This window comes from Erwinia sp. V71 (genome assembly GCF_965644245.1).
Taxonomy (GTDB): Bacteria; Pseudomonadota; Gammaproteobacteria; order Enterobacterales; family Enterobacteriaceae; genus Erwinia.
In genome coordinates, this window is record NZ_CBFFRK010000015.1 from 1 (window position 1) to 57,671 (window position 57,671).

Sequence of the window (57,671 nt, forward strand, 5' to 3'; positions counted from 1 at the left end):
GGGTTCCGGCAGCCTTCAGTGGTCTTTGCAGAGTTAAGACAGACGGCTTAGCGTTGCACTTCGAACTTGAATCCGCCGGCAACCTGGATATCGCCGAACGACGCATGCCACAGGATGGTCAGTTTACTCAGGAGCTGAATGGCAAGATGGCCTCCTTTCGCCTTTCCACACTCCCCACGCGCTTTGGCGAGAAAGCCGTGGTTCGGCTGCTGCAAAGTGAATCTGTAGCGCTTGGCCTTGATAAACTGGGGATGCCGCCGCAGGCGCTGCAATGTTATCGCGATGCGCTGGCGCGTCCTCAGGGACTGATTCTGGTTACCGGCCCTACGGGCAGCGGCAAAACGTTCACACTGTACAGCGGCTTAAGCGCGCTGAATCAGCCGGGGCATAATCTGTGCAGTGTCGAAGACCCCATCGAGATCCCGCTAGCGGGTGTCAATCAGACGCAAATCAACAGCAAGGCTGGTCTCGATTTTCACTGCGTGCTACGCGCTCTGCTGCGTCAGGACCCGGATGTGATCATGCTGGGCGAGATCCGCGATGGCGAGAGTGCCGAAATTGCGCTGAAAGCAGCGCAAACCGGCCACCTGGTGTTGTCAACACTGCACACCAACTCCACCAGCGAAACCCTGACCCAGCTGAGTCAGATGGGTATCCCCGGCTATCTGCTGGCTTCCGCGCTGAAACTGGTGATTGCACAAAGGCTGGTACGCCGCCTGTGTCCGCACTGTCGCCAGCCTGACAGTACGCCAGTATCGCTGCCTGAATACTGCTGGCCAGACGCACAACCCAGCTGGCGTGCCGTGGGCTGCGATCACTGCTTTTCGGGTTATTACGGCAGGCTGGCGTTATTCGAAATTCTGCCCATCAGCGGGGCGCTGCAGCAGGCGATTGCTGCCAGCGCCACTTCAGATGAGCTTGCCACTCTCGCCCGACAACAGGGTATGAATACATTATTTATCGAGGGGTTACAGGCAGCTCAGCGTGGCGAAACCTCACTGGAAGAGGTCAGCCGGATTGTAGGATTTGGCGATGGCTAACACGACCCTGTATCACTGGCAGGCGGTTGACGCTAGCGGAAACTACATTACGGGCACACAGCCAGCAGCGAATCAGCTGGCTGTGATGCAGAAACTGGTCGATAACGGCTGTGCCCCGGTGCAAATCAAACGCGGCAAAACTCTGCGCCCGCGAGACTGGCAGTGGCAGCACAAGATTATGCTGATTCGCCAGTTAGCGACCCTGCTGAAAGCTGGCATAACGCTGGCACAGGGACTGCGTATGATCGCTGAGGGCCATCCCCATGCAGGCTGGCGCGCGTTGCTGAGCAATATTCAGGAACACATTGAACAGGGCGAGCCCTTCTCTGAAATACTTGGTCGCTGGCCCGCGATTTTCCCGCCACTCTTCCCGGCGCTGATGCATATCGGTGAAGTGACAGGAAAACTCGATGAGTGCTGCTTTCAGCTGGCCCGCCAGCAGGAGCGGCAACAGCTGTTACACAAGAAAGTCGTGAAAGCGCTGCGTTATCCGCTGTTTATTCTGCTAGTGGCACTGGCGGTCACCCTTGCCATGCTGGTTTTTGTCTTGCCGGAATTTGTGGCGGTGTATGCCGTATTTGATGCACCCCTGCCTGCCTTTACGGCTGCAGTGATGGCACTGTCCGGTATGCTGCAGGAAAGCCTTGTCCCGCTGCTGGCCGGCACCTTGCTGCTGATCACACTATGGCGTCACCAGCGTAAGAAGCGCCCTGGCTGGCAGCGCAGTGAACAACGACTGTTGTTACGGCTACCACTGATTGCGCGTTTGTATCGTGGCAGCCAGCTGAGTCAGATTTTCACCACGCTGACGCTCACCCAGCAGGCGGGATTGAGCCTGTTGCAGAGTTTGCAGGCAGTGGAGAAAACCCTGCCGCACTGCCTGTGGCGCGAGGCGATACAGGGGCTGCAGCAACATATTGCGGCAGGCCAGCCATTACACCAGGCGCTGGCGCAGCATCCGCTGTTTACCCCGCTCTGCTATCAGCTGATTAAAGTCGGCGAAGAGTCAGGTTCACTGGATTTATTGCTTAACCGACTGGCGCAATGGCATGAAGAGAACACGCACGAACTGGCGGATACACTGGCCGCCACGCTTGAGCCACTGATGATGGTAGTGATTGGCGCGATTGTCGGTGTGCTGGTGGTGGCAATGTATCTGCCCATTTTTGGTATGGGAGATGTGATGGGTTCAGCGTAAACCGGGCGGCGTCGTTACCACCCGGACAACGCAGCTGCTTCTCCGGGACAGGTTACGCCAACCGGAGAAGCGGCGGGCACGCTATTGCTGCCCCACATAAGCATTAGCGGTTAAAAACACGGTTTTCCTGTTCTGCGACGCGGATAAAGGTGGTGCGTTTGGTCAGCTCTTTCAGTCGTTCTGCGCCAACGTAAGTACAGGCAGAACGCAGACCGCCGAGGATATCACGCGCCGTTTCCTCCACCGGGCCACGCAGCGGCAGCTTCACTGTTTTACCCTCTGCGGCACGGTACTCCGCCACGCCGCCTACATGGCGTTTCATCGCGGATTCAGAACTCATGCCGTAGAACAGCATAAACTGCTCGCCGTTCTCTTCCACTATCGTGCCTTCACATTCGTCATGACCCGCCAGCATACCGCCCAGCATCACGAAATCTGCACCGCCACCGAACGCTTTCGCCACATCGCCCGGTACGGCACAGCCACCATCACTGACAATCTGCCCGCCGAGGCCATGTGCGGCGTCGGCACACTCAATTACCGCAGACAGCTGCGGGTAACCCACACCGGTTTTCACCCGGGTGGTACAGACTGAGCCGGGGCCAATACCCACTTTCACAATATCGGCACCAGAGAGGATCAGCTCTTCCACCATTTCGCCAGTCACTACATTACCGGCACAAATGGTTTTATCCGGGCAGGCAGCACGTGCACGCTGCAGAAATTCGACAAAGTGTTCCGAATAACCGTTTGCCACATCGATGCAGATAAATTTCAGTAGCGGAGAAAGTGCCAGAATTTGTTTCATTTTGCCGAAATCAGCATCGGAGGTGCCGGTGGAGACCATCACATGTTTCAGCACGCTTTCCGGTGAGCGCGCGACAAAGGCCTGCCACTGTTCCACACTGTAATGTTTATGAACAGCGGTGAGGATGTCGAATGAGGCCAGCACCTCTGCCATGCGGAAAGAACCGACGGTATCCATATTGGCGGCAATAATCGGGACACCTGACCAGGCAATGCCGGAATGTTTGAAGGTAAACTGGCGTTCCAGCTCCACCTGAGAGCGGCTTTTCAGCGTTGAACGCTTTGGCCGGATAAGAACATCTTTAAAACCGAGCTTTAAATCTTCTTCGATACGCATGATATCTTTCCTGGTTAGTGGCGACCACCTGATGATCGGGTGCTGCTGCCCAGCTCCAGTGAAGCTATCATACGCGCTAAAATCACCACGACAAGACTGCGAAACTCGCTTTATTTACGCTACAATCCCATAAATTTATCCGTGAAACTGACTTGTGAGCTGTGCCGCAAAATCAGGGCAATGCTGACGAGTCTTGCAGGTTTATCTGGGATCAGGCTTATGCGTTATACCGTTGCGCTCACTGGCGGCATCGGCAGCGGTAAGAGCACCGTCACTCGTGCCTTCGCCGATTTGGGAATAGATGTGGTGGATGCGGATGTGATCGCCCGTCAGGTGGTCGAACCGGGTCAGCCCGCGCTGCAGGATATCGCCAGCAAATTTGGCCCCAGCGTGCTGAATGCCGATGGCAGCCTGAATCGCGCCAGCCTGCGCCAGAAGATCTTCAGTTCTCCGGCGGACAAACAGTGGCTGAATAATCTGCTGCACCCGCTGATTCACCAGCAGACGCGTCGCCAGCTGGCAGAAGCGCAGTCATTATGGTGCCTGTGGGTGGTGCCGCTGTTAGTCGAGAACAATTTGCATAAGCTGGCGGATCGGGTGTTAGTGGTTGATGTCGATCCGGAAATTCAGCTGACACGTACCATGGCACGCGACCATATCAGTCGCGAAGAGGCCACCCGGATTCTGGCTGCCCAGGCATCACGTGACGCACGCCTGGCGGTAGCTGATGACATTATCGATAACAGTGGCGATCCCGCAGCGGTGATCCCACTTGTTGCTAAGTTGAACCAGCGCTATTGCGAGCTGGCAACCGCAGCGAAACAGGATTAAGAGCATGAGCACAACGATACTTTTTGAACATCCGCTAAATGAAAAGATGCGCACATGGCTGCGTATTGAATTTCTCCTGCAACAACTGCAAATCAGCCGTGACATCAGCGATCATACCCGCGCACTGACCTTCTTCCGTAATATCGCCGAACTGCTTGATGTGTTTGAACGCGGCGAGCTGCGCACCGATATCCTGAAAGAACTGGAACGCCAGCAGCAGAAATTACGCGCATGGGCAGAAGTGCCTGGCGTCGATATGGAGCTGGTCAACCAGCTGCGCGATAAGCTGAAGCGCAATGCCACTAACCTGATGGCTGCGCCACGGATGGGTCAGCTGCTGCGCGAAGATCGCCTGATTGGCCTGGTGCGTCAGCGCCTGAGCATTCCTGGCGGCTGCTGCAGTTTTGATCTGCCCACCCTGCATATCTGGCTGCATATCGATCAGAGCCAGCGCGATCAGCAGGTCACTCTTTGGCTGGAATCACTGGACCCGTTACGCAACGCACTGACGCAGATCCTCGATCTGATCCGCCAGTCCGGCGTATTCCGCAATCACACCAGTCTGAATGGTTTCTTCCAGGATAATGCCGAAGGTTCCGATCTGCTGCGTTTGCAGCTGACGCTGGAGGATTCGCTCTATCCACAGGTGTCCGGGCATAAAACCCGTTATGCGATTCGTTTTCTGCCACTCGACAGTGAACGCGGCGATGTGCCAGCGCGTCTCGATTTTGAACTAGCGTGTTGTTAAAGGTTGTCTGTAATGAGTCATGAAGTTACCACCGTCAGTTGCCCGACCTGCGGCAAAGCCGTGATCTGGGATCAGCAGAGTCAGTTCCGTCCGTTCTGCAGCAAACGCTGCCAGTTGATTGATTTAGGGGAATGGGCGGCAGAAGAGAAGCGTATTCCCAGCAGTGGCGATCTGTCGGATAGCGACGACTGGAGCGAAGAGCAGTTTGATACCCGGCATTAAGTAAACAGGCAACCTGGCCGCGTGGATACGCGAAAAGGTCGCCCGGTCATTCCGCTTAGTCCAGCGACGGCATCATCAGACGCCAGCTTCCGCCAGCAAACGCGCCACAATCGGCACATTGGCTGGTGGAAATTCTTCGGCAATCAGCTGCGCCTGCGGCACCCAGCGCATCGGCTGTCCTTCACGACCATACGGTTCGCCATTCCAGCTTTCAACGATAAAAAAGTGCAGCGTAACGCGTAAATCCTGATAAGTATGGTCGGCGATATCAAACGGTGTCGCTGACGTCACCTCGATGCCCACCTCTTCCAGCAGTTCACGTTTCAGCGCTTCCGCCGCACTCTCATCCGCTTCGATCTTTCCGCCAGGAAACTCCCACATATTCGCCATATGGGAACTGGAGGAACGCTGCGCCAGGCAAATGTCTTTACTGGCATTGCGAATAATGCCGACGGCGACTTGCAGGTGCTTCATAGGTCGACTCCTTCGTCACAACAATCTTGTATTTAGCAAAGAAATGGGCGGAGTTCCCTCCGCCCATCAACAGTATGGCTGGCGCTGTCAGCAGCGTATACTCCGCTGACAGCCGGGCGCACAGCGCCCTGCTGGCATCAGGCCAGACGGCCGTGACACTGCTTATATTTCTTACCGGAACCACATGGGCAGGGATCGTTACGACCCACTTTACGCTCACCGGTCTGTGCAGCCAGCGCGACGGCCGCTTCAGTCTCAGAGTCAACATGGCTGAGGCGTTGCTGTTGCTGCAGACGTTCTGCTTCCAGACGACGCTGCTCTTCCATCGCTTCCACTTCTTCCGGCAGACGCACCTGCACTTTGCTCAGGGTGCTGACCACTTCGTATTTCAGTGATTCCAGCATCGCCGCAAACATCGCGAAGGATTCGCGTTTGTACTCCTGCTTAGGATCTTTCTGCGCATAACCACGCAGGTGGATACCCTGCCGCAGGTAGTCCATCGCCGCCAGATGCTCTTTCCACAGTGAGTCGAGTGTCTGCAGCATCACGCCTTTTTCGAAGTTGCGCATCATCTCGGTGCCAACAACCTCTTCCTTGCGCAGGTAAACGTCTTTCGCCTGCGTCAGAATACGCTCACGCAGTGTCTCTTCATGCAGCTCTGGCTCTTTGTCCAGCCACTCGGCGATCGGCAGTTCGAGGTCGAAATCGGTTTTCAGGCGTTCTTCCAGGCCCGGCACATCCCACATCTCTTCCAGTGACTGTGGCGGGATGTAATTGTCGATAACGCTCTTAAACACATCTTCACGGATGCTGTTAATGGTTTCGCTAACATCAGACACATCCAGCAGCTCATTACGCTGAGTGTAAATCGCACGGCGCTGATCGTTGGCGACATCATCGTATTCCAGCAGCTGTTTACGGATATCGAAGTTGCGGCTTTCCACTTTGCGCTGCGCGTTGGCAATCGCTTTGGTCACCCATGGATGTTCAATCGCTTCGCCCGGTTTCATCCCCAGTTTACGCATCATGTTGGACACACGATCCGAGGCGAAAATACGCATCAGTGCATCTTCCATGGACAGGTAGAAACGGGAAGAACCGTGGTCACCCTGACGGCCAGAACGGCCACGCAGCTGGTTATCGATACGGCGGGATTCGTGACGCTCAGTACCGATAATGTGCAGACCACCGGATGCCAGCACCGCATCGTGGCGCACTTTCCACGCTTCTTTGATCGCGTCGCTCTGCTCCTGAGTAGGTTCCTGCAGTTCGGCAATCTCTGCCTGCCAGCTACCGCCCAGCACGATATCGGTACCACGACCCGCCATGTTGGTAGCGATGGTGACAGCACCCGGCTGACCCGCCTGAGCAACGATATCCGCTTCGCGGGCGTGGAACTTGGCGTTCAGGACGTTGTGCCTGATACCCGCACGTTCCAGTTCATGGGAAACCACTTCCGATTTCTCAATCGAGATAGTACCGACCAGCACAGGCTGACCATTGGCAGTACGTTCGCGGATATCTTCGATAATCGCATCGATCTTCTCTTTCTCGGTCATATAGACCAGGTCCGGCAGATCTTTACGCACCATTGGGCGGTTGGTTGGCACCACAATGGTATCCAGCTTGTAAATCGAGCTGAATTCAAATGCTTCGGTATCAGCCGTACCGGTCATACCGGCCAGCTTCTCGTACAGACGGAAGTAGTTCTGGAAGGTGATCGATGCCAGCGTCTGGTTTTCGTTCTGGATTTCCACGCCTTCTTTCGCTTCCACCGCCTGATGCAGACCATCAGACCAGCGACGACCCTGCATGGTACGGCCAGTGTGTTCGTCGACGATGATCACTTCGCCATCTTTCACGATGTAGTCAACATCACGGGTAAACAGCACGTGCGCACGCAGCGCCGCAGTGACATGGTGCATCAGCATAATGTTGGCTGGCGAGTAGAGTGATTCGCCTTCATCCATAATGCCTTCGCTGACCAGCAGCTCTTCGATATTGACCAGACCGCGCTCAGTCAGGTGCACCTGACGCGCTTTCTCATCCACCGAGAAGTGGCCTTCACCCTGGAAAGTATCCGAATCTTCTTTTTCCTGACGGATCAGGTGCGGGATGATTTTGTTTACTCTGATATACATATCAGAACTGTCTTCAGCCGGGCCCGAGATAATCAGCGGGGTACGTGCTTCATCGATCAGGATGGAGTCCACCTCATCCACCAGCGCATAGTGCAGTTTACGCTGCACACGCTCTTCCGGGCTGAACGCCATGTTGTCGCGCAGGTAGTCGAAACCGTATTCGTTGTTGGTGCCGTAAGTGATATCCGCAGCATAGGCAGCACGTTTCGCCGGTGCAGGCATGCCTGGCAGGTTGATACCGATAGTCAGGCCAAGGAATTCAAACAGTGGACGGTTGTTTTCGGCGTCACGCTGCGCGAGGTAGTCGTTCACGGTCACAACGTGCACGCCCTTGCCGCTTAATGCGTTGAGGTAAGCAGGCAGGGTTGCCGTCAGGGTTTTACCTTCACCGGTACGCATCTCCGCGATGCAGCGATCGTTCAGTACCATACCGCCGAGCAGCTGAACATCGAAGTGACGCATGCCAAACACACGCTTACTGGCTTCACGCACGGTCGCGAACGCTTCCGGGATCAGGCTGTCGACGGTTTCGCCTTTCGCCAGACGCGCACGGAACTCATCGGTCTTTGCTTTCAGCTCATCATCAGACAGCTTTTCAAAATCCGGCTCCATCTTATTGATGGATTCAACGGCTTTGCGCAGACGGCGCAGTGTGCGGTCATTACGGCTACCAAAAACTTTGGTCAAAATTGTCGTTAACATAATAAAGAAATTTCTCCAGCCACATCGTGCGGCTTACGGCTTTGTTTTGTTTCAATCGTGGCAGCGTCAGGTGACAGCTATGCTGTTCATCGGGTGCTGGCGCAGAAAAAATTCGTTGCAGAGCAGGGCTCTGAATAGCGTCAGGAGAGGAGTGCCGGTCCGGCGCGAATGCCCTGAACCTGCGCCAGCCACAAACCACTGTGGTGGGTAAGATTCTGAGCATCTGGATGACGGGAACTGTCGCGGATAATCAGCGCCGGACGTGACTCATGGGTCAGCAGTACGCTGAGGCTATCAATCAGCGCGAATTTCTGCGCTTCCAGCGGTAACGCCTGCTCAGCACTCGGCAGATCTTCAGGCGCTAACGTGGTAAAGGAAAGGTGGCGAATAACCGTGCGAATCGCATGCTGATGCCAGTAATCGACAGTGAAATTCGGGCTCGGGCGGCGGATACTCTCCTGCAACAGCGCCAGGCTGTCGAAGCGCACCACATTGCCAATGGTGAGGCTGCGTGAGGAGGTTTCCGGCAGGCTGTTCTGTTCACTGGCGTGGGCAACGGGCAGACCAAGGCTTGCCGCGACCATCCCCAACAGGAGATGCGGCCAGAAATAGCGTCTGCCAAATTGTCGCCAACGATGAAAGATGCCGATCACGTTATATGCCAATATTCGCCAGTTACGTTGCATTCACCACCACCAGAGTGGTGTTTAAGAACGCCGATTTTACCACTATTAGCAGCAGTCGACATCAGGAGAAATCTGCCACAAAGCGCAAATGTTGACTTATTCGGCGAGGAAAGCAGCAGTTAGCGGTAAAAAAGACAGCAGAGGGAGAAAATAAAACGACTGGTCTCACTGGCCGGAGAGAGAGTTTGCCAGCTTAACCAGTCGTGATAGTCGGGTTATGACTTATGCCAGAACCAGATTAGGTGCTTTGAATGCCATCGGCAGTTCGGCTTCGTCTTCAAACGTTGCCCATTCCCAGGCTTCCTGTTTCGCCATCACCGCCTGCAGCAGTTTGTTGTTCAGTGCATGACCGGACTTATAGGCGGTAAACGCGCCGATAATGTTGTGGCCACACATAAACAGGTCACCGATTGCATCGAGCATTTTGTGACGTACGAATTCGTCTTCAAAGCGCAAACCGTCTTCGTTCAATACGCGGTAGTCATCCACCACGATTGCACAATCAAGACTGCCGCCCAGGCACAGGCCTTTAGACTGCAGATATTCGATTTCACGCATAAAGCCGAAGGTACGTGCACGGCTGATTTGACGCATAAAGGCTTCAGCAGAGAAGTTCATGCTGTAACGCTGTGCGCTGGAATCAATCGCCGGATGGTTAAAGTCGATGGTAAAGTCCAGCGAAAAACCATTGTACGGTTTGATCTCAGCCCATTTGTCGCCATCTTCAACCCTTACGGCTTGTTTGACGCGGACAAATTTCTTCGCGCTGTTCAGCTGCTCAATGCCAGCGTCCATCAGCAGATACACAAAGGGAGCCGCGCTGCCGTCCATAATTGGAATTTCAGGCGCGTCAACTTCCACAATGATGTTATCAATGCCCAGACCGGAAAGTGCTGCGTTCAGGTGTTCGACTGTCGAAATCCGCACGCCATGCTCATTTACCAGGCAAGTAGAGAGCATAGTATCACGCACAGATTTGGCATCAGCCGGGAAATCGACCGGTGGATTCAAGTCAGTGCGACGATAGATGACCCCGGTATTAGCCGGCGCAGGGCGTAACGTCAGTGTGACTTTCTTGCCGGTATGTAAACCGACGCCAGTCGCCTGAACAATACGTTTTAGTGTCCGTTGTTTGATCATCGCATTATCTCGCAAAAATTACCCATCCGACCGCCAGTATAAATTACCAGCGGGCGAACAGTTTAGCACAAAGAGCGGAGAAGCTAAATACTCAGAGAGTTCCTAGTCCGCCTGCTTGCGCAGGAAGGCCGGGATATCCAGGTAATCAGGCTCTTTATTAGCTTGCACGCTCTGGTCGTTGACAACCTTCGCCGCCGGCTTCTGCTCCTGCGGCAGTGGCGCCATGCCATGCTGCTGGTAACGGTGATCCATCACTGGCTGGCTGGACTGCTTGTTGGTCACCAGAGTGATTTCAGGACGCTTGTCCATACCGATACCGGTCGCCACGACGGTCACACGCAGTTCGTCGTTCATTTCCGGGTCCAGAGAAGTACCGATCACCACAGTGGCGTTATCCGACGCGAACGCACGGATGGTGTTACCCACGGTTTCGAACTCATCCAGACGCAGGTCGAAGCCCGCGGTGATGTTAACCAGCACGCCGCGCGCGCCAGACAGGTCGATATCTTCCAGCAGTGGGCTGGAGATCGCCATTTCCGCCGCTTCTTCGGCACGGTCTTCACCGCACGCCACGCCAGAACCCATCATCGCGTAACCCATTTCTGACATCACAGTACGCACGTCAGCAAAGTCAACGTTCATCAGGCCCGGACGGGTGATCAGCTCGGCAATTCCCTGCACCGCGCCTTTCAGTACGTCGTTCGCCGCACCGAAAGCATCCAGCAGAGAGATGCCGCGACCCAGCACTTTCAGCAGCTTGTCGTTCGGAATGGTGATCAGTGAGTCAACGTGCTTGGACAGCTCCGCGATACCCTGCTCGGCAAACGCCATGCGTTTTTTGCCTTCGAAATTGAACGGCTTGGTCACCACGGCAACCGTCAGGATACCTAAATCTTTCGCTACTTCAGCCACGACTGGTGCAGCTCCGGTACCGGTACCGCCGCCCATGCCGGCTGCGATAAACACCATGTCGGCGCCTTCCAGCGCAGAACGCAGTGCTTCACGGTCTTCTTCGGCAGAGTTGCGACCCACTTCCGGGTTCGCGCCAGCACCCAGACCTTTGGTAATACCATTACCAATCTGGATAGTCTGGCCTACCGCAGTTTTACGCAACGCCTGCGCGTCGGTGTTCACTGCGAAGAACTCTACGCCTTCGATGCGTTCACGCACCATATGTTCGACAGCGTTACCGCCGCCACCGCCGACGCCGATGACTTTAATCACCGCGTCATTGGTTAATTCCATCGGTTCAAACATAATTTCTCTCCGTTATGTGCCTGTCGCCTGGAGACCTCTAAATCATACTAGCGAGGTCGCCTTTACTAAAATTAAAACTCTTTTCTCAGCCAGCTGTTCAGGCGTTTAAACCAGTTGCCGACTGACGCTCTTTTTTCCACATCAGCCTCACCGCTCAGGTGCGACTCTTTTCCGTAGTGCAGCAAGCCTACCGCTGTTGAGTAGTACGGCTCCTGCGCGTAATCCGTTAATCCGGTAATGTTCAGTGGCTGCCCGATGCGCACCTGCGTATGGAACACACGCTGCGCGCAAGCCGCCAGCCCTTCAATCTGTGCTGCGCCACCGGTCAGGACAATGCCTGCCGCCAGATGGTGTTTCACGCCCTGCTGGCGCAGCTGCTCCTGCAACTGCAGGATTTCGTCATTCACCAGATTGAGCAACTCGGTGTAACGCGGCTCAATCACTTCCGCCAGCGTCTGACGTTGCAGACTTCTTGGCGGACGGCCACCAACGCTCGGCACTTCGACATTTTCGTCTTTACCGACAATCGACCCCAGCGCACAGCCATGGCGGACTTTAATCGCTTCGGCGTCTGTCGGTGGTGTACCGAAGGCATAGGCGATATCGCTGGTCACCACATTGCCTGCATACGGGATAACCTTGGTATGACGCAGCGCGCCACCGGTGTACACCGCGATATCCATGGTGCCGCCGCCGATATCCACCACGCAAACACCCAGTTCGCGTTCATCTTCAGTCAGCACCGCAAAGCTTGAAGCCAGACCAGCGAAAATCAGTTGGTCAACTTTCAGGCCGCAACGTTCCACGGCTTTCACAATGTTTTTCGCCATATCATTGTGGCAGGTAATCAGATGCACTTTCGCCTGCATACGCACGCCAGACAGGCCAACCGGGTTTTTGATCCCTTCCTGGTAGTCGATAGCGTATTCCTGCGGAATCACATGCAGAATGCGGTGCTCATCGCGTACACGCACAGACTTGGCGGTATGCACCACGTTCTCCACATCTTCCTGAGTCACTTCCTCTTCGGAAATCGGAACCATCCCGATTTCATTCTGGCAACTGATATGTTTGCCAGACAATGCAAGGTAAACCGACGAAATCTGGCAATCTGCCATCAGTTCCGCCTGGTCGATGGCACGCTGGACGCATTTCACCACCGACTCGAGATCGTTTACCCCACCTTTATCCATGCCACGGGACGGGCAGCTGCCCACGCCGATAATATTGACCATGCCATCGGGCAGAACTTCCCCTACCAAAGCGGCAACCTTCGCGGTGCCAATCTCGAGTCCTACTACCAGCTTTCTGTCCGTCGACTTGATCATTGTTGTTTAACCTGTGCCTGATTCTGTTGCTGATTACTGTCCTGCGGCGCAATCAATGCCGGTGCCCATCCTACTGCCGCGCCAGAGTCATAACGCAGATCTACGTAGCTAACACGCTTGTTCTCCGCTGTCGCCTGCTGCTGCAGCGAAGGATAGAGCTCAATGAAACGCTTCAGGCGTTTCATATCGTCGTTGCGGCCCAGCTCGATGCGAATATCATCCGACGTCACCAGCTGCCAGGAACGACGCGCCGTCATCGACGCCGCCTTCAACTTAAACTTCGCTGTCGCCAGCACCTGACTCATTTCACGGTAGCCTGCCAGCACATCCTGCTCACTACCTTCAGAGCCATACAGCATCGGCATCTCTTCCTTGCCGACGTGGCTGACCGGAACACTGAACGATTTTCCTTCTGCATCAACCATATGCAGATCATTCCAGCGTGCTACCGGCACATATTCAACCAGATGAATCTTTAATTCGTCCGGCCACTGCTTGCGTACACTCACCTGCTGGATCCATGGCAGGCGTTCAATCTGTTGCTGGATGATGTTCACATCCTGCGACATAAAGGTTCCCGGCGGCCCGAGCGACAGGATCGCCTGGCGGATATCATCATGGGTGGTGTAGTGGGTTTTCCCGGTCACCACCAGCGTCGACAGCGGCAGGCGCGACGCATCATTCATCCACTTCAGTACCACCAGACCACCAAACGCCATGGTGCCCACCACCATCAGCAGGAAGATAATCCCTGCCAGGCGAGAACCATTACTGCGACCGGAACGCGCCTTTTCCTGCGCTTCACGGTTACGGACATTAAGAGCCGCCTGGGACATATCAGTCCGCCAGCTCCAGAATCCGTGCGACCAGCTGGGAGAAACTCAGTCCGGCCTGCTTCGCCGCCATTGGCACCAGGCTGTGGCTGGTCATTCCCGGCGACGTATTCACTTCCAGCAGATAGAAACTGCCGTCGCCGTCCATCATCACATCAACACGGCCCCAGCCGCTGCAACCCAGTGCACGCCACGCATCCAGCACCAGTTTGCTTAATTCCGCTTCACGATCGGCGGTTAAACCACTCGGACAGAAATACTCAGTATCGTCAGATATATACTTAGCTTGATAGTCGTAGAACTCACTGGCCGCCTGAATACGAATAGAAGGCAGAATTTCATCGCCCACAATCGCCACGGTGTACTCTGCACCGCTTAAAAATTTCTCAATCAGCACTTCGCTATCGTGGCGGAACGCTTCTTCCAGCGCGGCAGGCAAATCTTCAGCCTGATTCACACGGGAGATGCCCACGCTGGAACCTTCACGGCTCGGTTTCACAAACAGCGGCAGACCCAGTTCCTGAATGCGTGCATTGACCTCAGCATCAAGGCCTGCGGCCATCTGCTGGCTGGTAAGCATCACGTAAGGCGATACCGGCAAACCAGCTCCCTGCCACAACAGTTTGCTGCGCATTTTGTCCATGGTGATGGCCGATGCCATCACGCCGCTTCCGGTATACGGAATGTCTAAAAACTCCAGCAGTCCCTGCAACGTACCGTCTTCACCGCCGCGGCCATGCAGCGCGATAAACACTTTGTCGAAACCGGCTTCTTTCAGGCGCGTGGGTGAAAAATCACGGGTATCGACAGCATGAGCATCAATACCGGCTTCTTTCAGGCCCGCCAGCACCGCGTTTCCGGACATCAGCGACACGTCACGCTCTGCGGAGGTGCCACCCAGCAATACAGCAACTTTCTCAGCCATGATGATCCTCAGCGTTAGTTTGTGGTTTTAACTTTTGTTCCGCCAGTGTACGGGCGATCTTCCCGACGTTACCGGCCCCCTGAACGAGGATCAGATCGTTGCCGGACAGCGTTGGCAGCAGCATTTGTGCCACCTGGTCGTGATCGGATACCAGGATCGGATCCACTTTACCGCGGCCACGAATGGTGCGGCACAGCGAACGGCTGTCCGCGCCCGGGATCGGTGATTCACCCGCGGCATAGACATCCAGCATCAGCAACACATCGACCTGCGACAGCACATTGGCGAAATCGTCATACAGATCGCGGGTACGCGTATAGCGGTGCGGCTGGAAAATCATCACCAGCTTTTTGTCCGGCCAGCCTGCGCGCGCCGCTTTGATGGTCGCGTCAACTTCGGTCGGGTGGTGGCCGTAGTCATCCACCAACATCGCGCTGCCTTCGGCACCATTCACTGGCGCCAGCGGGAATTCACCGAGGAAATCGAAACGACGTCCGGTGCCCTGGAAGCTCTCCAGCGCGCTGAGGATATCTTCATCCTCAATGCCCTCTTCCGTCGCCACTGCGACCGCAGCGGCAGCATTCAGCGCGTTATGACGACCCGGCGCATTCAGCGTCACCTTCATCAGCGGCTTATCATGACGCACCAGGGTAAAGTGCCCCTGCGCACCCGTCTGCTGATAGTTCTCGATGCGCACATCGGCATCATCACTGAAACCGTAAGTGGTGATCTGGCGGCCAACGCGTGGCAGCAAATCGCGGATCACCGCATCATCGATACACATCACCGCACGGCCATAAAACGGCAGGTTGTGCAGGAAGTTAATAAAGGTCTGCTTTAAGTTCTCGAAGTCGCCCTGGTAAGTATCCATGTGGTCAGCTTCGATATTGGTGACAATCGCCACCATCGGCTGCAGATGCAGGAAGGAGGCATCGCTCTCATCCGCTTCGGCAATCAGATAACGGCTGCTGCCAAGGCGCGCATGGGTGCCCGCGGCTTTCACCAGACCACCGTTAACAAAGGTCGGGTCCAGCCCGCCTTCCGCATAAATGCTCGACACCATTGCCGTGGTGGTGGTTTTGCCGTGCGTACCGGCAATGGCAATGCCATGGCGAAAACGCATCAGCTCCGCCAGCATCTCCGCACGACGGATCACCGGAATACGTGCTTCACGCGCCGCGACGATCTCCGGATTGTCCTGAGATACCGCGGTCGAGACCACCACCACGCTGGCGTCACTGACGTTTTCCGGGCGATGGTTAAAATAGATTGTCGCGCCCAGCGATGCCAGGTGCTGCGTGACCGCGTTCGGCGCTAAATCCGAACCGCTGATCTCATACCCTTCATTGGCCAACACTTCAGCAATACCGCCCATGCCAGCACCGCCGATGCCGACAAAGTGGATGTGCCGGACGCGACGCATCTCGGGCACAATGGAACGCAGTTTTGCCAGTTGTTGTGTATTCATCTCTTCTGCCTGTCAGTACCTGGAAGCGAATCTCTCGCCTCCCGTGGCCGGATCGCTCCGGGCCTTACTCTCATTTTATGGGGTGACGCGAGCGTCACCCGGGTATCATTTCCGTGCAATCTGGATCAGCGCTTGTGCAACCCGTTCGGTTGCATCCGGAATCGCCACTGCCCGCGCCTTCTCGGCCATCTGCAGCAGTGTCGGGCGATCCCAGCCCGCCAGCGTGGCGGCAACCACACCCGCGTTAAACTGCGGCTGTTCGAAAATTTTCGCCGCGCCCGCCTGCTCCAGCGGTAACGCGTTCCAGTACTGCTGACGATCTTTATGCTGGAAGGGCACAAAAATCGCCGGTAAACCTGCTGCTGCCACTTCGCTGACGGTCAGCGCGCCAGACCGGCACACCACCACATCCGCCCACGCGTAAGCTGCTGCCATATCATCGATAAACTCGGTGATCTTGTGCTGAGTCTGTCCGGCCTGCTGGTACGCCTCGGTCACGGTCGCCAGCGCACCTTTACCGACCTGGTGCCACAGGGTGATCTGCTCACCCATTTTCGCCGCCACCTGCGGCAGCGTCTGATTCAGCACCCGCGCGCCCTGACTGCCGCCCACCACTAACACGCGTACCGGGCCTTCACGTCCGGCTAAACGCTGTTCCGGCAGCGGTAACGCCAGCACATCGGTACGCACCGGGTTACCGACCACTTCCGCAGACGGAAACGCGCCGGGGAATGCCTGCATCACTTTGCTGGCGATTTTCGCCAGCCACTTGTTGGTCAGGCCGGCAATGCCGTTTTGCTCATGCAGCACCACCGGGATGCCACAGCTCCATGCCGCCAGACCACCAGGGCCGGAAACATAACCGCCCATGCCCAGCACCACATCGGGCTGGTACGCCTTCATAATGGTGCGCGCCTGACGCCAGGCGGAAAATATGCGCATCGGCGCCAGTAACAGCGCTTTGATGCCTTTGCCGCGCAGGCCCGAGATACGAATAAAATCAATCTCAATACCATGCTTCGGCACTAAATCTGCTTCCATCCTGTCGGCGGTACCCAGCCAGCGTACCTGCCAGCCCTGCTCCATCAGATGGTGCGCCACTGCCAGCCCGGGAAATACGTGTCCACCGGTGCCGCCCGCCATCACCATCAGTCGCTTACCACTCATCGACTACTCCGTGTAAACGCCTGTGCTTTTGCCAGACGCGTTTCAAAATCTATGCGCAATAACAGTACGATCGCCGTCGACATAATAATCAGACTGGAACCACCGTAACTGATCAGCGGCAGCGTCAGACCTTTGGTCGGCAACATCCCCGCCGCCGCCCCGACATTCACCAGTGCCTGGAAGCTGAACCAGACACCAATCGAACAGGCCAGAAAGCCGGCAAATCGCTGGTCCAGCTCTAGCGCGCGGCGGCCAATCGACATCGCGCGAAAAGCGACGAAGAATACCATTAACAGCGCTAAAACCACACCGATATAACCCAGTTCTTCCCCAATAATTGAGAAAATAAAGTCGGTATGCGCTTCGGGTAAATACTCCAGTTTTTGTACCGAATTCCCCAGCCCCTGGCCCCAGAATTCACCGCGTCCGAAGGCCATCAGCGACTGTGTTAACTGGTAACCACTACCGAAGGGATCTTCCCACGGGTTCCAGAACGAGGTCACGCGGCGCATACGATATGGTTCCGCGACAATCAGCAGCCCTACCGCAAACACCCCTGAGCCGATAATTGCCAGAAACTGCCATAACTTCGCACCGGCCAGAAACAGCATCGCCAGCGTGGTAACAAACAGCACCACCACCGTACCGAGGTCAGGCTGTGCCAGCAGTAATACCGCCAGTACCACCATCACACCCATCGGTTTGCAGAAGCCCCAGAAGTTGTTACGCACTTCTTCCACTTTGCGCACCAGATAACTGGCGAGATAGCAGAACAGCGACAACTTCGATAACTCTGCGGGCTGAATACGCAACGGCCCGAGTGCAATCCAGCGCGATGCCCCATTTACCGAGCTGCCGACCACCAGCACGATCAGCAGCATCACCACCGAGGCCAGCAGCATAACGTTGCTGTAACGCTGCCATACTTCCATCGGCACGCGTAACGTCACCAGCGCCATACCAAACGCCAGCGCCAGATAGAACGCATCACGTTTGGCGAAATAAAACGGGTCTTCCGACAGACGCTGCCCGACCGGCATCGACGCCGACGTCACCATCACAAAACCCACAATCGCCAGCCCAAAGGTCAGCCACAGCAGCGTGCGGTCATACAGCACCATCGTGGTCGCATCGCTTTCACGTGCGCCCATCACCCACTCTTTCAGGCGTTGCGCCAGTGCACTGAAAAGACCCAGACCGGGGACACGCATCAGCCAAGCTCCTTCGCCAGTTGGGCGAAAATATCGCCGCGCTGCTCAAAGCTGCGGAACTGGTCAAGGCTGGCGCAGGCTGGCGACAGCAGCACCATATCGCCTGCACTTGTCTGAGCGGCAATCTGCTTCATCGCGTCCTGCATGGTATCGGTCTGTACCGCAATTTCCGGACGCAGCGCCGCAAGCTCGGCGCCATCGCGGCCAAAGCAGTAAATGCGCACGTTATCGCCCTGCAGCCAGCGCGCCAGCGGTTCGAAATCCGCTGACTTGCCATCGCCACCCAGCAACAGCCACAGCGTGCCGTCCACCTTCAGTCCATTCAGCGCGGCTTCCGTGCTGCCAACATTGGTCGCTTTGGAGTCGTTAATCCAGCGCACACCGTTGCGCTCGTGTACCAGCTGGAAACGGTGCGGCAGGCCGCCAAAGGTGGTCAGTGCTTTCAGACTGGTGGCGCGCGGTAACCCGACGGCATCCGCCAGCGCCAGCGCCGCCAGCGCATTGGTGTAGTTATGCTGACCAACCAGATGCATCTCATCGGTATTCAACACTTTTTCACCGCTCGCACGCAGCCAGACGCTGCCCTGCTGGCGGTTGAGATGATAATCACCCACATCGACGCCAAAGCTGATGCAGCGTTTATCTGCACCGCGAACCGGCATGGTGAGCGCATCATCCGCATTCACCACACAAACCTGCGCATTTTCATAAATCCGTAACTTGGCTGCACGATACTGCTGCAGGCCTAACGGATAGCGATCCATATGATCCTCAGAGACATTGAGGATGGTGGCTGCCGCCGCTTTCAGGCTATGGGTGGTTTCCAGCTGGAAACTGGACAGTTCCAGCACATACAGCTGCGCTGGGTGCTGTAATAAACTCAGCGCAGGCAAACCGATATTACCGCCGACGCCCACATCCCAGCCTGCAGCCCGCGCCATCTCGCCCACCAGCGTCGTGACAGTGCTTTTGCCGTTGGAACCGGTAATCGCCACAACTGGCGCCTGCGCTTCACGGCAGAACAGCTCAATATCACCAATAATTTCCACACCGGCTTCTGCCGCATCCAGTAACGATGGATGCGCCAGCGCGATACCCGGGCTGGCGATAATCAGATCGGCATCCAGCAACCAGCGGTCATTCAGCCCGCCAGTATGGCGTTCCACCGCATCCGGCAGTTTGTCGAGACCAGGGGGAGACACACGGGTATCCATCACACGCGGCGTAACGCCGCGCGCGATAAAGAAATCAACACAGGAGAGCCCGGTCAGGCCCAGCCCGATAATGACGACTTTTTTACCCTGATAGTCAGCCATGATTAACGTACCTTCAGCGTTGCCAGGCCAATCAGCACCAGCATCAGCGAAATAATCCAGAAGCGCACAATCACACGCGGTTCTGGCCAGCCCTTCAGTTCATAGTGGTGGTGAATCGGCGCCATGCGGAAAATACGCTGGCCGCGCAGTTTGAATGAGCCCACCTGCAGGATCACTGACAGGGTTTCCACCACAAACACACCACCCATAATCACCAGCAGGAACTCCTGACGCAGCAGCACCGCGATGGTGCCCAGCGCGCCGCCGAGCGCCAGCGAACCGACGTCGCCCATAAAGACCTGCGCCGGATAAGTGTTAAACCACAGGAAGCCGAGACCTGCGCCGACAATCGCGGTACAGACAATCACCAGCTCACCGGCATGGCGCAGATACGGAATATGCAGGTAACCGGCAAAGTTCATATTACCGGTCGCCCACGCCACCAGCGCGAAGCCTGCTGCAACAAACACGGTAGGCATAATTGCCAGGCCATCAAGGCCATCGGTCAGGTTGACCGCGTTACTGGTGCCGACAATCACAAAGTACGCCAGCAGCAGATACAGCAGACCCAGTTGCGGCATGATGTCCTTGAAGAACGGCACCACCAGCTGCGTCGCCGGGGTGTCTTTGCCTACCGCGTACATCGCGAAGGCGACAATCAGTGCAATCACCGACTGCCAGAAGTATTTCCAGCGGGCAATCAAGCCTTTGGTGTCTTTACGCACCACTTTGCGGTAGTCATCGACAAAACCAACAATGCCGTAACCCACCAGCACAAACAGCACGCACCAGACATACGGGTTAGACGGGTACGCCCACATCAGCACCGAAATGGTGATGGAGGTCAGGATCATGATGCCGCCCATAGTCGGCGTGCCGCGCTTGCTAAAGTGCGATTCAGGACCGTCGTTACGCACCACCTGACCAATCTGTAATTTTTGCAGGTAAGCGATCAGGCGCGGTCCCATCCACAGGGAGATAAACAGCGCGGTCAGCAGGCTGACGATGGCGCGAAACGTCAGATAGGAAAAGACGTTAAAGCCAGAATAAAAAGCGACCAGATGTTCGGCCAGCCAGACTAACATGTTCCTTTCTCCTGTAAGCTCTGCACTACCTGCTCCATGGCGGCACTGCGAGAACCCTTAACTAAAATGGTCATATCTGCATGAGCAGATAACAACGACTGCAGACGTTCAGTCAGCGCCGCTTTTTGTGCGAAGTGTTCACCCACACCGCTGGCATCGCTGATGCCTTTGCTGAGTGACCCAACGCTCAATACTTTATCGATGCCCGCCAGACGCGCCGCTTCGCCAACCTGACGATGGCACTCGGCGGACTCGTCGCCCAGCTCAGCCATATCGCCCACCACCATCACGCGGTAGCCCGGCATGTCACCCAGCACCTGCGCCGCGGCAGTCATCGAGCCAACGTTGGCGTTGTAGCTGTCATCAATCAGCAGCTGACGGCTGTTCAGCGCAATCGGGAACAGACGTCCCGGCACCGCCTGCAGGCCAGCCAGCCCGTTCTGAATCGCGCTCAGTGGCGCATCCACTGACAGCGCCAGTGCCGCCGCGGCCAGCGCATTGGCGATATTGTGACGCCCCGGCAACGGCAACGTCACGGCAATCTCAGCCTGCGGGGTGTGCAGGGTAAATTCGGTGCCACGGGTGCTGAAACGCACATCCGTTGCCCAGAAGTTACTGTCGGGCTGCTGATCGGGTGAAAAACGCCACACCGTTTTGTTATGCAGATGATTCTGCCAGTGCGGCCAGTCATTGCTGTCGGCATTAAGGATCGCCGTTCCGTTAACCGGCAATCCTTCATAAATTTCGCCTTTGGCTTTGGCGACGCCCGCCAGCGAACCAAAACCTTCCAGATGCGCGGCGGCGAAGTTATTGACCAGCGCCGTTTCCGGCCGAACCAGATCCACGGTGTAAGCAATTTCACCCTGGTGGTTGGCGCCCAGCTCAATCACGGCATACTGATGCTCTACCGTCAGACGCAGCAGCGTCAGCGGGACACCAATATCGTTATTCAGGTTGCCCGCGGTATACAGGGTTTCGCCACATTCACGCAGAATGGCAGCGGTCATCTCTTTGACCGAGGTTTTGCCGGAAGAACCGGTTAACGCCACCACCCGCGCAGTACTCTGCTGGCGCACCCAGGCACCAAGCTGGCCCAGCGCCAGACGCGTATCCTTCACCACCACCTGCGGTGCGGAAACAGGTAAGCGCTTACTGACCAACAGTGCTGCCGCGCCTTTACCCAGCGCATCCTCTGCAAAGTCGTGCGCATCGAAACGCTCACCCTGCAGGGCGATAAACAGCGCGCCCGCGGTGATTTTGCGGGTATCGGTGGTGACGTTCTGAATTGTCAGATCATCGCCGTGTAACACGCCGCCAGTGGCAGTCGCCAGTTGCTGTAATGAGAAATCAATCATGCGACCACTCCTAACAAACGCGCGACCGTCATACGGTCGGAGTAGTCCAGACGCTGGTTGCCGACGATTTGATAATCTTCATGACCTTTGCCAGCCACCAGTACCACATCATCAGGCTGTGCCTGCATGATGGCGTTAGTGACCGCTTGCGCACGTCCGTGTACCACACGAGCGCGTCCGGCATCGAGCAGGCCTGTCAGAATATCCGCGACAATCGCACCTGGCTCTTCGCTGCGCGGGTTGTCGTCAGTAATCACCACCACATCGGCGAACTGCTCAGCAATCGCCCCCATCAGTGGACGCTTACCTTTATCGCGGTCACCGCCGCAGCCGAACAGACACCACAGCTTGCCTTTACAGTGCAGACGCGCCGCTTCCAGCGCTTTTTCCAGCGCATCCGGGGTGTGAGCATAATCCACCACCACCGTCGGTTTGCCCGGCGCGTTAAACACTTCCATACGACCACACACCGGCTGCAACTGGTTGCCGGTCGCGACCAGCGCCGCCAGCGGATAATCGAGCGACAGCAGCGTCGCCAGCGCCACCAGCAGGTTGCTGACGTTAAATGCGCCCATCAGACGGCTGTCAATTTCGCCGTTGCCCCAGCTGGAGTCAAAACGGACTGTCGCGCCGTTGTCGTGGTACACCACCTCAGTGGCTTTTAACCAGCGGCCACGGCAACCGGGCTGCAGGTTGTAATGCATGGTAACAGCGACCGCATCCGGCAGGTTTTGCAGCCAGCGGAAGCCCACTTCATCGTCAGCATTGATAATCATCTGGCCGGCCTGATGTTCAGAGAACAGCAGCCATTTTGCGGCTTCGTAATGCGCCATATCGCCATGGTAATCAAGGTGGTCACGGCTCAGGTTGGTAAAGGCTGCCGCGGCAAACGGCAGCGCCGCCACGCGATGCTGTACCAGGCCGTGGGACGACACTTCCATCGCCGCCAGCGTGGCACCCTGCTGTACCAGCGAATGCAGCACATGCTGCACATCCACTGCCGAGCCGGTGGTATTCTCTGCCGCCACCAGCTGACCATACAGACCATTGCCGACCGTGCCCATCACCGCACCGGTTTCACCCAGCAGGTTGGCCCACTGCGCCAGCAGCTGCGTGGTGGTGGTTTTACCGTTGGTGCCGGTCACGCCAATCAGACGCAACTGCTCACCCGGCTGCTGATAAAAACGCCCGGCCAGGGCGGAAAGACGCTGCGGCAGCTGGGACAGGTAAATCACCGGCACACCGTGCATCTCTTTGATCTCGCCATCACTGGCTTCGCCTTCAGCTTCGGCGATAACCGCCGCGACGCCCTGAGCAATCGCCTGCGGAATAAAACGACGACCGTCGGCCTGATGGCCGGCAATCGCCACAAACAGATCGCCGGATGCCGCCTGGCGGCTATCCAGTGTCATTTCACGAAGCGGACGCTCCGGTGCGCCAGGCACCCATGGAGCCAGTAAGTCGCGCAAGTTACGATCTGTCACCTGTTCCCTCATTTCTGTTATTTACCACGTTATTCTGGTCGTTAGTGGGTAATGCATCCGGTTCGATATTCATGGTGCGCAATACGCCACCCATGATGGCGCCAAAGACTGGCGCAGATACCGCACCGCCGTAATATTTACCGGCCTGCGGATCGTTAATCACCACCACCAGAGCAAAACGCGGATGGCTGGCAGGCGCCACGCCTGCGGTGTAAGCAATGTATTTATTGATGTAGCCGCCGTCCGGGCCGACTTTTTTCGCTGTACCGGTCTTGATAGCGATGCGATAACCTTTAATCGCCGCTTTCACGCCACCGCCGCCCGGCAGGGCAACACTTTCCATCATATGCACCACGGTTTTGACCAGCTCTTCCGGGAACACGCGTTCGCCGGAAACCGGAGGATCAACCTTGGTGATCGACAGCGGGCGATAAATGCCGTAGCTGCCAATGGTTGCGTAGACTCGCGCTAACTGTAACGGCGTTACCATTAGCCCGTAGCCGAAAGAGAAGGTGGCCCTCTCTATGTCAGACCACCGTTGTTTTTGAGGATATAAGCCACTGCTTTCTCCGACCAACCCCAAATTGGTCGCCTTACCCAGTCCAAAGCGCGCGTAGGTATCTACTAACGCAGAGGATGGCATCGCTAACGCCAGCTTTGATACACCGACGTTACTCGACTTCTGCAGGACCCCGGTCAGGGTCAGTTCGCTGTAGCGTGCTACGTCCTTGATTTCATGGCCGTTAACGCGATACGGAACAGTATTCAGTACGGTATTTTCTTTCACCACGCCACGTTGCAGCGCGGTCATCACCACCATCGGTTTCACCGTGGAACCCGGTTCGAAGATGTCGGTAATGGACCGGTTACGCATCACATCTTTTGGCGTACCGGTGAGGTTATTCGGGTTGTAAGCCGGGCTGTTGGCCATCGCCAGCACTTCGCCGGTGTTAACGTCCACCAGTACCGCAGTGCCGGATTCCGCTTTGTTAAACGCCACAGCATTGTTCAGTTCGCGATACACCAGCGCCTGCAGGCGTTCATCAATACTCAGTGCCAGGTTATGCGCCGCCTGGCTGTCAACGGAGGAGATGTCTTCAATCACCCGACCATAGCGGTCTTTACGCACGGTACGTTCGCCGGGCTGACCGGTCAGCCATTTGTCGAAGCTTTTCTCCACGCCTTCGATGCCCTGGCCATCAATGTTGGTAAAACCAATCAGATGTGAAGTGACCTGTCCCGCCGGGTAGTAGCGGCGTGACTCCTGGCGCAGATAGATGCCAGGCAGTTTCAGTTTCTTGATGTAATCGCCAATCGCCGGGTTCACCTGGCGGGCAAGATAGACAAAACGTCCGGTCGGGTTGGCATTGACACGTGTCGCCAGCTGGTCCAGCGGAATAGAGAGCGCATCAGACAACGCTTTCCAGCGGCTGTCGACTGTCACACCGCCGTGTTCATGCAGTTCTTTCGGATCGGCCCATACCGCATTCACTGGCACGCTGACTGCCAGCGGACGCCCGGCGCGGTCGCTGATCATGCCACGCGCCGTCGGCACTTCCTGCACGCGCAGCGAACGCATATCGCCTTCACGTACCAGTTTGTCCGGGTTAATCACCTGCAGATAAGCAACACGCAGCAGCAGCCCTGCCAGCGCCAGAAAAATACAACCGCACAGCAACGCAAAACGCCAGCTGACAAAGCTGGCCTGATCTTCCTGTTTTCTTAACTTCAGCGTTTTCGTCGCGGCTCTCATCGAGTCCGTCATTCCTTATAGCTATTGCTGAACCACAATATTTTCCTGCGCCGGATCGACATGCTGCATCTGCAGCTTCTCGGTTGCGGTGCGCTCAACCCGGCTGTGATCGCCGAGGGCATTCTCTTCGAGGATCAGGTTGCGCCATTCGATATCCAGCGCATCCCGCTCAAGCACTAACTGTTCACGCTGTGCCGTCAGCAGACGGGTTTTGTGCGCGGTGGTCACCACCAGTACGGCGGAAACCAGTACGGCAACCAGCAAAATCAGCGGGATCTTGCCGTGGCGCAGCAGATCCCCGCCAATAACGCCGGGTAAACTGTGGCGCTCATTGCCAATCACAAGGCGCTCCTCTCCGCGATACGCAGTACAGAGCTGCGCGCCCGTGGGTTTTCTGCCACTTCCGCTTCACCCGGCATCATTTTGCCGAGGGCTTTTAACTGGCGACCGCCGAGCTTCTGCAACTGCGCTTCAGTCATCGGTATTCCCGCCGGAACCTGCGGTCCACGACTCTGTTCGCGCATAAACCGTTTCACGATCCGGTCTTCCAGCGAATGGAAGCTGATCACCGATAAACGTCCGCCAGGTGCCAGCGCCACCAGTGCGCCTTTCAGCGCCTGCTCGATCTCTTCCAGTTCACTGTTGACCCAGATGCGGATCGCCTGGAAGCTGCGCGTCGCCGGATGCTTGAACTTGTCTTTCACTGGCGTGGCGGCATAGATCACATCCGCCAGCTCTTTGGTGCGCGTCATCGGCTGCTCGCGATTGCGCTCAACAATGGCGCGGGCGATGCGTTTGGCAAAACGCTCTTCACCAAAGGTTTTCAGTACAAACGCGATATCACTTTCTTCCGCCTGCAGTAACCATTCGGCGGCGGAGAGACCACGTGTTGGGTCCATCCGCATATCGAGTGGTCCGTCACGCATAAAGGAGAATCCACGCTCCGCATCATCCAGCTGCGGCGACGATACGCCAAGATCCAGCAAAATACCGTCGATCTTGCCCGTCAGTCCGCGTTCTTCCGCATACAGTGCCAGTGCAGAGAACGGGCCATGAATAATGCTAAAACGCGGATCGCTGATGGCGGCAGCGGCGGCGATAGCTTGCGGATCGCGATCGATGGCATACAGCCGTCCCTGTTCTCCCAGCTGGGAGAGGATCAGGCGTGAATGTCCACCACGCCCGAACGTGCCATCGATATAGATGCCGTCAGATTTCAGGTTGAGGCCATTCACTGCCTCATCTAACAGCACCGTGGTATGTTTAAAATTATCCTGCATAGCTATAGCGACAAATCCTGCAGCCGGTCAGAAGTTGGTTCCGTACCGGACTGCTCAGCGTCAATATCTTCCCTGACTTGTTGATACCAGGTCTGTTCATCCCACAGCTCAAACTTGTTGAACTGGCCGACCAGCATCACTTCTTTTGTCAGACCGGCATGCTGGCGCAAAGTATTCGCCAGCAGCAAACGGCCTGCATTATCCATCTGACACTCACTGGCATGGCCGAGAAGCAGCCGCTGTACGCGACGTTCTGCTGGCACCATGCTGGACAAGCGAGACAGCTTTTGTTCAATGATTTCCCATTCGGGCAAGGTATAAAGCAGCAGACATGGCTGATGGAGGTCAATGGTACATACCATTTGCCCCTGAGATTCCCCGATCAGTAATTCGCGGTAACGCGTCGGAATTGCCAGCCGCCCTTTACTGTCGAGATTGACTAACGTTGCCCCACGGAACATGCCAGTCTTACCCCTTAGCCACCCTTTATCACCACTTTACACCACAAATTCCCACGAAAAGAGTTTACGGAGCGAATGAAAACATTGTCAAGCCGCAGTACCAGCCTGATGACAATATTTATGAAGGAAGGAAAACAGGGGGAAGTTAAAAATAAAGGCCGCATGATACAAAACAAAAAAATAAGCCGATGAATAATGACAAAAAATTCACATCACTTTTAAGTGTGCTCAAAAATATAGCAGTCTTAGGGTTGTGAAAATTTCCCTGCCAGCTTTGCGAGCTGGTTTACATTTTAAGGTATTTCCGAGAGATTGCCCAGCGCTTTGCCGCCTGCTGCGGCCTGGCGGCGCGCCGCTCAGCACAGCGCAAACGTTAAAGTTGATTAAAGTTATAAACATCAATCAGGGTGATGCTTACTTTAATTTACGTAACTACCCATTTCGACATTGATAATTAAACGGCAATTTTTTCCCGCAGTAAATTGCCAGCAAATTATGAATAAATGTAAAAAAGGCAGCTTGCGCTGCCTGTCATTTTTTAGCTGCCTTTGCGGCTTAATTTTCCGCGCCGGAACAGATTGCGTCGAATGCGCGTTAACCCCGGTTTCGGTTTACGCGGTTCATCGAGGCTGGCCAGTACCAGCTCCAGCACCCGCTCCGCCACATCACGATGACGCTGCCCAACCGCCAGCACCGGGCATTCGAGGAAATCCAGCAGTTCGTGGTCGCCAAACGTTGCAATCGCCAGGTCCACCGGCAGACGACCTTCACGTTTCAGCGCCACATCCATCACGCCCTGCAGCAAGCCGAAGGAAGTGGTGAACAGCGCTTCCGGCATCTCATGATCTTCGAGATACTTCTCAAACAACGCCGCCGCGGCAGTGCGCTCATAACTGTTGGCATAGATGTAATCGATAGGCCGTTCGTCGTCCTGCCACGCCTGGCGGAAACCCATCTCGCGCAGAAAACTGACGGAAAGCTCCGGTAACGCGCCGAGAAACAGCACATTTTTCACCGGCAGTTTACGCAGCTCCGCCGCCAGCGCTTCGGCATCATCCTGATCGGCACCCACCACACTGGTGAAGTGCTCACGATCCAGCGCGCGATCCAGTGCGATGATCGGCAGCGGATCGTTGACCCAGCGCTGATAGAACGGATGCTCCGGCGGCAGCGCCGTGGACACAATGATCGCATCCACCTGACGTTGCAGCAGATGTTCGATGCAGCGCATCTCGTTATCAGGCTGATCTTCCGAGCAGGCAATCAGCAACTGATAGCCGCGCTGACGCGCCTGACGTTCCAGATAATTGGCGATACGCGTATAGCTGGTATTTTCCAGATCGGGGATCACCAGACCAATCGACCGCGTACGCCCTGCACGCAGGCCCGCCGCCACCGCATTAGGATGGTAATTATGTTCACGCACCACCGACATCACTTTCTCGACGGTTTTATCGCTGACACGATACTGCTTCGCTTTGCCATTGATGACATAGCTGGCGGTCGTGCGCGAAACTCCGGCGAGGCGCGCAATTTCATCCAGTTTCACAATAACCCCACACTTCAGATGTTATGGCCATTCATTTTGCCCTCCCCCTAAATCATTCAGCTTGCAGGAAGGCGGCAAGCACGCGAATCCCCGGGAGCATAGATAACTATGTGACCAGGGTGAGCGAGCGCGGCCAACGCACCTGCAGGTTGAATGATGACGGGGGATATCCCTGCCATAACTATGGATAAGTCTCTTAAATACATCTAACAGCAGAAAAGAGGTGTGAGCAACCGCTTTTCATCGACTTAGCTGACCTGAGCGACAAAATATAAAAAAAAGTTGAGGGGAAACCTGCAAGAAAAAACCCGGCGATAGCCGGGTTTCAGGAATCAATACGCGTGGTATCGGCTGACGACTGGCCACTCAACGCATAATGCGGTCGCCGCGCGACACGCCGACCACGCCGGAACGCGCCACTTCGACGATTTCCGCGACGTCACGTACCGTCGCCAGAAACGCGTCCAGCTTATCACTGGTGCCCGCGAGCTGAACCGTGTAAAGCGTTGGCGTAACATCGATAATCTGCCCACGGAAAATTTCCGCGCTGCGCTTCACTTCTTCACGACCGTAGCCACTGGCCTGCACCTTCACCAGCATGATTTCGCGCTCGACATGCGAGTCCGGCGCTAATTCGCTGACGCGCAGGACATCAACCAGCTTGTGCAGTTGTTTCTCGATCTGCTCCAGCACTTTTTCATCGCCGACGGTCTGAATCGTCATGCGTGATAAGGTCGGATCGTCAGTCGGCGCTACTGTCAGGCTTTCAATGTTGTAACCGCGCTGGGAAAACAGGCCTACTACGCGGGACAATGCGCCGGATTCGTTCTCCAGCAATACTGAAATAATACGACGCATAATTATGTCCTCTCCGTTTTGCTCAGCCACATTTCGTCCATACCGCCACCGCGAATATGCATCGGGTAAACGTGCTCGGTGCCATCCACCGTGACATCGACAAACGCCAGACGGCCGTTTTTCACCACTTCCAGCGCCTGAGCCAGCTTCTCTTCCAGCTCTTCCGGACGCGTGATTGACACACTAACGTGACCATACGCTTCCGCCAGGCGCACAAAGTCAGGCAGCGATTCCATATAGGACTGTGAGTGGCGACCAGAATAGATCATATCCTGCCACTGCTTCACCATACCGAGGTAACGGTTGTTCAGGTTCAGCACCAGCACCGGCACGCCATACTGCAGCGCCGTCGACAGTTCCTGGATATTCATCTGGATACTGCCGTCGCCCGTGACACAAACCACGGTTTCTTCCGGCAGCGCCATCTTCACGCCCAGTGCGGCGGGCAGGCCAAAGCCCATGGTGCCGAGACCACCGGAGTTGATCCAGCGGCGTGGCTCATCAAACTGGTAGTACAGCGCAGCGAACATCTGGTGCTGACCAACGTCAGAGGTCACATAGGCATCGCCATGCGTCAGACGGCAAATCGTTTCGATCACGGCCTGCGGCTTGATGCTGCCGCTGTTGCGGTCAAACTCAAGGCACTTACGCGCTTTCCACTGATCGATGCTCTGCCACCAGTCACGCAGACTGTCGAAATTCTGGCTGGCTTCGTTTTGCGCCAGCAACTCCAGCATTTGCTCCAGCACCTGCTTCGCATCACCGACAATCGGCACATCGGCTGACACGGTTTTTGAAATCGAGGTCGGATCGATATCAATATGCAGCACGGTGGCATTCGGGCAATATTTCGCCAGATTATTGGTGGTGCGATCATCGAAACGCACTCCAACAGCAAAAATCACATCGGAGTGATGCATGGTCATATTGGCTTCGTAGGTGCCGTGCATGCCCAGCATACCCAGCGCCTGACGATGCGTGCCCGGGAACGCGCCCAGCCCCATCAGCGAGGTGGTAACCGGTACATTGAGTTTTTCCGCCAGCTCACGCAGTTCAGTGTGGCAGCCTGCGTTAATCACCCCGCCACCGGCGTAAATCACCGGTTTATGCGCCGCCAGCAGCATCTGCAGCGCACGCTTGATCTGCCCTTTATGTCCCCGAGTGGTCGGGTTATAGGAGCGCATGCTCACCGACTCAGGCCAGACATACGGCAGTTTATTGGCCGGGTTGAGAATATCTTTCGGCAGATCGATTACCACCGGTCCAGGACGACCGCTGGCCGCCAGCCAGAAGGCTTTCTTAATCACCGCCGGAATATCTTCGGTATTTTTCACCAGGAAGCTGTGCTTCACCACCGGGCGGGAAATCCCCACCATGTCGCACTCCTGGAAGGCATCGTAGCCAATCAGCGATGAGGCAACCTGGCCGGACAGCACCACCATTGGGATGGAGTCCATATACGCGGTGGCAATACCGGTAATGGCATTGGTCGCGCCGGGGCCAGAGGTGACCAGCACCACGCCCACTTCGCCTGTCGCACGCGCATAACCATCCGCCATATGCACCGCGCCCTGCTCGTGACGCACCAGCACATGGTCAACACCGCCGACCGTTTGCAGCGCGTCATAAATATCGAGCACTGCTCCGCCCGGATAACCGAACACATGTTTCACGCCCTGATCGATTAACGATCGGACCACCATCTCGGCTCCTGACAACATCTCCATCTTTGCCTCCAGGCTTAAGATACTGATTCTACTGACCCATTCACTTGCCATTACTGTCGCGCAACAAACCATAGCGTCGCACAGACGATGCCAGAGGAAGTCAGAATCTTGGGTTTCATTCTCAGATTGAGGAAGTCATTTCCCCAACCCAGTACAGGGGGTAAGTGATGCCCTTGCTGATTCTTCTCATTAGAGTTGTGGGATTACCATAACCGCGAAAAACCAGGCTGGCAAACATCAAAGGTGGCATCCATAACAAGCACCACAATTAAGCCGCTGGAGGAGTGGGAATAGCTTCGACAATTCCACTAAACGCACGGGGAAACAAAAGCGGTTTATTCTGCCAGGGTAACCATTCACAGAGTGATCCTATTCTTATTGAAATTAATCCGGGCGGAATAAAAGACAAGCCTGTTAAAGTGCAGCGCATTACTGGTTATCTGTGCTGGTGTTTAATCAATTAGCAATATAATTCGCCATGAATAATCCTCAGTAACCCGGTTTCGGGATAAAGGATTAATCATATAAATTAGCTAATTATCAATAAGTTAAACATCGAAAATATGACTTAACCCATTGATTTACATTAGCATACTGTTCTCTTCTCCCGGCTAAGTGAGACAATACTCTGATTCGCGAAATAACTACAGCATATTTTACTTAGCACTTTGCGCGTGGATTGTGGGCCAGAAGGTTGACAAGGCGCGGCGAAACACGTATCAATATTGGCAACACAAAATTTATGGGGTTTGATTCAGCATGATTCGCGCTTTCCGCCTACTCGGTCTACTACTAAACGCATCATATTTGCGCGGTAGGCTTGTGGGCGGAATCCATCACTGATTCAGACTCGCAAAACTTAAAAAACCCGCGCCAATGCGCGGGTTTTTTTATGCTCGTGACACAGGCGACAGACTTCAGGAATGACAATATGAGCTCTCAAGTAATTATTTTCGATACCACTTTGCGTGATGGCGAACAAGCATTACAGGCTAGTCTGAGTGTGAAGGAAAAACTGCAAATCGCGCTGGGACTGGAGCGTATGGGCATCGATGTGATGGAAGTCGGTTTCCCGGTCTCTTCTCCGGGTGATTTCGAATCCGTCCAGACCATTGCCCGCCAGATCAAAAACAGCCGTGTGTGTGCCCTGGCGCGCTGCGTGGAGAAAGATATCGACGCTGCGTATGAAGCCCTGCGCGTGGCGGATGCTTACCGCATCCACACCTTCCTGGCGACCTCACCAATGCATATCGCCACCAAACTGCGCAGCACGTTGCCGGAAGTGATCGATCGCGCCGTGCGAATGGTGAAACGCGCACGTAACTACACCGACGACGTCGAGTTCTCCTGTGAAGATGGCGGCCGTACGCCAATCGACGATCTGTGCCGCGTCGTGGAAGCCGCGATTAACGCCGGTGCGACCACCATCAATATCCCGGACACTGTCGGCTATACCCTGCCGCACGAATACAGCAACATCATCTCCCAGCTGATTGCCCGTGTGCCGAATATCGACAAAGCGATACTGTCAGTACACACCCATGACGATTTAGGCATGGCGACCGGCAACTCCATCGCCGCGGTGATGGCAGGTGCGCGTCAGGTGGAAGGCACCCTGAACGGCCTGGGCGAACGTGCCGGTAACTGTGCGCTGGAAGAAGTGATCATGACGATCAAAACCCGCAGCCAGCTGATGAATGTACACACCAATATCAATCATCAGGAAATCTACCGCACCAGCCAGATTGTCAGCCAGATCTGCAATATGCCAATCCCGGCGAACAAAGCGGTGGTCGGTTCCGGTGCCTTTGCTCACTCCTCCGGTATTCACCAGGATGGCGTGCTGAAGAACCGCGAAAACTACGAAATCCTGACGCCAGAATCCATCGGCCTGCACAAAGTGCAGCTGAACCTGACCTCACGTTCCGGTCGTGCGGCGGTGAAACACCGTATGGAAGAGATGGGCTACAAAGAGAGCGATTACAACCTGGATACGCTGTATGACGCGTTCCTGAAACTGGCGGATAAAAAGGGCCAGGTATTCGATTACGACCTGGAAGCGCTGGCGTTTATCAACAAGCAGAACGAAGAGCCGGAGTATTTCCAGCTGAAAGCGTTCAACGTGCAGTCCGGTTCCAGCATCAGCGCCACTGCCTCTGTGCAGCTGGGTTGTGGTGAAGAAGAGAAATCCGAAGCGGCAACCGGCAACGGTCCGGTGGACGCGGTGTATCAGGCGATTAACCGTATCACCGAGTTCGATACTGAACTGGTGAACTATAAGCTGACGGCCAAAGGCCACGGCAAAGATGCACAGGGCCAGGTGGATATCGTGGTCAGTTATAACGGCCGCAAATTCCACGGCGTAGGTCTGGCGACCGATATCGTCGAGTCCTCTGCCCGTGCGATGGTGAACGCCCTGAACAATATCTGGCGTGCACGCCAGGTGGAAGAATTACAACGTAAATCTAAGCAGAAAGAGCAAAAGGAAACGGTGTGACCATGTCTAAAAGTTATCATATCGCAGTATTGCCAGGTGACGGCATCGGCCCGGAAGTGATGGCGCAGGCGACCAAAGTGCTGGACGCCATCCGTCAGCGCTTTGCGATGCGTATCACCACCAGCGAACATGACGTTGGCGGTATTGCCATTGATCGTCACGGTAAACCGCTGCCGGAAGCTACCGTCGCCGGTTGCGAGAAGGCGGACGCGGTCCTGTTTGGTTCCGTAGGTGGCCCGAAATGGGAACATCTGCCACCAGCAGAGCAGCCAGAGCGCGGCGCGCTGCTGCCACTGCGTAAACACTTCAAACTGTTCAGTAACTTACGCCCGGCCAGCCTGTATAAAGGTCTGGAAGAGTTCTGCCCGCTGCGCAGCGATATCGCCGCGAAAGGCTTCGATATTCTGTGCGTGCGTGAACTGACTGGCGGTATCTACTTCGGTCAGCCGAAAGGCCGCGAAGGCAGTGGTCACCACGAACGCGCCTTTGATACCGAGGTGTATCACCGTTTTGAGATTGAGCGTATTGCGCGTATTGCCTTTGAATCTGCACGCAAGCGTCGTCATAAAGTGACATCTGTCGACAAAGCCAACGTGCTGGCAACCTCAGTCATGTGGCGTGAAATCGTCAATGAAGTGGCGAAAGATTACCCGGATGTGCAGCTGAGCCATATGTACATCGACAACGCCACCATGCAGTTGATTAAAGATCCATCACAGTTTGACGTGCTGCTTTGCTCTAACCTGTTTGGCGACATCCTGTCTGACGAGTGCGCAATGATTACCGGCTCGATGGGCATGCTGCCTTCGGCCAGCCTGAATGAGCAGGGTTTTGGTCTGTATGAGCCAGCCGGTGGTTCTGCGCCAGATATCACGGGCAAAAACATTGCCAACCCGATTGCTCAGATCCTCTCGCTGTCGCTGCTGCTGCGTTACAGCCTTGATGCCGCCGATGCGGCGGACGCCATTGAGCGTGCGATTAACCGCGCGCTGGAAGAAGGTTACCGTACCAGCGATTTAGCCGGTAACGGACAGGCAATCAGTACCGATGAGATGGGCTCGATTATTGCCCGTTTCATCGCCGAGGAATAATAAAATAAAATGAGCAAAACATTATACCAGAAGTTATTTGATGCACATGTCGTCCGCGAAGCACCTAATGAAACACCCCTGCTGTACATTGACCGTCATTTAGTCCATGAGGTCACCTCGCCGCAGGCCTTTGATGGCCTGCGTGCGCAGGGACGGCCGGTACGCCAGCCGTCAAAGACCTTCGCAACCATGGACCACAACGTCTCGACGCAGACCAAAGATATCAATGCGTCCGGCGAAATGGCGCGTATTCAGATGCAGGAGTTGATCAAGAACTGTGCTGAGTTCGGCGTGCGCCTGTATGACCTGAATCACCCGTTTCAGGGCATCGTGCACGTCATGGGGCCTGAGCAGGGCATTACCCTGCCGGGCATGACCATCGTCTGCGGCGACTCCCATACCGCAACCCATGGTGCGTTTGGCGCACTGGCGTTTGGTATCGGCACCTCCGAAGTGGAACACGTGCTGGCGACCCAGACCCTGAAGCAGGGCCGGGCGAAAACCATGAAAATTGAAGTGGTGGGCAAGGCTGCAGCCGGGATCACCGCGAAAGATATCGTACTGGCGATTATCGGCAAAACCGGTAGCGCAGGCGGTACTGGCCATGTGGTGGAATTCTGTGGTGAAGCGATTGAAGCGCTGAGCATGGAAGGCCGTATGACCCTGTGTAATATGGCGATCGAGATGGGTGCGAAAGCAGGCCTGGTCGCGCCGGATGACACCACCTTTAACTACCTGCAGGGCCGTCAGTTTGCGCCGAAAGATCAGGCGTGGGACGAAGCCGTGGCTTACTGGCGGACTCTGAAAACCGACAGCGACGCGCATTTCGATACCGTGGTGACACTGAACGCCGCTGATATCGCGCCGCAGGTGACCTGGGGCACCAACCCGGGCCAGGTGATGGCGGTCAACGATCTGATCCCGAACCCGTCTTCGTTCAGCGATCCGGTGGAACGTGCTTCCGCGGAAAAAGCGCTGGCGTATATGGATCTGCAGCCGGGCATCAAACTGACCGACGTGCGGATTGATAAAGTGTTTATCGGTTCCTGCACCAACTCACGTATCGAAGATCTGCGCGCCGCGGCGGAAATCGCCAAAGGCCGCAAAGTGGCGGATGGCGTGCAGGCGATTGTGGTGCCGGGTTCTGGTCCGGTGAAAGCGCAGGCGGAAGCGGAAGGTCTGGATAAGATCTTCATCGAAGCGGGCTTTGAATGGCGTCTGCCAGGTTGCTCGATGTGTCTGGCAATGAATAACGACCGTCTGAATCCAGGCGAGCGTTGTGCCTCTACCAGCAACCGTAACTTCGAAGGACGTCAGGGACGCGGTGGTCGTACTCACCTGCTGAGCCCGGCGATGGCAGCGGCGGCAGCCGTTACTGGTCACTTCGCTGATATCCGCGACCTGCACTAAGGAAACCACCATGGCGAAAAAATTTACTCAACACAGCGGCATTGTGGTGCCACTGGATGCGGCGAACGTCGATACCGACGCCATCATTCCTAAACAGTTTCTGCAGAAAGTGACCCGTACCGGGTTCGGTCAGCATCTGTTTCACGACTGGCGCTTCCTGGATGATGCAGGCACACAGCCGAACCCGGAGTTCATACTGAACAAGCCGGAATATACCGGTGCCAGCATCTTACTGGCACGTGAAAACTTTGGCTGTGGTTCATCGCGCGAGCACGCGCCGTGGGCACTGACCGATTACGGTATTCAGGCGGTGATTGCACCGAGCTTTGCCGATATCTTTTATGGCAACTCGTTTAACAACCAGCTGCTGCCGGTCATCCTCACTGATGAGCAGGTCGATGAGCTGTTCCAGCTGGTTAAGGCACAGCCTGGCATCAGCTTTACCGTTGATCTGGAGAATAAAGAAGTGGTTGCCGGAGATAAGCGCTACAGCTTTGATCTGGACAGCTTCCGTCGCCACTGCATGCTGAACGGCCTCGACAGTATCGGCCTGACACTGCAGCACGACGATGCCATCAGTGACTACGAAACCAAACAGCCTGCCTTTTTAAACTGATTCACCTTGCCATTCCCCTCCCCCACGTTGTGGGGGAGGGTTAGGGAGGGGGAACACACATCACCATGCTCGCATTTCCCCCATCCCAGCCTTCCCCCATTTTATGGGGGAAGGAGCCTACAGTGAGTTACACATCCTTTACCCGCGCCGACAGCAGCAGCGCCACCACCGATAACGCTAACGCCAGCCAGTAAACCGCATAGTGTCCCCAGGTTTCAGCCAGCGCCCCCTGCAGTACCCCAGCCAGGATCACACCAGTTGAAATGCTGTTGGTAAACAGCGTGGTCGCCGCACCCGGTCGGCCAGGCATCAGATCCTGGAACCAGATCATGCCAATCCCGGCAATAATGCCGATAAACACCGCATTGAAAATCTGAATCAACAGCAGCGCGGTGCGTGACTCGAACAGCACCATGCCCAGATAAAACAGCACACCCGACAGCACCGCAAACAGCATCATTTTGCGTTTACCGGTACGTTTCACAAAGTGCCCCGCCAGCAGCATCACCGGGATTTCCAGTCCGGCCGCGCTGCCCATCAGCAACCCGGCCAGTGAATCCGGCAGCCCCAGAACGCTGCTGATATACAGCGGCATATCGATCATATAGATGGTGTTGCAGGTCCACATAATCATCGAGGCAATAAACAGCATGCGCACATCTTTATCTTTCCAGGCGCTGAGCTGCGTCACTATCACATCCGGCGACTGCACCACACGCGGCACCGAGGGCAACGCCAGCCATACCAGTAACAGGCCGGCAAAAATCAGCGTCGCCGCCACCAGATACATCACGGTAAAGCCATAGTTCAGCGCCAGCGCAAACGACAGCGGCGGGCCGATCACCCAGGCCAGCGATAACTGCGCACGCATCACCGAACTGAACATCACCACTTCGCGCGCCGAACTGTCGGCGTATTCGCGCGCCAGGGCAAAAATCTGCGGCATCGCCGCACTGGCCATCGCGGCAAAAAACACGCCGAGAGTAATCAGCGTCAGATAGTGACGGTTAAAGGCAAACAGCAGCGCGTTGAGTATCGCCATCACGCAGCAGAACATAATCAGCCTGCGCCGGTCACCCTGGCTGTCGGATCGCTTCGCCACCAGAAAACTCACCACAATACCCGCCACCGCATTCATGGTGTAAAACAGCCCGACCCAGAAAGGACGCACTTCCACTTCACGCGATAAGAACAGACTCATGGTCGGTGCCTGCAAGGCACCGGCGACACCCGCCATAAACGAGACCGCCATAAAAGCGAGATAAACGGGATTGATACGACGACGGGTGAGGAGCGATCTCATATCCTGGTCCTTGCTGGATGAAATAAATAGCCACGTAAGTAGTACAACAGAATGCCTGAATGCTAAAGCATTAATGTTGCAGGAAAGCATAACAGTCGCTGTTGCAGTATGAAGGGTATCGACCACAGAAAAAAGCCAGCAGAGTGAAATCCGCTGGCAGGTGAAAGCACCATACTCAGAATTGGAAATGTGATGGCAAAAGACCGGGTTTGGTTGCCATCGCAGAAGGAAAAGCGCATCCGGGGGATGCCTCCCGCTCTTCCATCTGCTGGTATTATCGTCATAATACAGGAAATCAAAAATTGACAGCTTTTACAGCGGAGTTCCCCTTTTATGTCTTCTCCCCGTTTGCAGCAGCAATTTATCCGTTTATGGCAGAGCTGTAACGGCCAGTCGCAGGAAACCACCCTCGATGAACTGGCGAAACTATTAAGCTGCTCGCGCCGCCATATGCGTAACCTGTTGAATGCTATGCAGACGAATGGCTGGCTGGAGTGGCAGTCAGAAGCCGGGCGCGGCAAACGGTCGCAGCTGGTGTTCCTGTATACCGGGCTGGCGCTGCAACAGCAGCGGGCGGAAGATCTGCTGGAGCAGGATCGGATCGATCAGCTGGTGCAACTGGTTGGCGATAAAAATCAGGTGCGTCAGATGATTACCGCACATCTGGGGCGCAGCTTCCGCCAGGGAAAACATATCCTGCGCGTGCTCTACTACCGTCCATTGCAGAACTTACTGCCCGGTTCCGCCCTGCGCCGCTCAGAAACTCATATCGCACGCCAGATATTCAGCAGCCTGACGCGGATAAATGAGGCAAATGGGGAACTGGAACCCGATATCGCCCATCACTGGCAGCAAATCACGCCCACCCACTGGCGGTTTTATCTGCGTCCGGCCGTGCGTTTCCACCACGGCCGCGAACTGGAGATGGACGATGTCATCAGCTCGCTGACGCGTCTGAACAGCCAGCCGCTGTACGCCCACCTGGCACGCATTGAGTCGCCAACACCGTGGGCACTGGATATCCATCTCAGCCAGCCGGACAACTGGCTGCCGTGGCTGCTCGGCAGCGTCAGCGCCATGATCCTGCCGCGTGAATGGCCGACGCTGAGTGATTTCGCCCGGCATCCGATTGGCACCGGCCCTTACTCGGTGGTACGCAATCAGCTGTCACAGCTGAAGATTCAGGCCTTTGATGACTACTTTGGTTATCGCGCGCTGATTGATGAAGTGGGCATCTGGGTCTTGCCGGAACTGAGCGATGAACTGGTCTATTCCGGCGTCAAATTGCAGGGCGGCGAGCAGGATGAAAAATCGGAAGAGAGTCGTCTGGAAGAGGGTTGCTATTTCTTACTGTTCGACCAGCGTTCAGCGCTGGGACGCAACGACGCGGTACGCCGCTGGGTCAGCGCCGTTGTGAATCCGGTGGCGCTAATCCACAGTGCAGGCGGCAATCACCAGCGTTACTGGTTCCCCGCTTATGGACTGCTACCGCGCTGGCACCATCGCCGCGATTTTGCCGCCGTGGAAAAGCCAGAGGGACTGGAAACCATCACCCTGACTGGCTACAGCGAACACAATGAACATCAGGCGATTGCCAGTGCGATGGCGCCACTGCTGGCGGCGCATGGTGTCAAGCTGGAAGTGCGTCATGTCGATTATGACAGCTGGCACCGTGGCGATGCCGAGAGTGATATCTGGCTCGGCAGCGCCAACTTTACCCTGCCGCTGGAGTTTTCCCTGTTTACCCTGCTGTATGAGATCCCGCTGATTCATCACTGCACCGATATCGACTGGGAAGCAGACGCCCAACGCTGGCGGCAACAGCAGCTGCCGCTGGCGGAGTGGAGCAAGCAACTGGTGGACAGCTACAGCCTGCATCCGCTGTGCCATCACTGGTTATTACTTGAAGGCCAGCGCAGTATGCGTGGAGTGCGCATGAATACACTGGGCTGGTTTGATTTTAAATCGGCATGGTTTGCGCCACCGGAGTCGTGACACTTTCGTTGCACAGCGGAAATCACTAGAATGAGGCGTTCTCAACGGGGTGCGAAAACCTTGTGCGGCGATGTTAAAACGCCGCGAGCAAATATTCAGCCGCAGTCGGCCAGCGCGAAGACAAAATGCAACGCATTTTGAACGCCCTTTAGGGCGGTCCGCAGCGAGTAATCCGGAGCGTACTCAGGTACGTGAGGATGTTGAGCTCTGCCCGACACAGGATGAAGACCTGCGCAGCAAGTTTTTCGCTGAGAAACACCCGTCGAACCTGATCCGGTTGATACCGGCGTAGGGATTTGAGATTACTGTCCTCAGATCCTTTGCGACTCATTTAACCCACTCTTCGGAGAGCGCAAAGTGTTAAAACAACTCCTGCCATGCCTGTTGCTGCTGGCTGTCCCGGCGTTTGCCGCCAAACCAACCCTGACCGTCTATACCTACGACTCCTTCGCCGCCGACTGGGGTCCTGGCCCGGCTGTGAAAAAAGCGTTTGAAGCTGACTGCAACTGCGAACTGAAATTTGTCGCACTGGAAGATGGCGTATCGCTGCTGAACCGCCTGCGCATGGAAGGCAAAAACAGCAAGGCCGATGTGATCCTCGGTCTCGACAACAACCTGGTGCAGGCAGCGGAAAAAACCGGCCTGTTCAGCGCCAGCAACGTGGATACCGGTAAGCTGACCATTCCTGGCGGCTGGCACAACACCACCTTCGTCCCGTACGACTACGGCTACTTCGCGTTTGTCTATGATAAAACCAAAGTGCCGAACCCGCCAAAAAGCCTGCATGAGCTGGTCGAAGGTGATAACAAACTGAAAGTGATCTACCAGGACCCGCGCACCAGTACACCTGGACTGGGTCTGCTGTTGTGGATGCAGAAAGTGTATGGCGACAAAGCACCGCAAGCCTGGCAGAAGCTGGCGGCGAAAACGGTCACCGTCACCAAAGGCTGGAGCGAAGCCTATGGCCTGTTCCTGAAAGGTGAAAGCGACATGGTACTGAGCTACACCACTTCCCCCGCCTACCACCTGATTGAAGAGAAGAAAGATCAGTACGCCGCGGCTGACTTTAGCGAAGGGCACTACCTGCAGGTGGAAGTCGCTGGCCAGCTGGCCAGCAGCAAACAGCCGGAACTGGCGCAGCGCTTTATGCAGTTTATTGTCAGCCAGCCATTCCAGCAGACCATCCCAACCGGCAATTGGATGTATCCGGTGACGGATACGCCGCTTCCTGCCGGTTTTGCCAGCCTGACCAAACCGCAGACGGCGCTGGAATTCAGTCTGCAGGACGTGGCCGATAAACGCGCGCAATGGATCAGTGCATGGCAACGCGCCGTCAGCCGTTAATTGCTGGCTGGATGATACCCGGCGGCCTGGCGGCATTGCTGCTGGTCGCCGTGGCGCTGCTGGCGTTTGCCGCCTTATGGTTCAACGCGCCAGACACCGACTGGCGCGCGTTCTGGCAGGACAGCTATCTCTGGCATATCCTCGGTTTCTCCTTCTGGCAGGCCCTGTTGTCTGCGCTGCTGTCGGTGATCCCGGCGATTCCGCTGGCGCGTGCGCTGTACCGACGCCGTTTTCCCGGACGCGACGCGCTGCTGCGTCTGTGCGCCATGACGCTGGTGCTGCCGGTACTGGTGGCCGTGTTTGGCATTCTCAGCGTCTATGGCCGGGAAGGCTGGCTGGCGCAGTTCAGCCAGTGGCTGGGCATTGACTACCGCTTCTCACCCTATGGCCTGCAGGGCATTCTGCTGGCGCATATCTTCTTTAATCTGCCGCTGGCGACACGTCTGCTGCTGCAGGTGCTGGAGCAGATCCCGGGTGAACAGCGCCAGCTGGCGGCACAGCTCGGCATGCGCGGCTGGCACCATTTTCGCCTGGTCGAGTGGCCATGGCTGCGGCGGCAACTGCTGCCCTGCGCCGCACTGATCTTTATGCTCTGTTTTGCCAGTTTTGCCACCGTGCTGGCTCTGGGCGGCGGCCCGCAAGCCACCACCGTTGAGCTGGCCATCTTTCAGGCGCTGAGTTACGACTACGATCCCGGACGCGCAGCACTGCTGGCCCTGTTGCAGATGATTTGCTGCCTGGGACTGGTGATGCTCAGCCAGCGCTTAAGCAAAGCGATTCCGGCGGGCAGCGCGGCTGTCAGCGGCTGGCGCAATCCGGAAGACAGCCTGCGCGCGCGCATAACCGATAGTTTATTAATCGTTCTGGCGCTGTTGTTATTGCTGCCGCCGCTGCTGGCGGTGATGGTTGATGGCCTGAACCAGGATCTGCCACAGGTGCTGACCCAGCCGATATTATGGCAGGCGACCGCCACCTCATTACGTATCGCCATCGGCGCGGGGCTGCTGTGTGTGGTGCTGACCACTATGCTGCTGTGGACCAGCCGTGAGCTGCGGCTGCGTCAGCGGCCACTGGCGGGTCAGGCGCTGGAACTGAGCGGCATGCTGATCCTCGCCATGCCGGGCATCGTACTGGCAACTGGCTTCTTCCTGTTGCTGAACAGCACCGTCGGCATACCGCAATCCGCTGATGGCATTGTGATTTTTACCAATGCACTGATGGCTGTCCCTTATGCGATGAAAGTGCTGGAAAACCCGATGCGCGATATCGCCGAGCGCTACAATCAGCTCTGCCTGTCACTGGATATAAAGGGCTGGAACCGCCTGAAACTGATTGAACTGAAAGCGCTGCAACGCCCGCTGGCACAAGCGCTGGCCTTCGCCTGCGTGCTGTCGATTGGCGATTTTGGCGCGGTGGCACTGTTTGGTAATGAAGATTTCCGTACCCTGCCGTTCTGGCTGTTCCAGCAGATTGGTTCCTATCGCAGCCAGCAGGGCGCGGTCACGGCGTTGCTGTTGCTGCTGCTCTGTTTCCTGTTATTTACCCTGATTGAAAAACTGCCGGGACGCCATGCTGACGCTCACTAACCTCACCTATCTCTACAACCATCTGCCGATGCGCTTCTCCGTGGCACTGCAGGCCGGTGAACGGCTGGCAATTCTCGGCCCGAGCGGCGCAGGCAAAAGTACCCTGCTGAGTCTAATCGCCGGCTTTCTGCCTGCCAGCAGCGGCAGCATTGTGCTGGATGGTGCAGACCATACGCACAGCGCGCCCGCCCAGCGCCCGGTGTCGATGCTGTTTCAGGAGAACAACCTGTTCCCGCACCTCAGCGTGGCGCAGAATATCGGCCTCGGCCTGCATCCCGGGCTGAAACTCAGCGCTGCACAGCATCAGGCGATTGAGGATATTGCCCGGCGCGTCGGGCTTAGTGACTACCTGCGCCGTCTGCCCGCTCAGCTCTCCGGCGGCCAGCGTCAGCGTGCCGCGCTGGCGCGTTGTCTGGTGCGCCAGCAACCGTTGTTGCTGCTGGATGAACCCTTCTCAGCGCTCGACCCGGCGCTGCGCAAAGAGATGCTGCAACTGGTCGATGAGGTGTGCGAAGAACGGAAAATCACGCTGCTGATGGTGTCGCACAGTCTGGAAGATGCACAGCAAATCGCGGCGCGCAGCCTGCTGATTGTTGATGGCCGGGTCTACTGGGATGGTGCTACTAATGCGCTGGTGAACGGTGAAACCCGCGCGGCGGAAGTGTTAGGCGTCACGGTGAAGTAAAGCAAGCCGCGACGGTGAAGCCTGAAGCACAGAGATAGCAGAAGACACAAAACACAGGCACAGGCACAGGCACAGGCACAGGCACAGGCACAGGCAGCGACACATAAAATCAGGGTGCAGGGAACACGGTCAGAAGAGGAAAGCGTCCCGCGCCAGGGACGGCGCGGGCCGAGCGGTCAGGGATGACGAACAGCGACTTTCCGATCTGACCGTGTTCCCTGCGCAGGCACTGAACCAACAGCGAGGCTTTTGCGCATTTAGGCCGGCCCGACAAACACCTGCCACAGCAACCGCAGATAGATCGGCATCATCGGATGGAACAGAATGGCGATAAAGCTGCCTGCCCCCACCACCAGTGCAACCGGTGCCAGCCAGCGCAGACGGCTCTGCGGCAACAGCGACGTCGCCCAGTCCTGCTGTTTACCGGCACGCATCCAGCGCCAGCACAGCCAGATCGCCAGCCATACCAGCAGCGCCACCGCCAGCAGCAGCCAGATAAACATATCGCTGCCAGCATCCTTCGGCACATCAATTGCCACACCCGCCAGAATTCCCGGCATCAGATAAGCAGGCGGCCACAACAGACAACCAATCAGGTTAGGCGGCAGAAACTTCTTTACCGGCAACTCCAGCATGCCTGCCACCATCGGAATCAGCGGACGCGTCGGCCCGACAAAACGCCCGACCAGAATCGTAAACATGCTGTGCTGATGCAGCGCGTGCTCGGTCTTATCCAGCAGCGACTTATGTTTCTGCAGGAATGACCAGCGGTGCATCGGCCCCTTAAACTGCCAGCCGATATAATAGGAGATCCAGTCACCCAGCAGGCAACCGACAATCCCCGCGCCCCAGGCCGGATAAATCCCCATCTGGCCACTACCAATCAATGCGCCAAGCGCGGCCATCAGCACCGTACCAGGCAGCAACAGCCCGACCAGCGCCAGCGATTCGAGAAACGCCACCAGCAATACCGCCAGCAGCGACCACGCCAGCGACTGCGTAATTAAATGTTCCAGCCAGGCTTCCATTGAATTTCACTTTCGGTTAACAGAATGCTGGATTGTCCTGGCAGGATTTAACAGCGTCAAGGCTTGTTTTGTATGGGAATCTTGACATTACGCCTCAGGGCGCCAGCATCACCACTTTCAGCTGGCTGGGCTGCAGACGCATCCCGGCGATATTGGTGCTGTTTTGCAGACTCACGCTGGTTAAACGCGTGGCGGGCGAACCTTTTAACAGAACGGTAAACGACGCCGTCAGATGGCGTGCGGGTCCCATTACCGTGCCGGACGCCACGCCGCCAAGCACACCGGCGTTATCGCCGCTGGTAAGCGGAATGATCGTCGCCATATTATGCGCGGGCATCCCCATAAACAGGATATTGAGCGCATTGGGGATCGCCATGGTGCCGGACGCCAGATTCGCGTAGGGCACTGGCAGCGGAAGGGGTGATGGCGTCAGGCAGACATCCGGCAGCGCCATATCCATCCCTCCCGCCTGGCAATTGGCAAACATCGCGTCCTCCTATCCCATATGGATCTGCCCGCCATCGACGCGGGTAATCGCCTGTGCACTAATCAGCGTATTCTGCCCGTGCAACTGCAGATAGCTTTCCGCCTTAATCTATAACTGCCCCACGCGCAACTGCTCCAGCTGACGGGTGCGACGGAACACGTTATGGCTGATTTGCGTCAGCGTCTGCCAGACCGATTCACAGCGTTTGCCCATCAGCGTGGCAACACTCACCCAGGCGGATAACGATGCGCCACTGTATTTCAGCGTATCAATATGACAGTCGCCCTCTTCCGCGGTAATACACAAACGCGGACTGCTGAGATGCAGCTCGCCAGCACTGGCAATCTGTAACGCGCTGTCGGTGCTCAGCAGCGCCAGCTGCTGTGGCTCGGCACGCTCCAGCACCGCCAGCAGCCAGATCTCCTGCTCTACTGCCGTCAGCAGCACCCGATCGCCGACCGCAGGCATCAGCAGACAGCTGGCGGCGCGCTGGCAATGCCAGCCACGCTGAGCACACTCAACACTGAGTGTGCCATCAGAAAACAGGTGAGTCACACGGCCGGTATTGTGCAAAACAGGCAACGGCATCGCAGGATCGGGCTGGTTAGCATTCATCACAAGGTTCCTCAGTTAACGCTGGCGCGCGCGGCTCCAGGCTTCAGCGGCCAGCAGTTCATCATCCTGACCAGGAAGTGCATCACGGCAGGTAAACTGCGCGCCTTCCTGCTGCGTCTGGTGAAAACGGGTATGGAAAAGATGGGCGTCACGGAAATCAGCGTGACGACAATCCGCAGCGGACAGGTCAGCCCATGACAGATCGCAGTCAGCAAAACAGCTGGCACGCGCACTGGCCTGCGACAACACCGCCTGCGTCAGATCACTGCCGCGCAAATCGGCAGCATCAAGGCAGGCAGCAGGAAACAGTGCCTGCGACAACAGCGCCTGCTGACAACGGGCGTCGCGCAGATCGGCGCGGGTAAACAGTGCTTGTGCAGCATTCGCCAGCCGCAGATTCGCCGCCCGCAGTGATGCACCGCTAAAGTTATATTGCGTCAGCCGGGCACCGCTAAAATCGACGGCATCCAGCTGACCGTCAGTAAACTGACAACCGTGGAAAGCCAGCTGTGTGTAATTGCAACCCTGCTGATTGCAGGCGAGAAACACCGTACGTTCAAAACGGCTGCCAGCAAATGAGGTTTGCCGCAAATCGATGCCACAAAAGGTGGTCAGCAGGCAGTGCAGCTGGTCCAGCTGCGCATCGGCCACTGGCGACTGGTAAAAGGTCACCTGCTCCAGCATTGCACCGCTAAAGCAGCTGCGGGCGAGGTTGCTGTGCAGATAGTGATTGCGCGCCTGCTGGCTGCCCGCAAACTGCGCCGCCGTCAGGTCGCAATGATGAAACAGGCTTTGCGTGATAACGGACGCGCAAACATCCACGGCCGCCATCTGGCAATGGTCAAAACGGGTATCGTGACACTGCGCCTGACTCAGTTGCGCCCCCGACAATGCACAGGCGATAAAGCACGTTTCGCGCAAATCCGCGTCACGCAAATCGGCGGCGGAAAAATCAACATGCTGCAATATCCCGCCCGAGAGATCCCGCCCGCGCAGGCTGGCACCATGCAGCGAAACCTGCTCAATGCCTTCGCCCGCGCGGATGCGCCGTTCCAGCTCTGCCGGCGTCAGGGTTTTCATGATGTGGCCTGCTGCCGTCGCGGCCACTGTTTCATGCGCCGGGTATACGCCTCCGCCAGCTGTGTTGCCGGATTCAGCGTGGACTGCGATACATCGGCGCGAAACAGATTGGCACCCGCCAGATTTGCGCCATCCAGCAGGCTTTTCTGCAACAGCGCGCCGATCAGATTGCTGTCGGCCAGTGATGCATGACGCAAATCAGTACGGATAAAAAGATTTCCCGCCAGCTGGCTGCGGCTCAGATCGGCATGCTGGCAACAGGCTTCGCTCAGATCGCAGTTCTCCAGGCACGCCTGCTGAAAACAGGCCTGTTTCAGCGCCAGCTGGCGCAGGTTGCACTGGGTCAGGCTGGCAAGGGTGAAATCGGCATGCTGACAATCGCTGCCGGCAGTGAAAGCGCAGCCCAGCAGCGTGCCCTGAGTAAAACGGCTGTGCTGCACCTGACACGCCACCAGTGCGCACCAGCTTAAGCGGGCGCAGGTGAAATCAGCATGCTGCAGCTGGCAGTGCTGCAGTACTACTTTATTCAGCGTGGCTGCGCGGAAATCGACGCGGTTCAGCTGCAATTGCGGCAGCAGCAGATTTTCCAGCGTCGCCTGCTGAAAACAGATGCGGGCGAACTGCGCATCCTGCCATGTCATATCCTGCAGACGTGCACCCGCAAAGTGGCAATCCGTAAACCGTGCCTGCCGCCAGTTGCAGGCGATAAACTGCGCCCCAGTGAAATCACAATGATCGCATTGCACAGCCGCCAGTGACGCCTGATCGAATTGCGCTGTACACAGCCGGGTATGCTGCAGCCTGGCTTGCGTCAGCAGGGTACGCGAGAAGCGGGCGCCGGAGAGATCCAAATGCGACAGATCCGCACCACTAAGATCCAGATCGCTGAAATCACGGTTGCCTGCCAGGATAACCAGCACCTGCTAACGCAGCTGCTGTGAACGGGGGAGATCCTGTGGTGCCCCCTCTTCCGGCGTGACCATCAGACGCAGCTGATGCAGTGACGCCCTGATCTCTGCCTGCTGCTGCGCCGTGAAGTTCTCACCATGACGTTGCAACAGCGCCTGCATCTGCTGTATGCCCTGCGCGGCATCACCGGATGGTGGCGGAGGCTTCAGCGGCTGCAATCGTCGTTGGGCGTCGGCCTGCCGTTGCGCCGCCTGCTGCTCCAGATGTGCGATCAATTCCGGCAGTTGTTGTGCCGACGGCATGTCAACGTCCTGCGGCGACGGGATCAGCTGATTAATCTCCCAGCCGCGCTGCGCCAGCCGTTCCCGATGCTGTTCCTGCAGCTGCTGCTGGCGTTGCGTCAGTGTGTCGTGGATGCTGCACTGAAGCTCGCCAGGCTGCGTATCCCGCCACGGACCTATCAGCGACGGCGGCAGCAAATCCTGTTCGCGCAATGCGCACAGCGCTCCCTGCTCTTTATCCAGCCGCTGTAACAGCACCTGCTGATAGTGCTGCAGCGGACGCTCTGCGCCCGCCATTTCCAGCGCGGGCATCAGCTGCAGCACATCCGCCGCATCATCCTCGCCAATCGCCATCATCCCCTGCCAGATCAGCAGCATTTGTTCACGATGGGGAAAAAACCAGACGGTGGTGGCACGCAGCGTGGCCTCTTCCAGCTGTGGCGGATGCTGGCGATTGATAAAACAGCGCGCCTGCCACGGTGGTAAACGTCCCTGCTGCTGCCGTTGCTGTGGATGCATATTGCAGATACGCCAGCGGGCCTGCACAGGCAGTGCTGCATGGTCAGGCCACCATTGATCTTCACAGGCCGCGTTAAACAACCGCCAGTCGGTGTCATCGGCAAATCCGGGATACGATTCCTGCAGCCACTGCTCATCATACTGCTGGCCGAGGCGGTGAAAACGACGGGGGTCCTGCAGATCGAGCGGGGCAAAATCGGTGGCGGGCACGGCTTCCCGGCCCTGAACCTCGGCAATATGCTGCGTCTTGCGCAGCCCGGCAATGTCAATGCTGGCACTGTCCGCCGTCTGATTCGCCGTAAACAGATAACCACTGACCAGATACTCCGCACAGGCTTTCGGTAGCGCCAGATCCAGCACGCCACCCGTGTCAGCCAGTTCACTCGCCGCCAGTTGCCACAGCTCGCACTCCGGGCGCAGCTGTGGCGTGGCACTCATATCGGTTAGCGCCAGCAACGAGATCCCCAGCTGATGACTGCCCTGCCAGCGGAATGGACGGTTTAACACCCCCAGCCGCAACGGTTTAATGATTTTCATGATGCGGCATCACATATAGAGAAACACATCGCTCATCAGCGTGCGTACCGCAGAGATATCATTGTGCAGCTCAGAAAAGCTGTACTTCACGCCACTGGTTTTCATCTCCACTCCGGTCTTCGAGATCGCCACCCCGGTGACGCTGCTGGCCACGCCTTTGATATCGTTGCTGGAGAGCGTGCTGGTGACCGTTGCCGCATTCATTTTGATATCCAGTCCGGTAATGCCGACGTTGAAACCGGTGGTGGTATAGGCGGTATTGCGCGTATTTAAGCTGCTGCTGGGCGCATCGATTTCCACTGCGGTATCACTCTGCAACGTAATTTTCCCCGGCGACGAGATGTGCAGCGTATTCTCTGCCGTGATTCGCATATCGCGCCCGGCGTGCAGGGAAAAGGATTCCTCACCTGGCGCATCATCCACAAACCAGTAGCTGGCATGATCGCTGGCGTCAGCGCAGCTGTGCGACATCAGCCCGCTGCGGCAGGCCGCTTCCGGCAACGGCCATGGCGGCATATTCTGCTGATTATAGAGACGACCGATGATCACCGGCCGATCGGGATCGCCATTGATAAAGTCCACCAGCACTTCTTCGCCAACACGCGGCACCTGAATAGTGCCATAGCGCCAGCCCGCCCAGCTGCTGGCGACCCGCACCCAGCAGGAGCTGAGATCATCGCTGGCGCCATAACGATCCCAGCGAAACTGTAACCGGACGCGGCCATATTGATCGGTCCACAGCGTTTCACCCGGCGGCCCCACCACCTCAGCGCTTTGCGGACCATGGGTTTTCGGCCACGGGGTAAGGCGTGGCGGACGCCAGTTGCTGGCAGCTGGAATCGCGCTAAAACGTACCGCCAGCTCGCCCCCCGTTCCGCTGCCGCTGGCATAAGGATTCGCACTCAGCGACCACTCAGTGCTGACCGCCAGCCAGCATGCATCCACCGGCTGGCGGAAGTCATCATCCAGGGTAAACAGACAGCCACAGGCGATCGCGCAGGAATCACTGCTGCCGCTAAGCTGCTGATGGCGCGCGGCACACTCCTGCTGACGCACCCGCGCATAGAATTCCCCCTGCTGGCGATCGGAGAAATGTCCCGGCCAGTCGAATATTTCACTGTTAACCGTGGCGCAGGACGCAGGATTTTGCCGTACCGCCAGCAGATGCGCGCGCGGCTGGCGGAAGTCGTAGTCATCGAGGCTGCACAGTGCCGGTGTGATGTGGTGGCTGAGTTGCCAGCGGGTGGTGGCTGAACGTTGCAGCAGAGGGGGCTCATGCCCCGCCAGCGCGCCGTGCGCCAGCGGAGCATCCGCCAGCATCATCGTCTGCCCGTCCACCTGATGCGTAAACCAGTAATAAATGCCTTCATGCTCCATCAGGCGGCTGATAAAGGCGAAGTCGCTCTCCTGATACTGCACGCAGTATTGCCACGGACGATAACGCCAACTGAGCTGGTTGCGGAACGCTATGCCGTGGCGACGCAACACATCGCTGAGGATTTCAGGTACGGTTTTATCCTGCCAGATACGGCAGTCACGGTTCTGTGTCAGATACCATAACGCGGGGCGAATACAGGCGGCATAGCGTGCGTAACGTTCGCCGTGTTCTTCACGGCCCAGATAACTGATTTGTGCAATAACGCCGGAAAAGTAACGTGATGGCGCGCTGGCGGGGATCACCTCAACCGTCAGGGTCTTACCCAGCAGGGGAGACAAGGCAAGCTGATGGTCAGGACTGAGTAACTCAAGGGTAAATTCATACAGAGCAGAAAGCTGTTCTGTTCCCTGTAATGTTTTAAATAACAGGCGATCATCGCCCAATGGGGTATGAACGACCACAACGCGTTCCATGCGCAATATCCTTATTGTTATCCCTGCGCCTGGCTGGCGCTTTTCCGTTTTCGGCCCGTCACCTTGCAGGCTGCCTTTAGGGTATAGCAGCTGTCCGTAGCGTGCGCCAGGCGACGCCCGTCCCATTGTGCAGCCAGAAGGCAAGAACTGTATAAATAAACATGCTATTCTTAGCAGCAGTTAACGTGACAAAGGGTTTCGGGTGGACAACGCACGCGCAGGTTTTTTACTGACTCGCCACTGGCGCGATACCGCTTCCGGCTGCGAAGTGGTGCTATGGCTGGCGACCGATAACGGGCCGCAGCGGCTGGTGCTGCCGGAACAGGAAGCCGTCGCCTTTATCCCGCAGGAACATCTGCCGCGCGTGCAGCAACTGCTGGCGGATGAACGCCATTACCGCATTGCTACTCTGGAGCTGAAAGATTTCCGCCAGCGTCCGGTGTTTGCCCTCTACTGCCGCCAGTATCGCCAGTTGCAGCGGCTGGAAAAGCTGCTGCGCGAACAGCGTATTACGGTGTATGAAGCCGATATTCGTCCGCCGGAACGTTTTTTAATGGAGCGTTTTATCACCGCGCCGGTGTGGTTCAGCGGCCAGCCCGCCGGTAACAGCCTGATCAACGCACGACTGAAACCACATCCTGACTACCGCCCGCAGCTGAAATGGCTATCGCTGGATATCGAAACCACGCAACACGGCGAACTCTACTGCATTGGCCTGGAAGGTTGCGGGCGGCGCGATGTGTATATGCTCGGCCCGGAAAACGGCGATGCCAGCCAGATCGATTTCAATCTGGAGTATGTCAGCAGCCGCCCGCAGCTGCTGGAAAAGCTTAACGCCTGGCTGCAGCAGTATGATCCGGATGTGATTATTGGCTGGAGCGTGGTGCAGTTTGACCTGCGTGTATTGCAAAAGCACGCCGATCGTTACGGCATTCCGCTGCGCTTTGGCCGCGACCAGCAACCGCTGGAGTGGCGCGAGCATGGCTTTAAGCCCGGCGTGTTTTTCGCCCAGGCTGCCGGACGACTGATTATTGACGGCATCGAAGCGCTGAAATCAGCGTTCTGGAACTTCTCCTCCTTCAGCCTGGAAGCGGTATCACGCGAACTGCTGGGCGAAGGCAAAGCGATTGATAATCCGTGGCAGCGCATGGAAGAGATTAACCAGCGTTTCGATAACGATAAGCCCGCGCTGGCGCGCTATAACCTGAAAGACTGTGAACTGGTGACGCGTATTTTTCACCATACTCAGCTGATACCGTTTCTGCTGGAACGCGCGTCGGTGAACGGGCTCGCGGTGGATCGCCATGGCGGCTCCGTCGCCTCGTTTACCCACCTCTACCTGCCACGTATGCATCGCATCGGCTATGTGGCACCGAATCTGGGCGAAGTCGCACCGGAAGCCAGCCCGGGCGGTTATGTGATGGATTCGCGTCCCGGCCTGTACGATTCCGTACTGGTGCTCGACTACAAGAGCCTGTATCCGTCAATTATCCGCAGTTTTCTTATCGACCCGGTCGGGCTGGTGGCCGGACTGGCGCAACCGGATGATGCCCATTCCGTGCCCGGTTTTCGCCACGCGCGCTTTTCCCGCCGCGAGCACTGCCTGCCGGGCATTGTGCAGCAGATCTGGCAGGGGCGCGAAGAAGCGAAAAAACAGGGTAATAAACCGCTGTCGCAGGCGCTGAAAATCATTATGAACGCCTTTTACGGCGTGCTGGGCACCAGCGCCTGTCGCTTCTTTGACCCGCGGCTTGCCTCCTCTATCACCCTGCGCGGCCACGAAATTATGCGCCAGACGCGCGAGCTGATTGAGGCGGAAGGTTATGATGTGATTTATGGTGACACCGACTCCACCTTTGTCTGGCTGAAATCCGCACATAGCGAGGAGCAGGCCAGCGCGATTGGTCGCCAGCTGGTAAACAAAGTCAACCAGTGGTGGCGCGCCCATCTGCAGCAGCAGTATGGGCTGGAAAGCGCGCTGGAACTGGAATTTGAAACCCATTTCAGCCGTTTTCTGATGCCGACCATTCGTGGTGCGGAGCAGGGCAGCAAAAAGCGCTATGCCGGTTTTATCACCGCCAATGGTCAGCAGCAGATGGTGTTTAAAGGGCTGGAAACGGTACGCACCGACTGGACACCGTTAGCACAGCAGTTTCAGCAGGCGCTGTACCGGCGCATTTTCCTTAATCAGCCGTATCAGGATTTTATTCGCGAAACAGTACGCCAGCTGCTGGATGGCGAACTTGATGATCAACTGGTGTATAAAAAACAGCTGCGGCGACCACTCAATGAGTATGAGCGCAATGTGCCACCCCATGTGCGCGCCGCACGGCTGGCGGATGAGCACAACCGCAAACTGGGCAGGCCATTGCAGTACCAGAACCGCGGTTCAATTAAATATGTGATGGCGACATCGGGCCCGGAACCGCTGGAAGCACGCGTCACCCCGCTCGACTACGATCACTACCTCACACGCCAGCTGCAGCCGGTTGCGGACGGTATTCTGCCGTTTGTCGGCGATGATTTTGCTACACTGATTACCGGGCAGTTAGGGCTGTTTTGACAGGTGACGAACGCGTTACCTTCCAGTACCATAGCGCCCTTCCTTATTTCACCGTTCGGCATTACCAGCCAGACCCTCTGCGTCCGGCCGCCATACTATTGCCCTGAGCGCGTGGTTAGTACCTTTTTTACGAGAATCGAGCCAATAATCTATGCCTTTTACACTTGGTCAACGCTGGATCAGCGATACGGAAAGCGAACTTGGACTGGGAACCGTCGTTGCCCTGGATGCACGTATGGTGACCTTACTGTTCCCGGCCACGGGTGAAAACCGTCTCTATGCCAGAAATGATTCTCCAATCACCCGCGTGATGTTCAATCCCGGCGACACCATCACCAGCCACGAAGGCTGGCAGCTGGAAGTGGCCGATGCACGCAATGAAAACGGCCTGATGGTGTATGTCGGCCGGCGTCTGGATACGGACGAAGAGGACGTGATCCTGCGTGAAGTGATGCTGGACAGCAAACTGGTGTTCAGCAAGCCACAGGACCGCCTGTTTGCCGGTCAGCTCGACCGTATGGACCGCTTTGCCCTGCGTTTCCGCGCCCGTAAATACCAGAGTGAGCAGTACCGCCTGCCGATCAGCGGCCTGCGCGGGATGCGCACCAACCTGATCCCGCACCAGCTGCATATTGCGCACGATGTTGGCCGTCGCCATGCGCCGCGCGTGCTGCTGGCGGACGAAGTCGGTCTGGGGAAAACCATTGAAGCCGGGATGATTATTCATCAGCAGCTGCTGGCAGGTCGTGCCGAGCGCGTGCTGATTGTGGTGCCGGAAACCCTGCAACACCAGTGGCTGGTGGAAATGCTGCGCCGTTTTAACCTGCACTTCTCGCTGTTTGATGATGAGCGCTATGCCGAAGCGCAGCATGACAGTGACAACCCGTTCGATACCGAACAGCTGGTGATCTGCTCACTGGACTTTGTGCGTCGCAATAAGCAGCGCCTGGAAAAGATGGCCGAAGCCGAGTGGGACCTGCTGATTGTCGATGAAGCGCACCACCTGGCGTGGAGCGAAGAGGAAGTCAGCCGTGAATATCAGGTGATTGAACAGCTGGCCGAGCGCATTCCGGGCGTGCTGCTGCTGACTGCGACGCCAGAACAGCTGGGTATGGCCAGCCACTTTGCCCGTCTGCGCCTGCTGGACCCGAACCGCTTCCACGATTTCGAACAGTTTGTTGCCGAGCAACAGCAATATCGTCCGGTCGCCGATGCCGTGGCGCTGCTGCTGGCCGATAAACCGCTCTCTGCCGATGAGATGAATCTGCTGAACGACCTGGTAGGCGAGCAGGATATCGAGCCGCTGCTGCAGGTCGCTAACAGCGCACGCGAAGGCAAGCTGCAAGCGCGTCAGGAGCTGATCAGCATGCTGATGGACCGCCACGGCACCAGCCGCGTGCTGTTCCGTAACACCCGCAGCGGCGTGAAAGGCTTCCCGCAGCGCGAACTGCATCAGATCCGCCTGCCGCTGCCGCAGCAGTATCAGACGGCAATTAAAGTCTCCGGCATTATGGGCGCGCGTAAGTCTGTTGATGAACGTGCCCGCGACATGCTCTATCCGGAGCAGATTTATCAGGAATTTGAAGGCGACAGCGGCACCTGGTGGAACTTTGATCCGCGCGTCGAGTGGCTGCTGGGCTATCTCACCAGTAACCGTGATGAAAAAGTGCTGGTGATCTGCGCCAAAGCCGCTACCGCACTGCAGCTGGAGCAGGTGCTGCGTGAACGTGAAGGTATTCGCGCCGCGGTGTTCCACGAAGGCCTGTCGATTATTGAGCGTGACCGCGCGGCTGCCTACTTTGCGACAGAAGAAGGTGGTGCGCAGGTCCTGCTGTGTTCAGAAATTGGATCGGAAGGGCGTAACTTCCAGTTCGCCAGCCGCCTGGTGATGTTTGACCTGCCGTTTAACCCGGATCTGCTGGAACAGCGTATCGGCCGTCTCGACCGTATCGGTCAGGCGCACGATATCCAGATTATGCTGCCGTATCTGGAGAAAACCGCGCAGTCTGTATTGGTGCGCTGGTATCACGAAGGTCTGGATGCCTTTGAGCACACCTGCCCGACCGGCCGCGCCATCTATGACAAAGTGTATAACCCGCTGATCAATTACCTGGCGGCGCCAGAGAATACCGAAGGCCTGGATGAGTTTATCCAGCAGTGTCGCAGCGAGCATGACGCGATTAAAACCCAGCTGGAACAGGGCCGTGACCGCCTGCTGGAGCTGAACTCCAACGGCGGCGAACAGGCGCAGGCGCTGGCAGAACAGATCGCCGCGCAGGACAGCGACACCAATCTGGTGAATTTTGCGCTCAACCTGTTCGATATTGTTGGCATCAATCAGGAAGATCGCAGCGATAACCTGATCGTGCTGACGCCATCGGATCATATGCTGGTGCCGGATTTCCCGGGCCTGCCGGAAGATGGCTGCACCATCACTTTCGACCGCAACCAGGCACTGTCGCGCGAAGATGCGCAGTATGTCAGCTGGGAGCATCCGATCATCCGTAACGGCCTCGATCTGATCCTTTCCGGCGATACCGGCAGCTGCGCGCTGTCACTGCTGAAAAACAAAGCACTGCCGGTCGGGACGCTGCTGCTGGAGCTGATTTATGTGGTGGAAGCTCAGGCGCCAAAACAGCTGCAACTGACCCGCTTCCTGCCGCCAACGCCAATCCGCATGCTGGTGGATCGCAAAGGCAGCAACCTGGCGGGCAAAGTGGAGTTTGAGAGCTTTAACCGTCAGCTGAATGCGGTCAATCGTCATACCGCCAGCAAACTGGTCAACGCGGTGCAGCAGGATGTGCACGAAATTCTGAAGCTGTCTGAAGATCAAGCGGCAGCGGAAGCGCGTGTGCTGATCGACGCCGCACGCCAGGAAGCGGATGAGAAGCTGAGCGCCGAACTGTCGCGTCTGGAAGCGCTGAAAGCGGTGAACCCGAATATCCGCGAGGATGAAATCGAGGCGCTGGAAAATAACCGTGCCCAGGTGCTGGCCAGCCTCAACGACGCCAGCTGGCGTCTTGATGCCCTGCGCCTGATTGTGGTGACACACCAGTAATGCCACCCCCTCCGCCATCGTGCGGAGGGGATTTTCCCGCTGATGTCAGCGACGCGCTGCACGGAAAATAAACGCTCACATCGCTGCATTTTCCGCTACACTGCGCGCTAATACTGACGCTGTACACGTATCAATGCGATAGACCATGGAACCTTACAATCCTCCGCAAGAACCCTGGCTGCATATCCTGTATCAGGATCAGCACATTATGGTGGTCAATAAACCCAGCGGGTTGCTCTCCGTACCGGGTCGCCTCGAAGAACACAAAGACAGTGTGATGACGCGTATTCAGCGCGATTATCCCGCGGCGGAATCCGTGCATCGTCTCGATATGGCAACCAGCGGGATTATTGTTGTCGCGCTGAACAAGGCTGCGGAACGTGAACTCAAACGACAGTTTCGCGAACGCGAACCGCAAAAGACGTATGTCGCGCGTGTCTGGGGACACCCGCAGCCAGAGAAAGGGCTGGTGGATTTGCCACTGATTTGTGACTGGCCAAACCGCCCGAAACAGAAAGTCTGCTTCGAAACCGGTAAAGCCGCGCAAACGGAGTATGAAGTGCTGGAGTATGCGGCGGATAACAGCGCACGCGTGCGATTAAAACCGATCACCGGCCGTTCACACCAGTTGCGTGTGCATATGCTGGCACTGGGTCATCCGATTCTCGGTGATAATTTTTATGCGCATGACGCCGCCCGCGCGATGGCACCACGCCTGCAACTGCATGCGGAGATGCTGACGATTACACATCCGGACTACCAGACGCCAATGACCTTTCGTCAGCCAGCAGAGTTTTAATATTTTCAGGAATACCACGCGCAACGTATTCTGG

Annotated in this window: 47 protein-coding genes and 1 pseudogene; 17 read left to right on the top strand and 31 right to left on the bottom strand. The window is 56.7% G+C overall.

Annotated features, from left to right (window positions below; genetic code table 11):
* A partial coding sequence (locus tag ACSZO1_RS05525; RefSeq protein ID WP_437610335.1) for an ATPase, T2SS/T4P/T4SS family occupies positions 1 to 1,040 on the top strand: 1,040 nt, incomplete at its 5' end.
* Entirely contained in the window at positions 1,033 to 2,238 is a 1,206-nt protein-coding gene (gene hofC, locus ACSZO1_RS05530) for a protein transport protein HofC (protein ID WP_437610337.1), read from the top strand. The genes ACSZO1_RS05525 and hofC, both read left to right, overlap by 8 nt.
* A 103-nt stretch (positions 2,239 to 2,341) precedes the next feature.
* Here the strand turns inward: hofC and ACSZO1_RS05535 are convergent, their stop codons facing one another.
* A complete protein-coding gene (locus ACSZO1_RS05535; protein ID WP_437610339.1) occupies positions 2,342 to 3,382 on the bottom strand; it encodes a GMP reductase in 1,041 nt (346 codons plus the stop codon).
* A gap of 219 nt (positions 3,383 to 3,601) precedes the next feature.
* On the opposite strand from ACSZO1_RS05535, the gene coaE reads away from it, so the two are divergent.
* The 3 genes from coaE to yacG are packed head-to-tail and all read left to right on the top strand — an operon-like array spanning position 3,602 to position 5,183.
* Positions 3,602 to 4,213, top strand: coding sequence for a dephospho-CoA kinase (gene coaE / locus ACSZO1_RS05540; RefSeq protein ID WP_437610341.1), 612 nt, complete (start codon positions 3,602 to 3,604; stop codon positions 4,211 to 4,213).
* A gap of 4 nt (positions 4,214 to 4,217) precedes the next feature.
* Positions 4,218 to 4,961, top strand: coding sequence for a cell division protein ZapD (gene zapD / locus ACSZO1_RS05545; protein WP_437610343.1), 744 nt, complete (start codon positions 4,218 to 4,220; stop codon positions 4,959 to 4,961).
* A 12-nt stretch (positions 4,962 to 4,973) separates the two neighbouring features.
* The gene (yacG, locus tag ACSZO1_RS05550) at positions 4,974 to 5,183 is read left to right on the top strand and encodes a DNA gyrase inhibitor YacG (RefSeq protein WP_437610344.1); all 210 of its coding nucleotides are present in this window, start codon (positions 4,974 to 4,976) and stop codon (positions 5,181 to 5,183) included.
* 75 nt (positions 5,184 to 5,258) lie between these two features.
* On the opposite strand, the gene mutT is transcribed toward yacG, so the two are convergent.
* From mutT to ilvI, 22 genes are all read right to left on the bottom strand, one after another.
* Positions 5,259 to 5,657, bottom strand: a complete 399-nt coding sequence (gene mutT, locus ACSZO1_RS05555; protein ID WP_437610346.1) for an 8-oxo-dGTP diphosphatase MutT — start codon at positions 5,655 to 5,657, stop codon at positions 5,259 to 5,261.
* Positions 5,658 to 5,794: 137 nt separating this feature from the next.
* Complete coding sequence (gene secA, locus ACSZO1_RS05560; protein WP_437610348.1) at positions 5,795 to 8,500, bottom strand: preprotein translocase subunit SecA; 2,706 nt, start codon at positions 8,498 to 8,500, stop codon at positions 5,795 to 5,797.
* Positions 8,501 to 8,640: 140 nt separating this feature from the next.
* Positions 8,641 to 9,153, bottom strand: a complete 513-nt coding sequence (secM, locus tag ACSZO1_RS05565; protein WP_437610435.1) for a secA translation cis-regulator SecM — start codon at positions 9,151 to 9,153, stop codon at positions 8,641 to 8,643.
* 255 nt (positions 9,154 to 9,408) lie between these two features.
* A complete protein-coding gene (gene lpxC, locus ACSZO1_RS05570) occupies positions 9,409 to 10,326 on the bottom strand; it encodes a UDP-3-O-acyl-N-acetylglucosamine deacetylase (protein WP_437610350.1) in 918 nt (305 codons plus the stop codon).
* Positions 10,327 to 10,428: 102 nt separating this feature from the next.
* Positions 10,429 to 11,583, bottom strand: coding sequence for a cell division protein FtsZ (gene ftsZ, locus ACSZO1_RS05575; protein WP_437610352.1), 1,155 nt, complete (start codon positions 11,581 to 11,583; stop codon positions 10,429 to 10,431).
* A 71-nt stretch (positions 11,584 to 11,654) separates the two neighbouring features.
* Entirely contained in the window at positions 11,655 to 12,911 is a 1,257-nt protein-coding gene (gene ftsA / locus ACSZO1_RS05580; RefSeq protein ID WP_437610354.1) for a cell division protein FtsA, read from the bottom strand.
* Positions 12,908 to 13,747 carry a cell division protein FtsQ gene (gene ftsQ / locus ACSZO1_RS05585; protein WP_437610356.1) on the bottom strand — a complete coding sequence of 280 codons (840 nt, stop codon included), beginning with the start codon at positions 13,745 to 13,747 and terminating at the stop codon, positions 12,908 to 12,910. Before ftsQ ends, ftsA begins: the two co-directional genes overlap by 4 nt.
* Position 13,748: 1 nt before the next feature.
* Positions 13,749 to 14,669 carry a D-alanine--D-alanine ligase gene (locus ACSZO1_RS05590; protein ID WP_437610358.1) on the bottom strand — a complete coding sequence of 307 codons (921 nt, stop codon included), beginning with the start codon at positions 14,667 to 14,669 and terminating at the stop codon, positions 13,749 to 13,751.
* Entirely contained in the window at positions 14,662 to 16,137 is a 1,476-nt protein-coding gene (gene murC, locus ACSZO1_RS05595) for a UDP-N-acetylmuramate--L-alanine ligase (RefSeq protein WP_437610360.1), read from the bottom strand. The genes ACSZO1_RS05590 and murC overlap by 8 nt, the downstream gene beginning before the upstream one ends.
* A 105-nt stretch (positions 16,138 to 16,242) precedes the next feature.
* Positions 16,243 to 17,304, bottom strand: a complete 1,062-nt coding sequence (murG, locus tag ACSZO1_RS05600) for an undecaprenyldiphospho-muramoylpentapeptide beta-N-acetylglucosaminyltransferase (protein WP_437610362.1) — start codon at positions 17,302 to 17,304, stop codon at positions 16,243 to 16,245.
* Positions 17,301 to 18,515 (bottom strand): cell division protein FtsW, encoded by a 1,215-nt coding sequence (ftsW, locus tag ACSZO1_RS05605; RefSeq protein WP_437610364.1) that lies wholly within the window; start codon positions 18,513 to 18,515, stop codon positions 17,301 to 17,303. The genes murG and ftsW overlap by 4 nt, the downstream gene beginning before the upstream one ends.
* On the bottom strand, positions 18,515 to 19,831 hold the full coding sequence (gene murD / locus ACSZO1_RS05610; protein ID WP_437610366.1) for a UDP-N-acetylmuramoyl-L-alanine--D-glutamate ligase: 1,317 nt from the start codon (positions 19,829 to 19,831) through the stop codon (positions 18,515 to 18,517). The genes ftsW and murD overlap by 1 nt, the downstream gene beginning before the upstream one ends.
* A gap of 2 nt (positions 19,832 to 19,833) precedes the next feature.
* Positions 19,834 to 20,916: a phospho-N-acetylmuramoyl-pentapeptide-transferase gene (gene mraY / locus ACSZO1_RS05615; protein ID WP_437610368.1), complete on the bottom strand. Its 1,083-nt coding sequence runs from the start codon at positions 20,914 to 20,916 to the stop codon at positions 19,834 to 19,836.
* A complete protein-coding gene (gene murF / locus ACSZO1_RS05620; RefSeq protein WP_437610370.1) occupies positions 20,910 to 22,271 on the bottom strand; it encodes a UDP-N-acetylmuramoyl-tripeptide--D-alanyl-D-alanine ligase in 1,362 nt (453 codons plus the stop codon). Before murF ends, mraY begins: the two co-directional genes overlap by 7 nt.
* The gene (gene murE, locus ACSZO1_RS05625) at positions 22,268 to 23,755 is read right to left on the bottom strand and encodes a UDP-N-acetylmuramoyl-L-alanyl-D-glutamate--2,6-diaminopimelate ligase (RefSeq protein ID WP_437610372.1); all 1,488 of its coding nucleotides are present in this window, start codon (positions 23,753 to 23,755) and stop codon (positions 22,268 to 22,270) included. The genes murF and murE overlap by 4 nt, the downstream gene beginning before the upstream one ends.
* The gene (locus ACSZO1_RS05630; protein ID WP_437610373.1) at positions 23,742 to 25,508 is read right to left on the bottom strand and encodes a peptidoglycan glycosyltransferase FtsI; all 1,767 of its coding nucleotides are present in this window, start codon (positions 25,506 to 25,508) and stop codon (positions 23,742 to 23,744) included. The genes murE and ACSZO1_RS05630 overlap by 14 nt, the downstream gene beginning before the upstream one ends.
* Positions 25,509 to 25,529: 21 nt before the next feature.
* Positions 25,530 to 25,850 carry a cell division protein FtsL gene (gene ftsL, locus ACSZO1_RS05635; RefSeq protein WP_437610375.1) on the bottom strand — a complete coding sequence of 107 codons (321 nt, stop codon included), beginning with the start codon at positions 25,848 to 25,850 and terminating at the stop codon, positions 25,530 to 25,532.
* On the bottom strand, positions 25,847 to 26,788 hold the full coding sequence (gene rsmH, locus ACSZO1_RS05640) for a 16S rRNA (cytosine(1402)-N(4))-methyltransferase RsmH (RefSeq protein ID WP_437610377.1): 942 nt from the start codon (positions 26,786 to 26,788) through the stop codon (positions 25,847 to 25,849). Before rsmH ends, ftsL begins: the two co-directional genes overlap by 4 nt.
* Positions 26,789 to 26,790: 2 nt before the next feature.
* Entirely contained in the window at positions 26,791 to 27,249 is a 459-nt protein-coding gene (gene mraZ, locus ACSZO1_RS05645; protein WP_437610379.1) for a division/cell wall cluster transcriptional repressor MraZ, read from the bottom strand.
* Positions 27,250 to 27,787: 538 nt separating this feature from the next.
* The gene (gene cra / locus ACSZO1_RS05650) at positions 27,788 to 28,798 is read right to left on the bottom strand and encodes a catabolite repressor/activator (protein WP_437610380.1); all 1,011 of its coding nucleotides are present in this window, start codon (positions 28,796 to 28,798) and stop codon (positions 27,788 to 27,790) included.
* Between the two features lie 366 nt (positions 28,799 to 29,164).
* Positions 29,165 to 29,656 (bottom strand): acetolactate synthase small subunit, encoded by a 492-nt coding sequence (gene ilvN / locus ACSZO1_RS05655; protein ID WP_437610382.1) that lies wholly within the window; start codon positions 29,654 to 29,656, stop codon positions 29,165 to 29,167.
* 2 nt (positions 29,657 to 29,658) lie between these two features.
* Complete coding sequence (gene ilvI / locus ACSZO1_RS05660) at positions 29,659 to 31,383, bottom strand: acetolactate synthase 3 large subunit (protein WP_437610384.1); 1,725 nt, start codon at positions 31,381 to 31,383, stop codon at positions 29,659 to 29,661.
* A gap of 759 nt (positions 31,384 to 32,142) precedes the next feature.
* On the opposite strand from ilvI, the gene leuL reads away from it, so the two are divergent.
* The 5 genes from leuL (at position 32,143) to leuD (ending at position 36,997) form a co-directional block, all read left to right on the top strand.
* On the top strand, positions 32,143 to 32,226 hold the full coding sequence (gene leuL, locus ACSZO1_RS05665) for a leu operon leader peptide (protein WP_437610437.1): 84 nt from the start codon (positions 32,143 to 32,145) through the stop codon (positions 32,224 to 32,226).
* Between the two features lie 88 nt (positions 32,227 to 32,314).
* On the top strand, positions 32,315 to 33,880 hold the full coding sequence (gene leuA / locus ACSZO1_RS05670) for a 2-isopropylmalate synthase (protein WP_437610386.1): 1,566 nt from the start codon (positions 32,315 to 32,317) through the stop codon (positions 33,878 to 33,880).
* A 2-nt stretch (positions 33,881 to 33,882) separates the two neighbouring features.
* The gene (leuB, locus tag ACSZO1_RS05675; RefSeq protein WP_437610388.1) at positions 33,883 to 34,971 is read left to right on the top strand and encodes a 3-isopropylmalate dehydrogenase; all 1,089 of its coding nucleotides are present in this window, start codon (positions 33,883 to 33,885) and stop codon (positions 34,969 to 34,971) included.
* Positions 34,972 to 34,980: 9 nt separating this feature from the next.
* Complete coding sequence (gene leuC / locus ACSZO1_RS05680) at positions 34,981 to 36,381, top strand: 3-isopropylmalate dehydratase large subunit (RefSeq protein ID WP_437610390.1); 1,401 nt, start codon at positions 34,981 to 34,983, stop codon at positions 36,379 to 36,381.
* A 10-nt stretch (positions 36,382 to 36,391) separates the two neighbouring features.
* Positions 36,392 to 36,997 (top strand): 3-isopropylmalate dehydratase small subunit, encoded by a 606-nt coding sequence (gene leuD / locus ACSZO1_RS05685; RefSeq protein ID WP_437610392.1) that lies wholly within the window; start codon positions 36,392 to 36,394, stop codon positions 36,995 to 36,997.
* 127 nt (positions 36,998 to 37,124) lie between these two features.
* Here the strand turns inward: leuD and ACSZO1_RS05690 are convergent, their stop codons facing one another.
* Complete coding sequence (locus ACSZO1_RS05690) at positions 37,125 to 38,300, bottom strand: MFS transporter (protein ID WP_437610394.1); 1,176 nt, start codon at positions 38,298 to 38,300, stop codon at positions 37,125 to 37,127.
* 333 nt (positions 38,301 to 38,633) lie between these two features.
* Here ACSZO1_RS05690 and sgrR point away from each other — a divergent pair, with 333 nt between their 5' ends.
* From sgrR to thiQ, 4 genes are all read left to right on the top strand, one after another.
* Complete coding sequence (gene sgrR, locus ACSZO1_RS05695; RefSeq protein WP_437610395.1) at positions 38,634 to 40,295, top strand: HTH-type transcriptional regulator SgrR; 1,662 nt, start codon at positions 38,634 to 38,636, stop codon at positions 40,293 to 40,295.
* Positions 40,296 to 40,652: 357 nt separating this feature from the next.
* The gene (gene thiB, locus ACSZO1_RS05700; RefSeq protein WP_437610397.1) at positions 40,653 to 41,639 is read left to right on the top strand and encodes a thiamine ABC transporter substrate binding subunit; all 987 of its coding nucleotides are present in this window, start codon (positions 40,653 to 40,655) and stop codon (positions 41,637 to 41,639) included.
* Complete coding sequence (gene thiP / locus ACSZO1_RS05705; RefSeq protein ID WP_437610399.1) at positions 41,615 to 43,225, top strand: thiamine/thiamine pyrophosphate ABC transporter permease ThiP; 1,611 nt, start codon at positions 41,615 to 41,617, stop codon at positions 43,223 to 43,225. The genes thiB and thiP overlap by 25 nt, the downstream gene beginning before the upstream one ends.
* Entirely contained in the window at positions 43,209 to 43,910 is a 702-nt protein-coding gene (thiQ, locus tag ACSZO1_RS05710; RefSeq protein ID WP_437610401.1) for a thiamine ABC transporter ATP-binding protein ThiQ, read from the top strand. The genes thiP and thiQ overlap by 17 nt, the downstream gene beginning before the upstream one ends.
* Before the next feature lie 257 nt (positions 43,911 to 44,167).
* Here the strand turns inward: thiQ and ACSZO1_RS05715 are convergent, their stop codons facing one another.
* From ACSZO1_RS05715 to ACSZO1_RS05745, 7 genes and pseudogenes are all read right to left on the bottom strand, one after another.
* Positions 44,168 to 44,938 (bottom strand): DedA family protein, encoded by a 771-nt coding sequence (locus ACSZO1_RS05715; RefSeq protein WP_437610403.1) that lies wholly within the window; start codon positions 44,936 to 44,938, stop codon positions 44,168 to 44,170.
* 94 nt (positions 44,939 to 45,032) lie between these two features.
* Positions 45,033 to 45,425 carry a DUF4150 domain-containing protein gene (locus ACSZO1_RS05720; protein WP_437610405.1) on the bottom strand — a complete coding sequence of 131 codons (393 nt, stop codon included), beginning with the start codon at positions 45,423 to 45,425 and terminating at the stop codon, positions 45,033 to 45,035.
* Positions 45,426 to 45,434: 9 nt separating this feature from the next.
* Positions 45,435 to 46,043, bottom strand: a pseudogene (locus ACSZO1_RS05725) (DUF3540 domain-containing protein).
* Between the two features lie 12 nt (positions 46,044 to 46,055).
* Positions 46,056 to 47,120: a pentapeptide repeat-containing protein gene (locus ACSZO1_RS05730; protein WP_437610407.1), complete on the bottom strand. Its 1,065-nt coding sequence runs from the start codon at positions 47,118 to 47,120 to the stop codon at positions 46,056 to 46,058.
* Positions 47,117 to 48,040, bottom strand: coding sequence for a pentapeptide repeat-containing protein (locus ACSZO1_RS05735; protein ID WP_437610409.1), 924 nt, complete (start codon positions 48,038 to 48,040; stop codon positions 47,117 to 47,119). Before ACSZO1_RS05735 ends, ACSZO1_RS05730 begins: the two co-directional genes overlap by 4 nt.
* 3 nt (positions 48,041 to 48,043) lie before the next feature.
* Positions 48,044 to 49,366 carry a DUF2169 domain-containing protein gene (locus ACSZO1_RS05740; protein ID WP_437610411.1) on the bottom strand — a complete coding sequence of 441 codons (1,323 nt, stop codon included), beginning with the start codon at positions 49,364 to 49,366 and terminating at the stop codon, positions 48,044 to 48,046.
* A gap of 9 nt (positions 49,367 to 49,375) precedes the next feature.
* On the bottom strand, positions 49,376 to 51,217 hold the full coding sequence (locus ACSZO1_RS05745) for a type VI secretion system Vgr family protein (RefSeq protein ID WP_437610413.1): 1,842 nt from the start codon (positions 51,215 to 51,217) through the stop codon (positions 49,376 to 49,378).
* 202 nt (positions 51,218 to 51,419) lie between these two features.
* On the opposite strand from ACSZO1_RS05745, the gene polB reads away from it, so the two are divergent.
* The 3 genes from polB to rluA all read left to right on the top strand — a co-directional run bounded on the left by polB (position 51,420) and on the right by rluA (position 57,637).
* Complete coding sequence (gene polB / locus ACSZO1_RS05750; RefSeq protein ID WP_437610415.1) at positions 51,420 to 53,780, top strand: DNA polymerase II; 2,361 nt, start codon at positions 51,420 to 51,422, stop codon at positions 53,778 to 53,780.
* 151 nt (positions 53,781 to 53,931) lie between these two features.
* Positions 53,932 to 56,838: an RNA polymerase-associated protein RapA gene (gene rapA, locus ACSZO1_RS05755; RefSeq protein ID WP_437610417.1), complete on the top strand. Its 2,907-nt coding sequence runs from the start codon at positions 53,932 to 53,934 to the stop codon at positions 56,836 to 56,838.
* A 145-nt stretch (positions 56,839 to 56,983) separates the two neighbouring features.
* Positions 56,984 to 57,637 carry a bifunctional tRNA pseudouridine(32) synthase/23S rRNA pseudouridine(746) synthase RluA gene (gene rluA, locus ACSZO1_RS05760; RefSeq protein WP_437610419.1) on the top strand — a complete coding sequence of 218 codons (654 nt, stop codon included), beginning with the start codon at positions 56,984 to 56,986 and terminating at the stop codon, positions 57,635 to 57,637.
* Positions 57,638 to 57,671 lie beyond the last annotated feature (34 nt).

Excerpts from the sequence above, each read along its gene's own strand:
- hofC (WP_437610337.1), top strand. The coding sequence starts at position 1,033 with ATGGCTAACACGACCCTGTATCACTGGCAGGCGGTTGACGCTAGCGGA.
- ACSZO1_RS05535 (WP_437610339.1), bottom strand. The coding sequence starts at position 3,382 with ATGCGTATCGAAGAAGATTTAAAGCTCGGTTTTAAAGATGTTCTTATC.
- coaE (WP_437610341.1), top strand. The coding sequence starts at position 3,602 with ATGCGTTATACCGTTGCGCTCACTGGCGGCATCGGCAGCGGTAAGAGC.
- zapD (WP_437610343.1), top strand. The coding sequence starts at position 4,218 with ATGAGCACAACGATACTTTTTGAACATCCGCTAAATGAAAAGATGCGC.
- yacG (WP_437610344.1), top strand. The coding sequence starts at position 4,974 with ATGAGTCATGAAGTTACCACCGTCAGTTGCCCGACCTGCGGCAAAGCC.
- mutT (WP_437610346.1), bottom strand. The coding sequence starts at position 5,657 with ATGAAGCACCTGCAAGTCGCCGTCGGCATTATTCGCAATGCCAGTAAA.
- secA (WP_437610348.1), bottom strand. The coding sequence starts at position 8,500 with ATGTTAACGACAATTTTGACCAAAGTTTTTGGTAGCCGTAATGACCGC.
- lpxC (WP_437610350.1), bottom strand. The coding sequence starts at position 10,326 with ATGATCAAACAACGGACACTAAAACGTATTGTTCAGGCGACTGGCGTC.
- ftsZ (WP_437610352.1), bottom strand. The coding sequence starts at position 11,583 with ATGTTTGAACCGATGGAATTAACCAATGACGCGGTGATTAAAGTCATC.
- ftsA (WP_437610354.1), bottom strand. The coding sequence starts at position 12,911 with ATGATCAAGTCGACGGACAGAAAGCTGGTAGTAGGACTCGAGATTGGC.
- ftsQ (WP_437610356.1), bottom strand. The coding sequence starts at position 13,747 with ATGTCCCAGGCGGCTCTTAATGTCCGTAACCGTGAAGCGCAGGAAAAG.
- ACSZO1_RS05590 (WP_437610358.1), bottom strand. The coding sequence starts at position 14,669 with ATGGCTGAGAAAGTTGCTGTATTGCTGGGTGGCACCTCCGCAGAGCGT.
- murC (WP_437610360.1), bottom strand. The coding sequence starts at position 16,137 with ATGAATACACAACAACTGGCAAAACTGCGTTCCATTGTGCCCGAGATG.
- murG (WP_437610362.1), bottom strand. The coding sequence starts at position 17,304 with ATGAGTGGTAAGCGACTGATGGTGATGGCGGGCGGCACCGGTGGACAC.
- ftsW (WP_437610364.1), bottom strand. The coding sequence starts at position 18,515 with ATGCGTGTCCCCGGTCTGGGTCTTTTCAGTGCACTGGCGCAACGCCTG.
- murD (WP_437610366.1), bottom strand. The coding sequence starts at position 19,831 with ATGGCTGACTATCAGGGTAAAAAAGTCGTCATTATCGGGCTGGGCCTG.
- mraY (WP_437610368.1), bottom strand. The coding sequence starts at position 20,916 with ATGTTAGTCTGGCTGGCCGAACATCTGGTCGCTTTTTATTCTGGCTTT.
- murF (WP_437610370.1), bottom strand. The coding sequence starts at position 22,271 with ATGATTGATTTCTCATTACAGCAACTGGCGACTGCCACTGGCGGCGTG.
- ACSZO1_RS05630 (WP_437610373.1), bottom strand. The coding sequence starts at position 25,508 with ATGAGAGCCGCGACGAAAACGCTGAAGTTAAGAAAACAGGAAGATCAG.
- rsmH (WP_437610377.1), bottom strand. The coding sequence starts at position 26,788 with ATGCAGGATAATTTTAAACATACCACGGTGCTGTTAGATGAGGCAGTG.
- mraZ (WP_437610379.1), bottom strand. The coding sequence starts at position 27,249 with ATGTTCCGTGGGGCAACGTTAGTCAATCTCGACAGTAAAGGGCGGCTG.
- ilvN (WP_437610382.1), bottom strand. The coding sequence starts at position 29,656 with ATGCGTCGTATTATTTCAGTATTGCTGGAGAACGAATCCGGCGCATTG.
- ilvI (WP_437610384.1), bottom strand. The coding sequence starts at position 31,383 with ATGGAGATGTTGTCAGGAGCCGAGATGGTGGTCCGATCGTTAATCGAT.
- leuL (WP_437610437.1), top strand. The coding sequence starts at position 32,143 with ATGATTCGCGCTTTCCGCCTACTCGGTCTACTACTAAACGCATCATAT.
- leuA (WP_437610386.1), top strand. The coding sequence starts at position 32,315 with ATGAGCTCTCAAGTAATTATTTTCGATACCACTTTGCGTGATGGCGAA.
- leuB (WP_437610388.1), top strand. The coding sequence starts at position 33,883 with ATGTCTAAAAGTTATCATATCGCAGTATTGCCAGGTGACGGCATCGGC.
- leuC (WP_437610390.1), top strand. The coding sequence starts at position 34,981 with ATGAGCAAAACATTATACCAGAAGTTATTTGATGCACATGTCGTCCGC.
- leuD (WP_437610392.1), top strand. The coding sequence starts at position 36,392 with ATGGCGAAAAAATTTACTCAACACAGCGGCATTGTGGTGCCACTGGAT.
- ACSZO1_RS05690 (WP_437610394.1), bottom strand. The coding sequence starts at position 38,300 with ATGAGATCGCTCCTCACCCGTCGTCGTATCAATCCCGTTTATCTCGCT.
- sgrR (WP_437610395.1), top strand. The coding sequence starts at position 38,634 with ATGTCTTCTCCCCGTTTGCAGCAGCAATTTATCCGTTTATGGCAGAGC.
- thiP (WP_437610399.1), top strand. The coding sequence starts at position 41,615 with ATGGCAACGCGCCGTCAGCCGTTAATTGCTGGCTGGATGATACCCGGC.
- thiQ (WP_437610401.1), top strand. The coding sequence starts at position 43,209 with ATGCTGACGCTCACTAACCTCACCTATCTCTACAACCATCTGCCGATG.
- ACSZO1_RS05715 (WP_437610403.1), bottom strand. The coding sequence starts at position 44,938 with ATGGAAGCCTGGCTGGAACATTTAATTACGCAGTCGCTGGCGTGGTCG.
- ACSZO1_RS05720 (WP_437610405.1), bottom strand. The coding sequence starts at position 45,425 with ATGTTTGCCAATTGCCAGGCGGGAGGGATGGATATGGCGCTGCCGGAT.
- ACSZO1_RS05730 (WP_437610407.1), bottom strand. The coding sequence starts at position 47,120 with ATGAAAACCCTGACGCCGGCAGAGCTGGAACGGCGCATCCGCGCGGGC.
- ACSZO1_RS05740 (WP_437610411.1), bottom strand. The coding sequence starts at position 49,366 with ATGAAAATCATTAAACCGTTGCGGCTGGGGGTGTTAAACCGTCCATTC.
- ACSZO1_RS05745 (WP_437610413.1), bottom strand. The coding sequence starts at position 51,217 with ATGGAACGCGTTGTGGTCGTTCATACCCCATTGGGCGATGATCGCCTG.
- rapA (WP_437610417.1), top strand. The coding sequence starts at position 53,932 with ATGCCTTTTACACTTGGTCAACGCTGGATCAGCGATACGGAAAGCGAA.
- rluA (WP_437610419.1), top strand. The coding sequence starts at position 56,984 with ATGGAACCTTACAATCCTCCGCAAGAACCCTGGCTGCATATCCTGTAT.